We start from the raw sequence: 44,030 nt of genomic DNA on the forward strand, positions 1-44,030 counted from the left end.
CGGGCAGCGGCTCGCCGTCGAACGCCTCACGGTGCTGTACGACGCGCGGTGCCCGCTCTGCCGCCATCTGCGGCAGTGGCTGATGAAGCAGCGTCAGCTCGTCCCGCTCGACCTCGTCCCGGCGGCCTCCGAGGAGGCGCGCCGCCGCTTCCCCGGGCTCGACCACGCCGGAACCCTGGACGAGATCACGGTGGTCGGCGACCGGGGGCAGCTCTACCGCGGGACCTCCGCGTGGATCGTCTGCCTCTGGGCGCTGGCCGAGCACCGTCCCCGGGCGCACTGGCTGACCACCCCGGCGGGCCGCCCGTTCGCCCGCGCCACCGTGCTCGCCGCCGCGAAGTACCGGTCCCTGACCGCTCCGCCGTGCGGCGAGCGGGGCGGGGACGGTGCCTGTACGGTCCCCGGATCCGAGGGCTGACCCCGACGGATACCCTCGGGACTGTGGTGAAGGAAGCGAAGGACGTGAAGGAAGTCAAGGCTCCCAAGAGCGAGCAGACCCGCACACTCATCCTCGAAACGGCGCTCCGGCTCTTCCAGGAGCGCGGCTACGACAGGACGACGATGCGGGCCATCGCCCAGGAGGCCGGCGTCTCCGTGGGGAACGCCTACTACTACTTCACGAACAAGGAGCACCTCGTCCAGGGCTTCTACGACCGGCTCGCCGCCGAGCACGCGGCGGCCGTGCAGCCGGTCCTGGACGGCGACCGGGACCTGGCGGTGCGCATGCGCGGGGTCCTGCTCACCTGGCTGGACGTGGCGGAGCCGTACCACCGCTTCGCCGCCCAGTTCTTCAAGAACGCCGCCGACCCGGAGAGCCCGCTCAGCCCGTTCTCGGCGGAGTCGGTCGCGGCCCGCGAGGCGGCGATCTCCATCCACCGGCGGTGCCTGGCCGGATCCGACACCAAGACCGACCCCGAACTGGCGGAGCTGCTGCCGCAGTTGATGTGGCTGATGCAGATGGGCCTGGTGCTGTACTGGGTGTACGACCGGACGGAGCACACCGAACGCAGCCGCCGCCTGGTCGAGCGCTCCGCCCCGATCGGTGCCCGCGCCATCGCGCTCTCCCGGTTCCGGGTGCTGCGGCCGCTGGTGCGGCAGGTTCACGAGGTGCTGGAGGAGTTCCTGCCCGGCACCGCGAAGCCGCGGAGCCGGGACCGGTCCGGCGGTTCGGGGCCGGACAGGCCCTGACAGGACGAAGGGACGGCCGTCCGGCTGTGCCGGCCGACCGCCCCGCATCCTGTCCGGCGGACCGTCAGATCCGCTTCAGTTCCCAGAGCCGCCAGAGGCCGGTGCCGTCCGAGAGGTACTGCGAACCGGAGACGTCCGTCGTGCTGACCACGTAGTCCTTCTTCTGCCACAGCGGGACCAGCGGCACGTCCTCGCCGACCTGCGCCTGGAGCTCCTTGAAGTCGGCCGAGGTGCGCCCGCGGTCGCCGTACTGGAGCGTGGAGCTGATCAGGCTGTCCACCTTCTTGCTGGAGTAGCCGTTGTGGAGGCTGTTGTTGCGGCCGACCAGCGGCTGGCTGAAGGTGTCCGGGTCCGGGTAGTCGGGGAGCCAGCCGATCGTGTACGCGTCGTACTTGCCGGCCGCGTACTCCTTCTGGAACTTCGTCCACTCGACGGACTTGACCGTGACCTTGAACAGCCCGTCGGCCTCCAGCTGGCGGCGGAGCTCCGCGGTCTCCTTCGCGTACGTCTCGTTGCCGCCGCGGTAGGCGAAGGTGATGGGCAGCGGCGTCTGGACGCCGGCTTCCTGCATCAGCTTCTTGGCGCGCGCGGAGTCGGGCGTGGGGTAGGCGTCGAAGAACGGTGTGCTGTGCCCGATGTAGCCCTGCGGGATCAGCGAGTAGAGCGGCTCGACCGTGCTCTTGTAGATGTCGGTCACCAGCGGCCCGCGGTCGATGGTCCAGGCGATGGCCTGCCGGACCTTCTTGTCGGCCAGCGGCGAACCCGGCCGGACGTTGAAGACGAGATTGCGGATCTCGGCGCTCTCCGCCTCGGTGACGCGCAGGTCGGGGTCGCCGGGGTTCAGCTCGGCGAGCGTGGCCGGCGGCAGTTCGCGGTGGGTGACGTCGAGCTGCTTGGCCTTCCAGGCGGCCTGGAGCTCGCTGGACTTCTCGTAGTAGTGCACGGTGACCGGGACACCGGTCCTGCTCAGCGCGCCCTGGTACCGGGTGTTGGGGATCAGCTCCGCCATCTCGCCCGGCCGGTAGGACTTCAGGACGTACGGCCCCGAGCCTTCGGCCGTGTTCCCCGCGCGGAGCTTGTTCGGCGGGTACGACTCGCGGTCGACGATCGAACCGGCTCCGGTGGCGAGCTTCTGCGGGAAGGTCGCGTCACGCGCGGAGAGGTTGAACGTGATGGTGCGGCCGTCGGCCACCACGTTCTTGAGGCTCGGGAACAGCACCCACGGACCGACGTCCGTCTTGATGCTGATCATGCGCTCGATGGAGTACTTGACGTCCTCGGCCGTGATCTTCCGGCCGCTGGAGAAGGTCAGGTCGTCGCGCAGTTTGCACTGGTACGTCTGGAGCTTCTGGCCTATGAACCCGCAGCTCTCGGCCGCGTCGGGTTCGGGGACGGTCGCCCCGGACTTGAACGTCAGGAGCGACTGGTAGATGTTGCTGTACATCGCCCAGGAACCCGCGTCGTACGCACCCGCCGGGTCGAGCGAGGTGACCACGTCCGTCGTGCCGACCGCGATCGGGTCCTTGTTCGCCTCGTCGGAGGGAAGCAACTGCCAGGCGACGACGCCTGCGATAGCCAAAACCGCGAGAATCGCGAGAATCCGTAGCCGGATCGACCGCATTGACGTGCTCTCCCTTACCAGCCCCACCTCGGCGTTGCGCTCAGATACGCACATCACCGCATGCTCGCGCTCAGCCAATCACACGATTTTCACATCTGGAAGAGGAAAACTGTGACTCATAGCCTTTTGTTCGACAGTTGAAACCTTGGGTGCACTTGGTCGTCCGAAACCTGTCGTCGACGGAGCGTCACGCCTGCAGGGAGGCGAGCTCCACGACGGTGATGTCGGACGGCGCGCCGACCCGCACGGGCGGGCCCCAGGCGCCCGCGCCCCGCGAGACGTACAGCTGGGTGTCGCCGTACCGGTCGAGCCCGGCGCCCGTGGGGTTGGCCAGATCCGCGATGAAGTTCCCCGGCCAGAGCTGGCCGCCGTGGGTGTGGCCGGAGAGCTGGAGATCGACGCCGTGGGCGACGGCGTCGTGGATGACCACGGGCTGATGGGCCAGGAGAACGGCGGCGCGCTTACGGTCCCGGTCGCCGAGCGCGCGGGCGAAATCGGGCCCCTGTCCCTCGCTCTCCCCGGCGATGTCATTGACGCCGGCAAGATCGAATCCACTGATCTCGACCCGGGCGTTCTCCAGCGGATGAAGATCCAACTCCCTTACCTGGTCGATCCATTGGGCGGCGCCGGAGTAGTACTCGTGATTGCCGGTGACGAAGAAATTCCCCTGCCGGCCCTTCAGCAGGGCGAGCGGCTCCGCGGCCGGCCCGAGGTCGGCGACGGTTCCGTCGACGAGATCCCCGACGACGGCGACCAGATCCGGCTGGGTCCGGTTGATCGTGTCGACGATCCGCCGGGTGTGGGCGCGGCCGAGGATCGGGCCGAGGTGGATGTCGCTGACGACGGCGATCCGGAAGCCGTGCGCGGAGCGGGGCAGCTTGGCGAGCGGGACGGTGATCCGCTTGACCCGTGGTCCGCGGAGCACCCCGTAGGTGCCGTAACCGACCGTACCGAGCCCTGCGACGGCGGCGGCCCCGCCGACGGCACGGGCGACGAACAGCCGGCGCGAGGGGGCGTCGGGACGGTGCGGGGCGGGGGCGTCGGCGACGAGGGTGCCGGGGGCGGCGGCGGAAGCCGCTGGGGCGGAGGGCTGCGTACCCGAGGGGAGGTTCAGGCGGTTTGCGCCACCTGCCGGATCTGTTGCGGATGCGCCATCCCCTGACGTCGCGTCCGCCGGTCGCGCCGCGCGGCGCGCGAGCACCCGGCGCAGCACCGGCCGTACCGCCTCCCCCACCAGCAGAGCCAGCGTCAGGTACAGCACGGCGGCCAGCCAGAGATAGCCCGGCCAGGCCAGCACCCGCTGGAGCCAGAAGGGCGCACCCGCGCGGCCGGCGACCAGTGCGCCGACGCTCAGCAGCGGCAGGACGTACGCGGCCACCGTGCCGCAGCGGCGCAGGACGCCGCCCTCGGTCGTCGTGTCGGCGACGAGGCGGCGCCACAGATAGCGGTGCACGCCGGCGAAGAGCGCGAGCACCACGATCACCGTCAGCACGAAACCGGCCACCGCCACTTGTCCTCCCCCGCCCGCCGTACGTCCTGTTATGCGCGTTCGCGGCGCAAGGCCCTGACGCCACGGAACCCGATCACACCAACGGCCGTCCCCAGGAGAAAGGACGTGATGGCGAGCAGCAGATGCACCCAGAAGTACGCAGTCGGGTCACCCGCGTCGTCGAAGGCGAGTCCGCTGCCGTCCTTCCACAGGTTCTTGACGAAAGTGATCCAGATGAACCAGCTCCACACCCCGAAGGCGAGCAGGAACCAGGAGACGGGGCGGCTGAGCTTCATGGACCCAGTATCTCCGCCGCGCTCCGGCAAATCCGCCCGGGGTGGGCTGTCCTGGCGGTACGCCCGGCGGGTCAAGCCATCCGCACGCATTTTCATATCTACGCCCTGTACGTTTCCGACCGTGCCTGCTCTCAAAAAGACCGCACTGACGGTCATCGCTGCCGCCTTGTTGTCCACTTTTGTCGTCAGCCCGGCATCGGCAGACGACAAGGACACCTCCGACGACCGGCCGAAGCCGCCCGCGGACATGTCCAAGGTCGGTGGCGAACTGCTGGGCCGGACCGGCACGCAGGTCAAGCTGGGACCGGGCGCCCCGGTGCTGCCGAAGGACCTCACGGGCAGATCCTGGATCGTCGCGGACGCGGAGAGCGGCCAGGTCCTCGCCTCGCACAACCCGCACTGGCGGCTGCCTCCCGCCTCCACCCTGAAGATGCTCTTCGCGGACACGGTGATGCCCGCGCTCCAGCCGAAGACCATGAAGTACACCGTCAAGGACGAGGACCTCGCCGATCTCGGCGAGGGCAGCAGCCTGGTCGGCGTCAAGGAGGACCTCAGCTACACGGTCCACGACCTGTGGCTCGGGGTGTTCCTGCGGTCGGGCAACGACGCGGTGCATGTGCTGTCCGCGATGTACGGCGGCGTCCCCAAGACCGTCGACGCCATGCAGGCGCACGCCGAGGAGTTGCAGGCGCTCGACACGAACGTGGTGTCGCCCGACGGGTACGACGCGCCCGACCAGGTCTCCAGCGCGTACGACCTGACGCTGTTCGCCCGCAGCGGGCTGCAGAAGGCGGACTTCCGGGAGTACTGCTCGACGGCCGACGCGCAGTTCCCCGGCGCGAAGAAGGACGGCAAGCGCGAGAGTTTCGGCATCCAGAACACCAACCGGCTGCTCACCGGCGCGGACGGCGTCGACCCGTACAAGGGCATCGCGGGCGTCAAGAACGGCTACACCACGCACGCCGGAAACACCTTCACCGGTGTCGCCGAACGCAATGGCAAGGTGCTGCTCGTCACCGTCATGAACCCGTCGTCCGACGAGACCCACGCCGTCTACAAGGAGGCCGCCGGCCTCCTCGACTGGGGCTTCGACGCGAGCGGCAAGGTGACCCCGGTCGGCGAACTGGTGCCCCCGAAGTCCGCCGCCACCGGCACCGGATCCGGCAAGGGCCCCGCGGCCGCGCCGGGGAAGGACGAGGGCCGCAACGGCCCCGCGCGGTCCGCGAAGGCCGCCGCGGCCGAGGGCGGCGGCGGAGGCGTCGGGATCGCCCTGGGCATCGTCGCGGGCGTCCTGGTGCTGCTGGCCGGCGGGGTGTTCCTGGTCAACCGGCGCTGGCCGCTGCCGGACCTGGTGCGTCGCCTTCCTCGCCGCTGACGGCCCCGGACTCCGCCCCGGCGTCCTTGCTGCTCTGCGTCGCCGTCCAGGCGGCGCAGAACAGCAGCAGCTTCGCCGAGAAGTTGATCCACAGCAGCAGCGCGACCGGCACCCCGAAGGCGCCGTACATGCTCTTCGACGCCACGCCCTTCATATAGCTGCCGAGCAGCAGCTTGAGCAGTTCGAAGCCGATCGCGCCGATCGCCCCGGCGATCAGCAGGCTGCGCCGCGGCGGATCGACGCCGGGCAGCAGGGTCAGCAGATAGAGCAGCAGCAGGAAGTCGGCGAGCGCCGCCACGACCAGGGTGGCCACCTGTAGCAGCACACCGCCGGCGCCGTGGTCCGAGATGTTGAACAGGCCGGCCGTCCAGCCGACGGCGACGGAGCCGGCCGACGACACGGCCAGCGTCGCGAGCGCCGCCCCGCCGAGGCCGAACAGCAGCCCCGCGTCCTTGAGTTTGCGCAGGACCGGATTGCCCGGGTCCACACCGTCCAGGTCCCAGACGGCGCGCAGGCAGTCCCGCATCGAGCCGATCCAGCCGATACCGGTGAAGAGCAGCAGCGCACCGGCCACCACCCCCACCGTGCCCGCGTTGTTCACCAGGTTCTCGATGCCGAGCTGGTCGGAGATGCCCGGCACCTGCTCGGCGAGCTTGGCCTCGATCTTGTGGAGCTGCTCGGTGGAGAGCAGCGCGGCACCGATCGCCGCACCGACCGCGATCAACGGGAAGAGCGCCAGAAAACTGATGAAGGTGATCGCGGCGGCGAGCCTGGCCCAGTGGACCCGCTCCAGCGTCTCGTAGGAGCGCCAGACGTGCGTCACCATCAGCCGGGAGACGATCGGCCCGATGACGGGGAGGTTTTTCAGCCAGTCCATGACGTAGGACTACCCGTCCGGGCGCGGATAACCGGGACCGGCCCCCGGTGCCGTACGGGCTGACACTTCTTCAATCACCCATATCGGTGAGTGTTGTAACAAATACCTCGAAAGGGTTTTCTCTGGCGATACGGTCACCGTCATGTCTGTCGACACCGTGTCCCTGACCGGCTGGGGCCGCACCGCCCCGACGACCGCCCTGCGTTTCCGCCCCCGCTCGTACGAGGAGGCGGCGGCGACCGTACGCGGCTGCGGACCCCGCGGCTCCATCGCCCGGGGCCTCGGCCGGGCCCACGGCGACGCGGCGCAGAACGCGGGCGGCTCCGTCCTCGACATGACCGCGCTGAACCGGATCCGCACCATCGACGGCGGCGCCGGACGCGTGGTCTGCGACGCCGGGGTCAGCCTGGACCGGCTGATCGAAGTGCTGCTGCCGCTCGGCTGGTTCGTCCCCGTCACGCCCGCCACCCGCTACGTCACCGTGGGCGGCGCGATCGGTGCCGACATCCACGGTCACAACCAGCACGTCGCCGGTTCCTTCTCCCGGCACGTCCAGGAGCTGGAGCTGCTGACCGCCGGGGGCGAGATCCGTACGGTCCGGCCCGGCACGGCTCTCTTCGACGCGACCGCGGGCGGCCTCGGCCTGACGGGTGTGATCCTCTCGGCCACGCTCCGGTGCCACCGCGTCACCAGCTCGTGGATGTCGGTCGACACCGAGCGCACCGTCGATCTGGACGACCTGCTGGAACGGCTCTGCGCCGGGGACCACCGCTACCGCTACTCGGCCGCCTGGATCGATCTCCGCGCCCGCGGCCGGGCGACCGGGCGCTCCGTACTCACCCGAGGGGAGCACGTACCCCGCTACGCGCTCCCGGCGCGTACTCGGCGCACACCGCTCTCGTTCCGCGCGAGGCCACTGCCGGCCGCGCCCGCCCTCGTACCGGAGGCGCTGCTCGGCGGCGCCCCGGCCGCCCTCTTCAACGAGCTCCGGTACCGCGGCGCGCCCAGGTACCGGATCGGCGAACTCCAGCGGCTCGCCGCGTTCTTCCACCCCCTGGACGGCCTGCCGCACGGGAGCCGGGTCCACGGGCGGGCCGGAACCGTGCGGTACCAGTTCGCCGTCGGGCACGGTCAGGAGGAGGTGCTGCGCCGGATCGTGCGCCGGATCTCCCAGCGGCGCTGCCCGGCGTCGAACGCCGTGCTCAAGCGGTTCGGTGCGGGCGGCCCGGGGTGGCTGTCGTTCCCGGTGCCCGGCTGGACGCTCGCCCTCGACCTGCCCGCCGCACTGCCCGGCCTGGCCGGATTCCTGGACTCGCTGGACGAGGAGGTGGCGGGGGCCGGCGGCCGGGTCTGCCTGGCGAAGGACTCCCGGCTCCGGCCGGAGCTGCTGGCCGCGATGTACCCGAGGCTCGCCGACTTCCGGTCGCTGCGCGCCGAGCTGGACCCGGACGGGGCGTTCTGCTCGGACCTGTCGCGCCGCCTGTCGCTCTGACGCGGCCGCCCCTCGCCCGCCCTTCCCTCTTCCCTCCCGACTTCCTACGCCTGCTTCCCTCCCTACGCCTGCAAGGAGTGTTCCCGTGAAGGACGCCTTCGGAGCCCCGCAGTCCCTGCTCGTCCTCGGCGGCACCTCGGAGATCGCGCTGGCCACCGCACGGCGGCTGATCGCCCTGCGGACCCGCACGGTCCGGCTGGCCGGGCGCCCCTCCCCCGCCCTCGAAGCGGCCGCCGCCGAACTGCGCACCCGCGGCGCCGACGTCCGTACGGCCGACTTCGACGCCCTCGACTCCGAGTCGCACGAGACCACGCTCGGCAAGATCTTCGCCGAGGGCGACATCGACATGGTGCTGCTCGCCTTCGGCATCGCCGGCGACCAGGGGCGCGACGAGGAGGAGCCGCTCTCGGCGGTCCGGGTCGCCCAGACCAACTACACGGGAGCCGTCTCCGCCGGGCTGGTGTGCGCCGGCGCGCTCCAGGCGCAGGGGCACGGCTCGCTGGTGGTGCTGTCCTCGGTGGCGGGCGAACGCGCCCGCCGCGCCGACTTCATCTACGGGTCCAGCAAGGCGGGCCTGGACGCCTTCGCTCAGGGGCTGGGGGACGCGCTGCACGGGACCGGGGTGCATGTGATGGTCGTGCGCCCCGGCGTGGTGCGTCCCGCTGGCGTACGACCGGAGGCGGCCGCGGAAACGGTACCGGTGGCCCGGGGCGGGGCGGCCCTGCTCGCGTCGGCGCGGATCGCCGCGGCGCGGTCGGCCTCGGCCCGGTTCGCCTCTGCGCCGCTGGAGACCTCGCCGCTCACCACGACGCCGGACGCGGTCGCGGAGGCCATCGTGACGGGTCTGCGGCGGCGTTCGGAGACGGTGTGGGTGCCCGGCTCGCTCCGTGCGGTGATGTCGGCACTGCGGCATGTGCCGCGTCCGCTGTTCCGGCGCCTGCCGATCTGAACCGGAGGCGCCGGGGCGCTGCGGGAGGTGCTCAGGAGCGCAGGGAGGGCTCGTCCACGGAGGAGCCGCCCTGCGCGGGCACGGCGGGCGCACCGCCCCCGGCGCCGAACGGGAACTCGTTGATCTTGCGCCAGACGCTGTCCGAGCCCTGCTCGTACAGCGCGAAGGAATCGCAGGTCCAGGCCGCCTCGTAGTCGGCGAGCTCCTCGTACGCCCGGTCCATCGCCTCCTCGGCGATGTCGTGCGCCACGGTCACATGCGGGTGGTACGGGAACTGGAGCTCGCGCACCAGCGGCCCGGAGGCGTCCCGGACCCGCTTCTGCAGCCAGGTGCAGGCCGAGGCGCCCTCGACGACCTGGACGAAGACGACCGGCGAGAGGGGACGGAAGGTCCCCGTGCCGGACAGCCGCATCGGAAAGGGCCGGCCGCCCGTCGCGATCTGGGCGAGATGCGCCTCGATCGCGGGCAGGTCGGCCGCCTCGGCCTCGGTCGGCGGGAGAAGGGTGACATGCGTGGGAATGCCGTACGCGGCAGGGTCCCCGAAGCTCGCGCGCCGCTCCTGGAGCAGGCTGCCGTAGGGCTCCGGGACCGCGATCGAAACGCCGAGCGTTACGGTCCCCACGTCGTCCTCCTCAATCCTCGATGGTCGATGGCCTACTTTCGGCCACCCACCGGTTCAGCTTCCCGTCGCCAGTGTGACGCCTGCGGCCGCGAAACCGCCAGGGCCCTTGGACTCAGTGCTTCGCGGGCAGAAAGCCCATCCGGTCGTACGTCCGGGCCAGGGTCTCGGCCGCGACGGCACGGGCCTTCTCCGCGCCCTTGGCCAGGATCGAGTCCAGCGTCTCCGGGTCGTCCAGATATTCCTGGGTGCGGGTCCGGAACGGTGTGACGAACTCAACCATGACCTCGGCGAGGTCGGTCTTGAGCGCACCGTAGCCCTTGCCCTCGTACTTCTGCTCCAGATCCGCGATACCCGTACCGGTGAGTGTCGAGTAGATGCTCAGCAGATTGCTGACACCGGGCTTCTCGGCCCGGTCGAAGCGGATGACCGTGTCGGTGTCGGTGACCGCGCTCTTCACCTTCTTCGCGGTGGCCTTCGGCTCGTCCAGGAGGTTGATCAGGCCCTTCGGGGTGGCCGCCGACTTGCTCATCTTCGCCGACGGGTCCTGGAGGTCGTAGATCTTCGCCGTCTCCTTGAGGATGTACGGGTCCGGCACGGTGAACGTGTCGCCGTAGCCGGCGTTGAACCGCTCGGCGAGGTTGCGGGTCAGCTCCAGGTGCTGGCGCTGGTCCTCACCGACCGGGACCTGGTCGGCCTGGTACAGCAGGATGTCGGCCACCATCAGCATCGGGTACGTGAAGAGACCGACCGTGGTGCGGTCGGCACCCTGCTTGGCGGACTTGTCCTTGAACTGCGTCATGCGCGACGCCTCGCCGAAGCCGGTGAGGCAGTTCATGACCCAGCCGAGCTGGGCGTGCTCGGGGACATGGCTCTGGACGAAGAGCGTGCAGCGCTCCGGGTCGAGACCTGCGGCGAGGAGCTGGGCGACGGCGAGCCTGGTGTTCGCGCGCAACTCCGCGGGGTCCTGCGGGATGGTGATCGCATGCAGGTCCACGACCATGTAGAAGGCGTCGTGGGAGTCCTGCAGCGCCACCCACTGGCGGACCGCGCCGAGGTAGTTGCCGAGGTGGAACGAGCCTGCGGTGGGCTGGATTCCGGAGAGCACACGGGGGCGTTCAGAGGCCATGGAACTTATTGTCTCAGGTGTGGGCACCGGCCCCCGACCGGCCTGGCGCGCCGGGAAATACAGGTTTCCTCACCACGGATCCGACCGACGATACAAAGTGGGCACCACCCCGCCCACGCCGCACGACGAACGGAGATCCCGTGTCGACCACGGAAACCGCCATCGCCTCCGCCGAGGCGCACAGCGCGCACAACTACCATCCGCTGCCCGTCGTCGTCGCCACGGCGGACGGAGCCTGGATGACCGATGTCGAGGGCCGCCGCTACCTCGACATGCTCGCCGGTTACTCGGCGCTCAACTTCGGTCACGGCAACCGGCGCCTGATCGACGCGGCCAAGGCGCAGCTGGACCGGGTGACCCTCACCTCGCGTGCCTTCTACCACGACCGGTTCGCCGACTTCTGTACGCAGCTCGCCGAGTTGTGCGGCATGGAGACGGTGCTGCCGATGAACACCGGGGCGGAGGCCGTGGAGACCGCGGTGAAGACGGCCCGCAAGTGGGGGTACCGGGTGAAGGGCGTCCCGGACGGCATGGCGAAGATCATCGTCGCCGCGAACAACTTCCACGGCCGGACGACGACGATCATCAGCTTCTCCACGGACCCGGAGGCACGGGAGGACTTCGGCCCGTACACGCCGGGCTTCGAGATCGTGCCGTACGGGGACCTCACGGCGCTCCGGGAGGCGATGACCGAGAACACCGTGGCGGTGCTCATGGAGCCGATCCAGGGCGAGGCCGGAGTGCTGGTGCCGCCGCCCGGCTATCTCCCCGGCGTGCGCGCGCTCACGCGCGAGCGGAACGTGCTGTTCATCGCGGACGAGATCCAGTCGGGCCTGGGCCGGACCGGCCGGACCTTCGCCTGCGAGCACGAGGGTGTCGTGCCGGACATGTATGTGCTCGGCAAGGCGCTGGGCGGCGGTGTGGTGCCGGTGTCGGCGGTGGTCTCGTCGAAGGAGGTGCTCGGGGTCTACCGGCCCGGTGAGCACGGTTCGACGTTCGGCGGGAACCCGCTCGCCTGCGCTGTCGCCCTGGAGGTGATCGCGATGCTCCGCACCGGCGAGTTCCAGCAGCGGGCGACCGAGCTGGGCGAGCACCTGCACCAGGAGCTGGGGCTGCTGGTGGGCGGCGCGGTGGAGGAGGTGCGCGGCCGCGGGCTGTGGGCCGGTGTCGACATCGCCCCGCGCCACGGCACGGGCCGGGAGATCTCCGAGAAGCTGATGGCCCGTGGGGTGCTGGTCAAGGACACCCATGGCTCGACCATCCGGATCGCCCCGCCGCTGGTGATCAGCAAGGAGGACCTGGACTGGGGGCTCGAACAGTTCCGCGCCGTCCTGCGCGGCTGAGCCCTCGGGCGGCCGGGCGGGCCCGGGGCCTGCCCGGCGGTCTGCCCTGCGTTCCGCGTCGGCGTTCCGCGTTGGCAGACTCTGCGCCATGAGACCTGACCTGACGCAGCTGCGGGACCTGGTCGAAGGATCACCGGGGTTCGGCCGCAGGCGGGCCGTCGCCGTGCCGGAGGCCCTGATCCGCGCGGCCGAGGAACGCGTCGGCCCGCTGCCGCCGTCGTACCGGTGGTGGCTGGCCGGGTTCGGCCACGGACGGGCCGGGGGCGCGGACATCGCGACGGTCGGGCCCGCAGGTCCCGCCGACGATGTGTACGAGTACGTCACCGCCGGATGGCGGCTGGACGGCGACCGGCTGTGCTTCGCCGTCGAGCAGGACTGCGGGGACAGCTACTCCTTCGCCCTCGACCGGAGCGGCGAGGCCGGGGACGGGGAGTACCCGGTGGTTCACCGGGACGGCACGGACGGGTGCGAGTACCCGGTGGCGGAGTCCTTCGCCGGGTTCCTGGCCGTTCGGCTGGCGCGGCTGCGCGGGCTGCGGGACGGGCCCAATCCCACGATCGCCCGGCTGTGGCGGTCGACGCCGGGCGTGCTGCTCGACAACGGCGTCCACATCTACGGTCCGCACCTCATCGGGGAACGCAACGAGACCTTCGAGGTGTCCCGGTACGCGCCCGGCTGGGTGCTGGTCGGGGACGACAGCGGGGGCGACGGGTTCTTCATGCGCCACCACGGCCGCGACCGCGTCTCCGTCCACCGGCTCGGCCTGGGCGCGATCTGCGAGGACGTCGAGACGGAGGGCGAGCCGGTGACGGACGACCTGCTCGGCTGGCTGCACACGGGCGGGGCCGCCCCGGCCGACTGAGCCGGCGCCGCGCCTCAGAGGATGACGTGCGGCAGGAAGCGGGCGTACTCGTCCGTGACCGGGCCGGCCGATTCACGGATGCCGAGCCCGGCCGCCTCGTCCTCGACGACCCACGCGCCCAGCACCACGCGGTTGCCGTCGAAGTCCGGCAGCGGTGCCAGCTCCTGGTAGCAGCACGGCTCGTCCCGCGGCACCGCGGGGCTGCCCGGCTCGTGGACCGTGACCCCGGCCCCCTCGCGGCCGAGCAGCGGCTTGGCAACGTAGCCGCGCGACGCCGCGAGTTCGCGGGGGCCGTCGAGGTAGGAGGGCAGCAGGTTCGGGTGGCCCGGGTAGAGCTCCCAGAGGATCGCCAGCAGCGCCTTGTTGGACAGCAGCATCTTCCAGGCGGGCTCGATCCAGCAGGTGGTGCCCGTACCACCGCCGTTGTCGAGGGTGTCGAGCACCTGCGGGCCGAACCGGTCGGTCGCCAGCCATTCCCACGGATAGAGCTTGAAGCAGCTGCGGATGAACCGGAGCCGCTCGTCGACGAACCGCCCGCTCAGCCGGTCCCAGCCGATCCGCTCGACGGAGAGCGCCTCCGTGTCGAGGCCGGCCTGGGCGGCGGTCTCCCGGAGATAGGCGACCGTCATCAGGTCCTCGCCCAGCTCGTCCCCGTCGGAGTGCGCGAAGTGCAGCGGTCCCGGCGGCAGCAGGGCGGCCTGCCGTTTCCAGGCCGCGACGAGCCGTTCGTGCAGCGAGTTCCACTGGTCGGCGCCCGGGAAGCGGTCCTCCATCCAGAACCACTGGGCACTCGCGGCCTCCACCAGGGAGGTGGGGGTGTCCGCGTTGTACTCCAGCATCTTCGCCGGACCGGTTCCGTCGTAGCGGAGGTCGAACCTGCCGTACAGGGACGGCAGTTCGTCACGGCGGCGCCAGGACTGGGCGATGAGTCCGGACAGTCGGCGGTCGGTGATGCCGAGATCGGCGAAGCGGTCCCGCTCCACGATGTGCGCGGCCGCGGCCAGGCACATGGTGTGCAGTTCCTCGACGACGTCCTCCAGTGCCTCGACCTCGGGCAGCGAGAAGACGTAGTAGGCGCTCTCGTCCCAGTACGGGCGCAGCGATCCGTCCGGGTAGCGGGTGAGCGGGAAGACGATGCCCTGCTCCTCCACCGTCCGCTGCCAGTCGGGGCGCGGCTGCGTGGTGCGGCGCTCCATCCGGTCAGCCGCCGCCGGTGCCCGAGCAGCCGAAGCCGCCGCGGTCGACCGCGGACCTGTCGAAACTGCCGCCCTCCACCTTGCCGTTCTTGCTGCTGCCGCCGTAGTAGTACGAGCCCTTGCCGTCGCTCTTCTTGCACTCGTAGCTCGGCAGCCGGTCCTGGGTCAGCGGGTCGACACACCGCTTGTCCGGCTCGGAACCGCAGGAGGTGATCATTGCCGCGAGCACCCCCATGCCGCCGAGCACCACGGTGCTCGACCTCAACCTGCGTGCCATGTTTCCGTCTCCCCCGCCATACGAAATCCAGCCAGTGCGGCTGTTCGTCAGATTAAAGGGCCGTCGGGTGCGGCTGGAAGCGAGGGCACAGAACGTCCCCAAGTTAGAGTCGCCGTGTGCTCTTCGGGATGATCTGCGCACTCGGCGCCGCCGTCTGCTTCGGTACGGCCTCGGTCCTCCAGGCCGTCGCCGCGCGGGCCGCCGCCGAGCCGGGATCGGACGCGGGGGTCGATCCGGCACTGCTGCTGCGCGCCCTGCGCCAGTGGCGGTACATCGCCGGACTCGCCCTCGACGGCTTCGGTTTCGTCCTCCAGATCGTCGCCCTGCGCTCGCTGCCGATCTACGCGGTGGGCGCCGCCCTGGCCGCGAGTCTGGCGGTGACCGCCGTGGTCGCCGCCCGGCTGCTGAAGGTGCGGCTGAGCACCGTCGAGCGGACCGCGGTCGGCGTCGTCTGCGCGGGCCTGGGCATGCTGGGGCTCGCCTCCGGCGGTGAGGGCCACGGGACCGGTTCGGCGGCCCTGGGCCGGTCGATGCTGGGGATCGCGCTGGGCATCCTGCTGATCGGCGCGGCGGCCGGGCGTCTCCCGGAGAAGCCGCGGGCGCTCGTGCTGGGACTCGGCGCGGGATGCGGCTTCGGGGTGGTGGAGGTCACGGTCCGGCTGATCGACGACGTGTCCCCGTCTGCGCTGCTGACCAACCCTGCCGCGTACGCGCTGCTGCTGGGCGGCGGTTCGGCGTTCCTGCTGCTCACCTCGGCCCTGCAGCGCGGTTCGGTGACGACGGCGACGGCCGGCATGGTGCTCGGCGAGACGATCGGCCCGGCGCTGGTGGGCGTCTTCTGGCTCGGGGACCGCACCCGCGAGGGTTTCGTCTGGCCGGCGGTGGCCGGGTTCGTGGTGGCGGTGGCGGGCGCGCTGGCCCTGGCCCGGTTCGGCGAGGCCCCGGCGGACATGCCGGCCGGCCGGATCAGTGACGGTTGAGGAAGCGGGCGAGGCCGTCGGTGACGCCCTGGGTGGGAAGGGTGGTGGCGAACTGGGCGGCTTCGACGGCCAGTGCCTCGTCGATGGGCAGGTTGATGCCGCGGGTGACGGCGTTCAGGCAGGCCGTCACCGCGGTGGCCGGGTGGCGTATGACGCGCTCGGCCAATTCCCGCGCGTGGTCGAGCAGTTCGCCGGCGGGGACGACGCGGTTGACCAGGCCGAGTCCGGCGGCGCGGTGGGCGTCGATGGTGGGGTAGTCCAGGGCGTTGAGCTTGTGCGGGCGGTCGATGCCGAGGGTGGCGATGGAATCGTGCCGCGTACAGCGGACGGTGGATTGCGCGGAAGTCACGGTCTGGGTACTCCGATCCGGTCGGCCACCGGGACGACGCCGGTTTCGATGAGGTGGCGGCACGACCCGCCTGCCACGCGGCCCGGCACCCGCGGCGGCCCCGCGCAGCACTTCGGCGTGGGCGGAGGCACGGCGGGCCGTCCGCGGGTGGTCGCGGCCGCGGCGACGGCCGGGTGCGTGTGTCAGGGCCCGGCCTGCGGGACGCAGGCAACCACCCGGTCGCCCCATGGGCCGCGTACGGGCATCGAGTCCTTGGCCTCGGCCCGTTCCGCGCCGGGGACCATCGGTCGCGGATCCGCCGTCATTCGACGTTCTCCGAGGTCAGCGCGGCGAGCCCCTGACTGAGATCGGCGATCAGGTCCGCTTCGTGTTCGAGGCCGACCGCGAACCGGATCAGGCCGCCCGGGACTCCGGCCTCGGCAAGTTCTTCCTCGGTCAGTTCGTTCGACCACATCGCGGCGGGCCGCACCAGCGTCGAGCGGGTGCCGCCCAGGCTGGGGGAACGCACCGGAAGGCGCAGCGCCGAGATGAGCTGCTCGGCCGTCGGCCGGCCGCCGCGGAGCTCGAAGCTCAGCAGTCCGCCGAAGCCCCGCATCTGCCGCTTCGCGAGGTCGTGCTGGGGATGACCGGAGAGCCCGGGATAGTTCACCGTCCGTACCGCGGGGTGACCGGCCAGGTACTCCGCGACGGCCTGCGCGCACTGGTTCTGCCGCCCCGCCCGCAACGACAGTGTCCGCAGGCCGCGCAGCGCGAGCCAGGCGTCGAACGGGCTGATCACCGAGCCCACCATGGTGTGCGCCTTCCAGAGCCGTTCGATCAGCTCGCCGCTCCCGAGCACGATTCCGGCCTGCACGTCCGCATGCCCTGATATGGCCTTGGTGACGCTGTGCATGACGAGGTCGACGCCCTGCTCCAGCGGCCTGTGGTTGAAGGGGGTCGCCACGGTGTTGTCGGCGAAGGTGAGAATGCCCCGGGCGCGGGCCAGCGCGGTGACCGCTTCCACATCGGTCAGCCGGAGCAGCGGGTTGCTGGGCGTCTCCAGCATGATCAGCTTGGTGTCCGGCGTGAGGGCGCGGACGAAGGCATCGGTGTCGGTCTGGTCCACGAAGGTCACCTCGACACCGAAGCGGGGTGCGACATCCCGCAGCAGACTCAGCGTGCCGCCGTACATGCTGTGCTGGGCGACGACATGGTCCCCCTGGGACAGCAGGGCGACCAGGGTCGTGGTGATCGCCCCCATGCCGGACGCCGTGGCCAGGGCGGCCTCGGCGCCCTCCGCGGCCGCGACGACCCGCTCCAGCCGGGCCTGCGTCGGGTTGCCGTAGCGCCGGTAGTAGAACGGAGGCTGGGACTGTTCGTTGAGTGCGTCGAAGTCCTCTGCCGTGGGGGCCGAATAGTTCACCACCTGCTGGATGGGCGGCGCGACGCTCAGTTCTTCCGGATCGGCGTCGGCGTGCGCAAGGAGAGTCTCAAAGGTCAGGAAAGAGTCCATGGCGCGAGCATGCAGGCTGATTGGCATTGTTTCCGATATCCAATCAAGGCAACATTGGACTGCATGAATGCCTCAACCCTGCCGACTGGTCTCATCAGCGGCTCGTCCGGACCGCTCTACCACCGGCTGGCCGAGGGTCTTCGTGGCGCCGTTCGCCGGGGTGAGTTCGGCGCCGGTTCCAAGCTGCCTTCCGAGCGCGACCTCGCACGGCTGTTGGGCATCAGCCGGACCACCGTGATCGGCGCCTACCGGCTTCTGCGTGAGGAGGGCCTGCTGGAAAGCGAGCGCGGCAGCGGCACCCGCATCGTCGCCTCCGGCCGCTGGATCGGCCCCCCGGTCCCCGCCGCGACCCTGCCGTCGGGCAAGCTGACGGGCGAGCCGCCGGCCGGTGTGGTGGACCTGTCCGGATCCGTCATCGCCGGCCATGAAGCGGTACCCCGCCTGACAGCGGACACCACCGACCTGCGCGAGCTGGCCACCGACTTCGATTACCAGCCGCTCGGCCTTCCCTCCCTGCGGGCCCAGATCGCCGCCCGCTACACCCGGCTCGGGCTGCCGACCACGGCCGACGAAGTGCTCGTCACCAGCGGAGCACAGCAGGCGATCAGCCTGCTCTTCACCCTGTTCGGCCGCAACGGCGGCGTCATCGTCACCGAGAACCCCGGCTACGTCGGCGCCCTCGACGCCGCCCACGCCGCAGGCGCGACTCTCCTCGCGCTGCCCACCGACGCCGAGGGCATCAAAGTACGTCCGCTGCGCGAGACGCTCGCCCGTTCCCCCGTCTCGCTGCTGTATCTGATGACGACCTGCCAGAACCCCACCGGTACGGTCATGAGCACCCAGCGGCGCACCGAGGTCGCCCGGCTCGCCGAGCACGCCGGTGTCCCGGTCGTCGACGACACCACACTCGCCGACCTGGTCCTCGAAGGACGCTGGCTCCCCCTGCCGACCGCCGCTTCCGGCGTCACCATCGGATCCTTGAGCAAGCTCTTCTGGCCCGGCCTGCGCATCGGCTGGCTGCGGGCGCCCGGAGCGCTGATGACCAGGCTCGCCCGCCTGAAGGTCGTGGCGGACCTCGGATCCTCACACGTCGGCCAGCAGCTGGCCTCCCGTCTCCTGCCGGTGTCCGAGGACATGGCCGCGGCACGGCGGGAGCAGCTGACCGCACGTCTCGACCTGATGGACGAACTCCTGCGGACACGGTTGCCGACATGGTCGTGGACCCGCCCGTCGGGCGGTCCCTTTCTGTGGGTGCGGCTCCCGTACGGCGACGGAGAGACCTTTGCCCAACTCGCACTCGGGTACGGAGTCCAGGTACTCCCCGGTGCCAGAACCTCGCCCGACGGAGGCTTCGCCGATCACCTCCGCCTGTCCTTCGTGGACGAACCCGCGGCCCTGCGGATCGCGGTCGACCGGCTCGGCGAAGCCTGGGCCGCGTTCGAGTCCGTGGTCAGCGACCGGTGCTCCGCTGCAGGCGCACGCCCGCCCGCCGCAGAGCTTCCTGGGCCGGTGCGGTTTGCGGTCCCCACGGATCCAGATGCCCCTCGCATCCCCTGAGCCGGGGTCTGCGACGGCCACGGGAACCCGAGGGGTGCGGCGGGGCCTTCGTCGTGTCCGGACAGTACGAAGCCCCACCGTGCCCGGCACGACGGGGCGACGCCGAACCGGCCGGTCGGACGGCGCCGAACTCTCCGGCCCTCATGAAAGCACCCGGCAGAGGGCCTCCAGCGCCCCCGTCCAGGCGCTGTCGGTCGGTGTCCCGTAGCCGATGACCAGGGCGTCGCGCCCCGGCGCCGCCTCCGGGTGCCGGAAGCGCGAGATCCCCGCCAGCGCCAGCCCCTGCCACGCGGCCGCCCGCATCACCGATGGCTCGCTGCCCTCCGGGAGTTCGAGCACGGCGTGCAGGCCGGCGGCGATACCGCTGATCCGGACATCGGGCGCCCGTTCCGCCAGCACCGTGACGAGCTGGTCGCGACGGTGCCGGTAGCGCAGCCGCATCGAGCGCACATGACGGTCGTACGCACCGATTCGATGAACTCCGCGAGCGTCAGCTGTTCCAGCGCGCTCGACGACCAGTCGCTCAGCCCCTTGGCCTCGGCCACCTCCCCCACCAGGTTCTCCGGCAGCACCATCCACCCCAGCCGCAGTCCCGGCGCCAGCGACTTGCTCGTCGTTCCCAGGTGTACGACGCGTTCGGGGTCGAGGCCCTGGAGCGCGCCGACCGGCTGCCGGTCGTAGCGGAACTCGCCGTCGTAGTCGTCCTCCAGGATCAGGCCGCCCGTGCCGCGTGCCCAGTCGACCGCCGCGGCCCGCCGGTCGGGATGGAGCGGCGCCCCCGTCGGGAACTGGTGCGCGGGCGTCATCAGGACCGCTCCCACACCGCGCAGCCCGGCCAGTTCACCGGTCCTGGACCCGAGTCCGTCGACCGGCAGACAGGGCATGCGCAGCCCGGCGTCCGCGAGCAGCTTCCAGTGCACGTCCAGTCCGTACGACTCGACGGCCACCTCCCGCACCCGCCGCTTGCGCAGCACCGTCCCCATCAGCTTCAGCGCCTGCACGAAACCGGCACAGATCACGATCCGCTCCGGGTCCGCGTACACACCGCGGGCGCGGGCCAGATAGTCGGCGAGAACGGTGCGCAGCTCGATGCGCCCGCGCGGATCGCCGTACCCGAAGGCGTCGTTGGGTGCGGCGGTCAGGGCGCGGCGGGCCGCCTTGAGCCAGTCGGCGCGCGGGAACGTCGAGAGGTCGGGCGACCCGGGCAGCAGGTTGTGGGCGGGCCGGGAGCGCACCGGCCGGGAGCGTGTCGCCCGGGTGGCCGTCCGGCGCGGCTCGGCCCGCCGCGCCACCCTGGTGCCCGAACCCTGCCGGGCGGTGAGCCACCCCTCGGCGACCAGCTCCGCGTACGCCTCGGCGACGGTGTTCCGGGCGATGCCGAGGTCCACGGCGAGGCTGCGGGAGGACGGCAGCCGGGTGCCGGGGGTCAGCCGCCCGGTCCGTACGGCGTCCCGCAGGGCGTCCATGAGCCCGGCCCGCAGCCCTGCCGAACCGGTGGTGTCGAGGTGCAGGTCGGCGCCGAAAGTGGCCCAGGAATCCGTCATGGAAATGGACCATACCCGTGTGCCATCCGCGTCGTAACGTCGTACCCATGACGACGAACGAGCACAGCGCACCGACCTCCGGCCTCAACCCCGAGCACGCCCCCCGTATGAAGCAGCCCTGGGCCGATCTCGCCCCCGATGTCTACCGGGCGATGGTCCGGCTGGACGCGGCGTCCCGGAAGGGCCTCGACCCGGTCCTGGGGGAGCTGGTGAAGATCCGCGCCTCCCAGCTGAACCACTGCGCGTTCTGCCTCGACATGCACACCAAGGACGCGCTCGCGGCGGGTGAGTCGATCGAGCGGATCGTCCAGCTCAGCGCGTGGGAGGAGTCCCGGCACTTCTACACGCCCAAGGAGATCGCGGCCATCGAGCTGACCGAGGCGGTGACCGTGCTGACCGACGGTTTCGTGCCGGACGAGGTGTGGGAGAAGGCCGCCGAGCACTTCGACGAGACCGAGCTCTCCCACCTCATCGCCGCGATCACGGCGATCAACGCGTGGAACCGGTTCGCCGTGACCACCCGCATGGTCCCCGGCCACTACAAGCCGGGCGACTTCAGCCACTGACCCGGCAGGCCCGCACCGCACCCCGCCGCCGCCGCCCGACACCCGCCACAGGAGCCCCGCGTGACCGCATCCGTCCTCCGCGCACTGCACCACGACCGCACCCCCGGCGACCCGCTGGTCCTCCCCGGCCCGTGGGACGCGGCGAGCGCCGGGAAGCGCGCGTCTTCGTCGACGCGGGCTTCCCGGCGCTCGCCACACCCAGCGCCGGGGTCGCGGCCTCGCTCGGTTACGAGGACGGGGCGACGCCCGCCGACGAGATGTTCGCGGCCGTGGCCAGGATCGTCCGGGCCGTCCCGGCCTCCGTGCCCGTCTCGGCGGACATCGAGGCGGGGTACGGACTGGCCCCGAAGGAGCTGGTGGAGCGGCTCCTGGACACCGGAGCGGTCGGCTGCAATCTGGAGGACTCGGCCGACGGCACCCTCGGTGACGCCCAGCGGCAGGCGGACCGGCTCGCGGAGGTGCGGGCGGTCGCGGGCGACGCGCTCTTCGTCAACGCCCGCGTCGACACCTACGTCCGAGGCGTCCCGGACGGCACGGACCAGGAGGCGGAGACGGTCCGCCGCGCCCTGCTGTACGTGGCGGCGGGCGCGGACTGCGTCTACCCGATCATGGCCCCGCCCGAGGCGCTGCCCCGGCTGGCCGCCGCCGTACCGGCCCCGCTCAACACCTTCGCCCGGCCGGACGGCCCGAGCCCGCGCCGGCTGGGCGAGCTGGGCGCCACCCGGATCACCTTCGGCCCCGGGCTCCAGCGCCGGGCCATGGCGGCCGTACGCGGGATCGCGGACGGGCTGCGGGAGGCATAGGGCCTCGGACGCGGTGCGCGCTCAGGCCCCTCTGCCGCCGAAGGCCGCCAGGGTCCGTTCCAGCATCGGCATGGCCCGCACCACATTGCGGGAACGGATCAGGGCGTCCCAGGCGGGTTCGAACTTCTTCCAGCCGCCCGAGTACGCCAGATGCCTGAGCCGTTCGTGCGTGCCCGGCTGGGCGGCTGCACCGCGCCAGATGTTGGACCACCGGTAGAAGTCGCGGTACGCGCGCCAGTACCCGTCCTCCAGCTGGCGGGAAGTCATCCCCTTCGGGCGGTAGACGACATGGCGGGTGTCGTAGAGGTCCCAGTCCCGGTGGACGATCCGGTCCTCGGCCTCCAGCTGTTTCCACAGGCCGGTGGACGGATACGGCGTCATGATGTGGAAGGTGGCCGTCTCGATGCCCTGCTCGACGGCCCACTCCACCGTACGGTCGAAGACGTCCGGGCCGTCGTGGTCGAGCCCGAAGACGAAGCTGGCGTTGACCATGACCCCGGCGTCATGGAGCCGGCGGACGGCGGCCGCGTAGTCCTTGCCGATGTTCTGGTCCTTGCGCCGTTCGGCGAGGTTCGCGCTGTTGACGGTCTCGAAGCCGACGAACAGGCTGCGCAGCCCCGCGTCCACGGCGCGCTCCAGCAGATCCGGCTGGAGCACCGACTTCACGGTCCCGGCGGCCTGCCAGAGCCGCCCCATCCCGGCCATCCCGTCGAAGAGCGCCTCGGCGAAGCGCCGGTTGCCGAGCAGATGGTCGTCGAGGAAGTACAGATGCCTGCCGGGCAGCCGCTCGATCTCGGCGAGCGCGTCGTCCACGGCCTGGGTGTAGAAGGACTTCCCGCCCTCGAAGAAGGCGTCCTTGTAACAGAAGTCGCAGTGGTGCGGGCAGCCGCGCGAGACGACGATCGAGTTCGGTACGAGATACAGCTGCCGCTTGATCAGGTCGCGCCGTACGGGTGGCAGCCCGGCCAGGGTGCGCAGCTTCGAGTCGTACCGGCGGCCCGGCACCCCGTCGCGGAACTCCTTGAGGAACAGCGGCCAGGTGTCCTCGCCCGGCCCGGTGAAGATCGTGTCGGCGTGGGCCGCGGCCTCCTCCGGGAGCGAGGTCACATGGAGGCCGCCCATGGCGACGTGGACGCCCCGGGCACGGAAGTGGTCGGCGATCTCGTAGCCGCGCCGGGCGGAGGTGATGTACGGCTGGACGACCAGGAGATCGGGGCTGTCGAGCGCCTCGATGTCCACCCGCTCGACGTGCTCGTCGAGGAGCGTCACCTCGTCGTCCGGGTCGAGGTACCCGGCGAGGGTCGCCAGGCCGAGCGGCGGAAAGAGCGAGTACTTGATGGGCCGGAACAGTGGGCTGGTCGCCTCGGTCAGGGCCGGAAGGATCATCGTCACGCGCATGACAGCCCAGACTCGGGAAGGGGGGCGGTCAGTTCCCGGCCACCGCCGCCCGCGTACGCGACCGCCCCCGGCAGCGGGTGCGGCCGGGGGCGGTGGGGTGCGCCTGGGGAGGCGTACGGATCAGATCAGGCCGAGCTCGCGAACCGCGTCGCGCTCCTCGGTGAGCTCCTTCACCGAGGCGTCGATGCGCTTGCGGGAGAACTCGTTGATGTCCAGGCCCTGGACGATCTCGTACTTGCCGTCCTTCGTGGTGACCGGGAAGGACGAGATGATGCCCTCGGGCACGCCGTAGGAGCCGTCCGACGGGATGCCCATGGATGTCCAGTCGCCCGCGGCGGTGCCGTTGACCCAGGTGTGCACGTGGTCGATGGCGGCGTTGGCGGCCGAGGCGGCCGAGGACGCGCCACGGGCCTCGATGATCGCGGCGCCGCGCTTGGCGACGGTCGGGATGAAGGTGTCGGCCAGCCACGCCTCGTCGTTGACGAGCTCGGCGGCGTTCTTGCCGGCGATCTCCGCGTGGAAGATGTCGGGGTACTGGGTCGCCGAGTGGTTGCCCCAGATCGTCAGCTTCTTGATGTCGGAGACGGCGGCACCGGTCTTGGCGGCCAGCTGCGAGATCGCGCGGTTGTGGTCGAGGCGGGTCATCGCGGTGAAGCGCTCGGCCGGTACGTCCGGGGCGGCGGCCTGGGCGATGAGCGCGTTGGTGTTGGCCGGGTTGCCGACGACGAGGACCTTGATGTCGTCCGCGGCGTTGTCGTTGATGGCCTTGCCCTGCGGCTTGAAGATGCCGCCGTTGGCGGAGAGCAGGTCGCCGCGCTCCATGCCCTTCGTACGCGGGCGGGCGCCGACCAGCAGGGCGACGTTGGCACCGTCGAACGCCTTGTTGGCGTCGTCGGTGATCTCGATGCCGCGCAGCAGCGGGAAGGCGCAGTCGTCGAGCTCCATCGCGGTGCCCTCGGCGGCCTTCAGACCCTGCGGGATCTCCAGGAGACGCAGGTTGACCGGCACGTCCGGGCCGAGCAGGTGGCCGGAGGCGATACGGAAGAGCAGCGCGTAGCCGATCTGGCCGGCTGCGCCGGTCACGGTGACATTCACGGGAGTGCGGGTCATGGCGATCTCCGTTAGACAGCTGGCGGTGGGGGTCCCTGCCCCTGGTGCTGGACATCCCTGATCTGAATCTTGATGTGAAGAGATATCCAGCGATCAGGCTATCCGACCCGGAACCTCCCGGCCGCCCTGCCCCCTGTGGCACCGCACACAACCCGTCACACAGCGCTCACCCGGCCGAACCCCGGTCACCCGGGAGGCGGCGGTCCGGTGACGGCACCCGTACGGTCCGCTGTCAGCGCCCCGGCCCGGTCAGCGGCGCCGTCCCCGCCGCACTCCCGGGCCCGGGGCTCCGTTGCCGGACGATCACACGGTGGCGGAATGGTCACTTCCGTGCCACAGGCCACAGGCATCCCTTGAACCGGCCTCACTCCGTCGACCAGGCTGAAGTCCGGACGGGGCAAGGCCGCTCAAGTCACCGCATTCCGGTACGCATGCGTTCCGGTGGCCCCGATACCGGTGTCCGTCCCTTCTCGGGGGAGGGGACGGGCACCGTTCCCGAGCAGCACGGGCGGGCTCAGTGAATGGGCTCAGCGTGCGGGGCTCAACGTGCGGGGCTCAGCGGATGGGCTCAGCGGATGGTGAAGTGGACCAGCTGCTCCAGGAACGGAATGTCCAGCCACGGTTTTGGCTGCGCCACCAGCGCGAGCATCACGATGAGGAAGCCGAGCAGCCCGTAGGTCACCAGGTCGGTGAAGCGGGAACGCACCGCCAGCATGCCCACCGACGGCACCACGAGCCGCAGCACGGCGCCCCCGATGAGGGCCACGCCGATCAGCATCGTGCCGATCCGGAAGGCTTCGGCGAACGGGTCGACGGCCACGATCAGCAGCCCGGCGCCGGCCGTGCAGAGCACGGCGAGCAGCGGCCACTGCCGGGCAGGGGCGGGCGCGTCCCCGGACGCGGCCCGGCCACCGCCCTCGGGACGCGCGGTGTCCCGGGTGAGCGACGGGAACCGCCGCGACGGTCGCGCACCGCCGGCCGCCGCCTCACCGGCGGTGTCGTCACGGGTCACGGCCCGCTCCGGAGCGGCCTCGTCCGCCGCCCCCTCACCCGTGTCCGGCGCGTCCGCGCGGGACGGCACCTCGGACGTGCCGTCCGCCTCGGCGGCCGGGTCGGCCGGGCTCGTACCAGCACCCATGGGGTTCCCTCCGGATCGGGTCGGCCGGCTCAGACGGCTGCGGCCGCGTTGCGCTCGGCCGCCTCGACCACGTTGACGAGCAGCTGGGCGCGGGTCATCGGGCCGACACCGCCCGGGTTCGGGGAGAGCCAGGCGGCGACCTGGGCCACGCCCGGGTGGACATCCCCGACGATCTTGCCGTTCTCGTCCCGGCTGACGCCGACGTCGAGCACGGCGGCGCCCGGCTTCACGTCCTCGGGCTTGACGATGTGCGGCACCCCGGCGGCGGCGACGATGATGTCGGCCTGCTTGAGCTGGGCGGAGAGGTCACGCGTACCGGTGTGGCACTGGGTGACGGTGGCGTTCTCGGACTTACGGGTCAGCAGCAGCGGGATGGAGCGGCCGATGGTGACACCGCGGCCGACGACCACGACATGCGCCCCGTTGATCTCCACGCCGTGGTGGCGGAGCAGCTGGACGACACCCTGCGGGGTGCAGGGCAGCGGGCCCGTCTCGTTGAGCACGAGCCGGCCGAGGTTCATCGGGTGGAGGCCGTCGGCGTCCTTGGCCGGATCCATCAGTTCCAGGACGCGGTTGGTGTCGATCCCCTTGGGCAGGGGCAGCTGCACGATGTACCCCGTGCACTCGGGGTTGGCGTTGAGTTCCCGTACGACGTCCTCGATCTCCTCCTGGGTGGCGGTGTCGGGGAGTTCGCGCTGGATGGAGCCGATGCCGACCTGCGCGCAGTCACGGTGCTTGCCGTTCACGTACCACCGGCTGCCCGGGTCGTCCCCGACCAGCAGGGTTCCCAGGCCAGGGGTGATGCCCTGTGCCTTGAGGGCCGCCACGCGGACGGTGAGATCGGACTTGATCGCGGCTGCGGTGGCCTTGCCATCGAGAATCTGGGCAGTCATGTCCCCATACTCGCGGATGACCCCGCCCGCATACCAATTCAGGCCTCGGACGTTGGCGCGATGTTGCACTTGCGCAACAAGCAAGGGTCGCGACTGGACAAACTTACATTTCACTTATAACGATTATTGCCGCAGTGCCGCAGTAGTACCGGGGGGCGGACCACTGACCTTTCTTTCCTCCGTGCGGCCGCATCGTCCCCGCATGCACGTTGGAGGAAACGCCCAGATGAGTTTCGGCGACCCGAACCCGAATCCGAACAACCCGTACGGCCAGCAGCCGGGCCAGCCGCCGCAGGGCCAGCCCGGTTACGGCTACCCGCAGCAGGCCCCGCAGGGCGTGCCGCCGCAGGGCCAGCCGGGCTACGGCTACCCGCAGCAGCCGGGCCAGCAGCCGGGCCAGCCGGGTTACGGCTACCCGCCCCAGCAGCCGGGCGGCACCCTCCAGGCCAACAACGGCTACATCAACGTCGCGGGCCTCGGCACCGTCGAACTCGCCACGATGGGGCGTCGCCTGGGCGCCCGTGCGCTGGACGGCGTCGCGTACGGCATCCTCTACGCGATCTTCTCGGCGATCGGCATCGCGAGCCTCGTGGGCGCCTCGAAGTCCATCGACGACTGCAGCAGCACCGAGTACGGCACCGCTGCCTACACCCAGTGCATGAACGACGCGGCAGACGCCAGCGTCGGCGTGCTTGCGGGCTTCTTCGGCTTCATCGCCGTGTTCGCGCTGATCGCGCTGCTCTACGAATGGCTGATGGTCTCCATCTGGGGCGCCACGCTCGGCAAGATGGTCCTCAACGTCAAGGTCGTCAAGGAGAGCACCGGCCAGGCCCCCGGTCTGGGCGCGGGCTTCATCCGCTGGATCATCCCGATGGTCGGCTCGCTCTTCTGCGGTCTCGGCACGCTGCTGGTCTACCTCTCCCCCTTCTTCGACAACTCGGGCAAGCTCCAGGGCTGGCACGACCGCGCGGGCAGCACGATCGTCATCAAGACGAAGTGAGCATGCTGAAGGTGTAACCACCCTCACAGACTCGCGAAGGCCGCCAATTCCCCACTCGTTCCGGGGAATTGGCGGCCTTCCGTCTTACCCGGGCTGCCCGGGTGCAACTCGTATCAGTGGAAGAAGTGCCGCGTACCCGTGAAGTACATCGTCACGCCCGCCTTCTTCGCGGCCTCGACGACCAGCTCGTCACGGACCGAACCACCCGGCTGGGCCACGGCCTTGACGCCCGCGGCGGTCAGGATCTCCAGGCCGTCCGGGAACGGGAAGAACGCGTCGGAGGCGGCGTACGAGCCACGCGCCCGCTCCTCGCCCGCGCGCTCGACGGCCAGCTTCGCGGAGTCGACGCGGTTGACCTGGCCCATGCCGACGCCGACCGAGGCGCCGTCCTTGGCGAGCAGGATCGCGTTGGACTTGACCGCGCGGCACGCCCGCCACGCGAAGGCGAGCTCCTTCAGCTCGTCCTCGGTCAGGGCCTCACCGGTGGCGAGGGTCCAGTTGGCCGGGTCGTCGCCCTCGGCCTGGAGCCGGTCGGTGACCTGGAGCAGCGCGCCGCCGTCGATCGGCTTGACCTCGACCGGGGCGGTCGGGGCGTCGGGGCAGCGCAGCACGCGGATGTTCTTCTTGCGGGCCAGCACCTCGACCGCGCCGTCCTCGTACGCCGGGGCGACGATGACCTCGGTGAAGATCTCCGCGACCTGCTCGGCCATGGCGACGGTCACCGGGCGGTTGACGGCGATGACACCGCCGAAGGCCGACAGCGGGTCGCAGGCGTGGGCGTTGCGGTGCGCCTCGGCGACGTCGTCGGCGATGGCGATGCCGCACGGGTTGGCGTGCTTGATGATCGCGACGCACGGCTCGGCGTGGTCGTACGCGGCCCGGCGCGCGGCGTCGGTGTCCGTGTAGTTGTTGTACGACATCTCCTTGCCGTGCAACTGCTCCGCCTCGGCCAGGCCACCGGCGCCGGAGGTGTAGAGCGCGGCGGGCTGGTGCGGGTTCTCGCCGTACCGCAGGACGTTCTCGCGCTCGTACGTCGCGCCGAAGAAGTCGGGGAAGCCCGAGTCGTCGGCGGCCGCGTAGTCGTCGGCGAACCAGGAGGCCACGGCCACGTCGTACGCGGCGGTGTGCTGGAACGCCTCGGCGGCCAGGCGCTTGCGGGTGGTCAGGTCGAAGCCGCCCGCCTTGACCGCGGCAAGGACGTCGGCGTACCGCTCGGGGCTGGTGACGACGGCCACGGACGGGTGGTTCTTGGCGGCGGCGCGGACCATGGACGGGCCACCGATGTCGATCTGCTCCACGCACTCGTCGGCGGAGGCGCCGGAGGCGACGGTCTCCTTGAACGGGTAGAGGTTGACGACCACCAGGTCGAACGGCTCGACACCCAGCTCGGCGAGCTGCTCTCGGTGGGCGTCCAGGCGGAGGTCGGCGAGGATGCCGGCGTGGACGCGCGGGTGCAGCGTCTTGACGCGGCCGTCGAGGCACTCGGGGAAGCCGGTGAGCTCCTCGACCTTGGTGACCGGAACCCCGGCGGCGGCGATCCTCCCGGCGGTGGAGCCGGTGGAGACGAGCTCGACACCCGCCTCGTGCAGACCGCGGGCGAGGTCTTCGAGCCCCGTCTTGTCGTAGACACTGACCAGGGCGCGGCGGATGGGCTTATTCACCGACATGACCGAGATGAACCTTTCGTCCCTCAATGCGATAGCCGCCACGGGCGAGCCGCCCCACGGCCTCGACGAGCAGCTTGCGCTCGATTTCCTTGATGCGTTCGTGGAGGGCCGCTTCGCCCTCCACCGTGTCCTCCTCGGTCACCTCGACCACGCCCTGCGCGATGATCGGACCGGTGTCGACGCCGTCGTCGACGAAGTGGACGGTGCACCCGGTGACCCTCACGCCGTGCGCGAGCGCGTCGCGCACCCCGTGGGCACCGGGAAAGCTGGGGAGCAGGGCGGGGTGGGTGTTGATGATCCGGCCGCCGAACCGGGCGAGGAACTCCTTGCCCACGATCTTCATGAACCCCGCGGACACCACGAGGTCCGGGCGGTGTGCGGCCGTCTCGGCCGCGAGTGCCGCGTCCCACTCCTCGCGGGTGGCGTAGTCCTTGACCCTGCACACGAAGGTCGGCAGTCCGGCGCGCTCCGCCCGCTCCAGGCCGACGATGCCGGGGCGGTCGGCGCCGACCGCGACGATCTGTGCGCCGAAGCCCTCGGGGTCGTCGCCGATGGCGTCGAGCAGGGCTTGAAGGTTCGTACCTGAACCGGAGACCAGCACGACCAGGCGCGCCGGGGCGGCGGAGGGGGGCGGGGAGGCCACTGCTGGGCCCTTTCTCGCGTGGTGATTCTCGCGTGGTGAAGCAGAGCGACGCTGAATTTGTATGGTCGTACGAAAGAACTGAGACCCTCGATACGGGGAACTCTACGAACCAGCCGACCGTCAGCAACGATACCGGCACCTCGGGGGACCTCCACGGGACGGGGGTGGACGGTGCACCCGCCGGGCTCCGGAGCGCGGCCGCGGGCCAGGGTGACGGATATCGGCTGCTTGGGCCCCGCTCCCAGCTTTCGGCCCCTCCTGGCCGGGAGGTAGCGTCAGGGGACAGCGAACCGTCCACAGGGCGGAAATGACGAGATGGGGAAGACGTTCACCACATGCCGGACCGACGCCGCCGCACCGCCTTCCGCCACCCGCTGCCCGAGCGGACCTCACTGCTGATGCGGGAACGCCAGTCCCCCACGGGCTCTTCCTCTTCCTCTTCCTCTCCCTCCTCTTCCTCTTCCGGTGCGGAGGGGCCCTCCGGCCGGGCCGACGAGAACCCGTTCGCCGCGCCGCCCGAGAACCGGCCCGACCAGCCCTGGCAGCCCCGCCGCCCCTCGAACACCGGAAACGGGAACGGCAACGGCCAGGGCGACGGTGACGGGTCCTCCGAGGGCGGCTCCTCCGACGACCGGCCGGCCTGGGGCGGCCAGTGGAGCAGCCGGCAGCCCGGCCGCCAGAGCGGCGGCTTCGGCGGCCGACCCGGGGGCCAGAGCGGGCCGAACGGCCAGGGCGGGCCCGAGGGCAGCCCCGGCGGGCTGCGCTGGGACCCGACCGACCCCGCCCAGCGCCGCGCGCGCTACGCGCTGCTGTCCGGCATGTGGGCCTTCTTCTTCGCGCTCTTCGACTTCCCGGAGATCGCCCTGCTGCTCGGCGCGCTCGCCGTGTACTGGGCGATCAGCTCGCTCCGGGCGAAGCCGAAGAGGGCGTCCGCCGCCGCGGCCGACGGCTCCGGCCAGGCGTCGGGCCCGGCTGGGGCAGCCGGTTCCGCCCAAACAACCGGTGCCGCCGCTTCCGGCCGGGCTCCGGCGCCCGGTGCACCCGTCGCCCCGGGCGGCGGCAGGCAGCAGACCACGGCCGCGATCAGCGGCCTGGTGACGGCGCTGCTCGCGCTCTCGATCGTCGCGACGACATTTACCGTGCAGTTGGTCTACCGCGACTACTACACCTGCGTGAACGACGCCCTCACCAAGACCGGCCAGCTGGCCTGCAACGACCAGCTGCCGAAGCCGCTGGAGCCCTTCTTCGGCGTCAAGAACTAGGGTCTGTCCGACCCTGGTCCGCCGGACAGACCCCAGGGCCCTCCGTCCGCTGCGGACCTCCTGAGCGTTCACGTGTTTCCGGACGGCCCGGCCTCCTCGGGCCGGGCCGTCCGCTCGTGCCAGGGGTCGGTCGGCAGGAAGTCGTACGGTGCAAAATCCTCGCCCTCGTCCGGAACGGCCATCCGGGCGACGGGCGCCACCGACGCCTCCCCGGTCGCGGGAGAAGCCTCGACGGGGGTGCGCCCGGGGGAGCCGACGGACAGGGGCACGGACTCGTCTCCCGGCGCCGGTCCGGCCGCCTCGTCGCCGTCCCGGCGCGCGAACCGCCGCCACCACCTCCGGCTATTGCCACCCGGCTCCCGCGACGCCGCCCCGGATTCCGGCGCCGGCTCGGGGTTCTCGGCCTTCTCCGGCTCGGCGGCCTTCCCCGGCGCCGCGACGCCGGATGCCCCGGCACCGTGCGCCGCCTCCGCCTCCGCCGGTTCCGCCGGCACCCGGCCCATCCGCCACCACCCGCCCGCGCCGCGCTCCCGCAGCCGCCAGGCCCGGAACAGCAGCGCGCCGGGGACGCCGAGCAGTGCCGTCCACGCCAGCGCCGCCGCACCCGTGAGCCACCACACCGGCCCGAACTCCGCCAGCGCACGGGTGCCGAGCGGCCCCCCGGCGGCCGCCGCCAGCACCGCCGTACCGGCCCCGCACCCCACCGCCGCCAGGGCGGTCGCCAGCGCGGTCTCCCGCGGGCTCCAGGCCTCCTCCCGGGCGACATGCGGGGGCGCGGCCCGCCGTACCGTGAACCAGGCGATCGTCGCCGCCGCCGCGACCGGCACCGCGGCGGCCGACCAGTTCAGGACCGTTCCCGGGCCCTCGGCGGGCACCGCGGCGAGCAACGGGAAGCGGGGCAGCGCGGGGCGTCCCGAGAAGGCCAGCGGGGTGACCGTGGACGCCGTACCGAGGGCGAAACCCGGCCCGAGTCCGTACGCCGCGCCCCATACCGCCGCGTTCGGCACCAGCACCAGCGCGAGCAGGAACACCGAGGCCCGGCCCGCCCAGTCGCCCGAGAGCTGGACGAACGACTGCTGGGCGGGCTGCGCGTGCCACACCAGCGCCACCGCGACGAGCAGCGCCCCGCCGCCGAGCAGCACCGACACCCCGGCCGCCGCCGACCGGCACACCGTCCCCGCGTACTCCCTGAACCGGCTGCGCGCCAGCGCCTCGTGCAGGCTCACCGGCGCCCAGGACGGCGGCGGCCCGACCGGGCGCCCGGCCGCCGTCCAGACCCCGGCCGCCGCGCCCGTCACCACGACGGCCGAAGGGAAGAGCAGCGACGACGGGTCCACGGACAGCGATCCACCCCGCACGTAGTACGCGACAGCCGCCCCGACCAGCAGATATCCACCGACGACCATGACGAACGCGCCCACCGCCGAAGGGACCGGACGCCCCTCGTCCGGCACCAGGACGTCCCGCGCCGCACGGTGCACCAGCCACACCGGCCCCACCGCGAGCAGCAGCGGAACGAGGCCCACCGGGGCGGGGACCCCGCTGAGCGTGTCGGCTCTGATCAGCTCGGCGCCGTGGGCGAGCAGCCAGAGCCCGGCCGCCGCATGGAGCGCACCGCCGGGGCTGCTGTCGGAAGCGGGGGAGCTGATCCACAGCACCATAACGAGGACGGCGATCGAGCCCAGTCCCAGCCCGGCCGCAACCGCTCCGCGCAGAAGGGCGAAGGCCAGCACGGCCGACCGGCCCTGCTCTGCCGACAACGACGGGCTGCTCTCGGTCACTTGGGTCACCTGGCCATGCTCCCAACGACACGCGCTTATTCCGCGTAACAGGCGAACGGCCGCTGTGTCGCTCAATATGCATTTATGTACTTTTTTACCCAGTGCAGCCCCGCGGGGGGTCGTTCATGACGCAGGGCTCGACCGATACGGCCTCTGCCCATCCGCTCCCCTCCCCCAAGGAGCGACGCAGACTGCGTGAGGCGAAGTCACTGAGTGAAGAGCAGGTCGCGACTGCGGTGGGCGTCACCCGCGCCACGGTCCGCTCCTGGGAGACCGGCCGCACCACGCCCCGGGGGCGAAAGCGCGCGGCATACGCCAGGCTGATCCATGGTGGCCGGCCGAGCCCGCAGGCAACGCCACCGGGCGCCCGGACCAAACCGGCCGCTCCGAACACCCGGCCGAAGGCCGCCGTCAAACGTGCGGCCCGCCCGGCGACGCCCACGACGGTCGCGCGGCTTTCCAAACCGGTGACGTCCACGAAACCGCCGTCGCGTCCGCCGACCCCCGTCGAAGCCACCGGGAGCACCGCAATGGCCCCGACCGAGCCCGGCACCACCCCCGATCCGCCCGACGCGTCCGCCACCCACGCCGTACCGGAAACCCCGGCGGCGGCCGGGGCCGAGACCGCCGGGCTCTCCCCCGCCGAAGCATTCGATGCCCTGTACGAGCACTCCGCCGCCGCTCTCTTCCGGCAGACGTTTCTGCTGACCGGGCGCCGGAACCTCTCCCGGGAGTCGGTCGCGCGGGCCTTCGCACTGGCCTGGGAGCGCTGGCCCGAGGTCGCGGTGGACCGCGAACCGGTGGGCTGGGTACGGGCCGCCGCGTACGAGTACGCCATGTCCCCCTGGCACCGGCTGCGCCGCGCCCACCGCCGGCTCGACCCGCCGCCGGCCGAACCCGGTCCGCGCGCCCTGCTCGACGCGCTGCTCGAACTGCCGCCGTCGTACCGCCGCACCCTGCTGCTCTACGACGGCGTCGGCCTGGATCTGCCGGAGACGGCGGCGGAGACGGAGGCGAGCACCCCGGCGGCGGCAGGCCGGCTGATGAACGCCCGCGCCGCGGTCGCCGAGCGGCTGCCCGAGCTGGCGGAGCCCTCGTCGCCCACCGAGCAGTCGGCGCTCCTGCACGAGCGGCTCGGCGCACTCGCCCTGGCCCAGCCCGCCGACCCGCTCCCGCCACCCGTCGTGATCCGCACGGACAGCGAGCGCAAGGCCCAGCTGTGGACCCGGGCGGCCATCTCCTTCACGGTGCTGATCATCGGCCTGACGCTGCTCACGCTGGCGACGGGCCCGACGCGGTACGAGACCCCGGAGTCACCCGCCCAGCGGGTCGGCGGGGTGCCGCCGCGAGGCGGTGCGCAGAAGTTGACGCCGCAGGACCTGAAGCTCCAGAAGGAGCTCCACGGCGAGCTCGTACAGGGTCCGGCACGGCTGATCCCCGAGGCCGGCTGAACGAAGAGATCCGTAGCTCCGTTCCGCGCGGACGGAGCTACGGCGGCGGACGGAGATACGGCGATACGGAAACGGCGCGGGTCCGTACCCCTGATCGGGTACGGACCCGCGCCGTCTGTGCGGTGACGCGATACTGCTGTGCTGCTCCGACGCGGTGTAGCGATCAGGCGCCGAGGATCTCGCGAGCCAGCTTGGCGGTCTCGGTCGGCGTCTTGCCGACCTTGACACCGGCGGCCTCAAGGGCCACCTTCTTCGCCTCGGCGGTGCCGGAGGAGCCGGAGACGATGGCGCCGGCGTGGCCCATGGTCTTGCCCTCGGGGGCGGTGAAGCCCGCGACGTAACCGACGACCGGCTTGGTGACGTTGGCCTTGATGAAGTCGGCCGCACGCTCCTCGGCGTCGCCGCCGATCTCGCCGATCATCACGATCAGGTCGGTCTCGGGGTCGGCCTCGAACGCCGCGAGGGCGTCGATGTGCGTCGTGCCGATGACCGGGTCGCCACCGATGCCGACGGCGGACGAGAAGCCGATGTCACGGAGCTCGTACATCATCTGGTAGGTCAGCGTGCCGGACTTGGACACGAGGCCGATGCGGCCGGGCTTGGTGATGTCGCCCGGGATGATGCCGGCGTTGGACTGGCCGGGGGTGATCAGGCCGGGGCAGTTCGGGCCGATGATCCGGGTCTTGTTGCCCTTCGAGCCGGCGTACGCCCAGAAGGCGGCCGAGTCGTGGACGGCGATGCCCTCGGTGATGACGACCGCGAGCGGGATCTCGGCGTCGATCGCCTCGACGACGGCGGCCTTCGCGAAGGCCGGCGGCACGAAGAGGACGGACACGTCCGCGCCGGTCTTCTCCATCGCCTCGGCGACGGAGCCGAAGACGGGTACCTCGGTGCCGTCGAAGTCGACGGAGGTGCCGGCCTTGCGCGGGTTCACACCGCCGACGATGTTGGTGCCGTCACCGAGCATGAGCTTGGTGTGCTTCATGCCGGTGGCGCCGGTCATCCCCTGGACGATGACCTTGCTGTCCTTGGTGAGGAAGATTGCCATGGTGTTGGAGTCCCTTAGTCCCTTGTCGTGTCGGAGACGCGCAACGTCACAGCGCAGCCGCGGCGAGCTCGGCGGCCTTGTCGGCCGCGCCGTCCATGGTGTCCACGCGCTGGACCAGCGGGTGGTTGGCGTCGGAAAGGATCTTGCGACCCAGCTCCGCGTTGTTGCCGTCGAGTCGCACGACCAGCGGCTTGGTGACTTCCTCGCCCTTGGACTTGAGCAGCGCGAGCGCCTGGACGATGCCGTTGGCGACCTCGTCGCACGCGGTGATGCCACCGAAGACGTTGACGAAGACGGACTTGACGTCCGGGTCGCCGAGGATGATCTCCAGGCCGTTCGCCATGACCTCGGCGGAGGCGCCACCACCGATGTCGAGGAAGTTGGCGGGCTTCACGTTGCCGTGGTTCTCACCGGCGTACGCGACAACGTCCAGCGTCGACATGACCAGACCGGCACCGTTACCGATGATGCCGACCTCGCCGTCGAGCTTGACGTAGTTGAGGTTCTTGGCCTTGGCGGCGGCCTCGAGCGGGTTGGCTGCGGCCTTGTCCTCAAGGGCCTCGTGCTCGGGCTGACGGAAGTCGGCGTTCTCGTCGAGAGACACCTTGCCGTCCAGCGCGAGGATGTCGCCGGAGGCGACCTTGGCGAGCGGGTTCACCTCGACGAGGAGCGCGTCCTCGGCGACGAAGGTGTCCCACAGCGTCACCAGGACCTCGGCGACCTTCTCGGCGACCTCGGCCGGGAACTTCGCCTGGGCGACGATCTCGCGGGCCTTCTCGATGTCGACGCCGTCGACGGCGTTGACCGGGACCTTCGCGAGGGCCTCGGGGGTCTTCTCCGCGACCTCCTCGATGTCCATGCCGCCCTGCACCGAGGCCATGGCCAGGAAGGTGCGGTTGGTGCGGTCGAGGAGGTACGAGACGTAGTACTCCTCAAGAATCTCCGGCGCGGTCTCGGCGATCATCACCTTGTGGACCGTGTGGCCCTTGATGTCCATGCCGAGGATGTCGGTCGCGCGGGCGACCGCCTCGTCGGGGGTGGAAGCCAGCTTGACGCCGCCGGCCTTGCCGCGGCCGCCGACCTTCACCTGCGCCTTGACGACCGACTTGCCGCCCAGCCGCTCGGTCGCCTCGCGGGCTGCCTCAGGCGTGTCGATGACTTCACCGGCCAGCACCGGTACACCGTGCTTGGCGAAGAGGTCCCTCGCCTGGTACTCGAACAGGTCCACGCGCGTCCGTCCCTTAATCAATGGTCTCGCGGTTCGTTTTCTGCGTGGGCGTGCCGCGAGGGGCAACGTGACTGCATCTGTCACCAGGAAGGCGCACACGGTGACCCGGGGTACGCGGCATGTCCATCTCGCAGGTTATCCCCGAGCTCCGCAGGACCCTAAATCACAGATCACACCTGAGCGGTGATTACGGTCACAGATCACGCTGGTGGCCGGGTCGCGGTGGACAGAACGACGGGCGTGTCACCTGTGGGTCTCCTTGTCCGGCACGGGTAGCGGCCGCTTCTCGACGGCCGCGGCCATCACCTCCGGGAACAGGTCCGGGGTGCACGCGAAGGCCGGTGCGCCGAGGGCCCCGAGCGCCGCCGCGTGGTCGCGGTCGTAGGCGGGCGCGCCCTCGTCGGACAGCGCGAGCAGCGTCACGAACTGCACGCCGGAAGCCTTCATCGCAGCGACCCGCTTCAGCATCTCGTTGCGTATTCCGCCCTCGTAGAGGTCGCTGATGAGCACGACCACGGTGTCGGCGGGACGGGTGATTTTCGACTGGCAGTAGGCGAGCGCGCGGTTGATGTCGGTGCCGCCGCCGAGCTGGGTGCCGAAGAGTACGTCCACGGGGTCGTCGAGCTGGTCGGTGAGGTCTACCACCGCTGTGTCGAAGACGACGAGCCTGGTCCGCAGAGCGCGCATGGACGCGAGTACCGCGCCGAAGACGGAGGCGTAGACGACGGAGGCGGCCATCGACCCCGACTGGTCGATGCAGAGGATCACGTCCTTCTTCACGGACCGGGCGGCCCGCCCGTAGCCGATGAGCCGCTCGGGGACGACGGTGCCGTACTCGGGGAGGTAGTTCTTGAGGTTGGCCCGGATGGTGCGGTCCCAGTCGATGTCGCTGTGACGCGGCCGGTCGATCTTCGCCGAGCGGTCCAGCGCGCCGGTGAGTGTGGCCCTGGTGCGGGTGGCGAGCCGCTTCTCCAGGTCCTCGACGACCTTGCGCACGACCGCTCTCGCGGTCTCCTTCGTCGTCTCGGGCATGGCCTTGTTGAGCGAGAGGAGCGTGCCCACGAGATGTACGTCCGCCTCGACGGCCTCCAGCATCTCCGGTTCGAGGAGCAGTGCGGCGAGGCCGAGCCGGTCGATCGCGTCACGCTGCATGACCTGGACGACGGAACTGGGGAAGTACGTGCGGATGTCGCCGAGCCAGCGGGCCACGGAGGGGGCGGAGGCCCCGAGTCCGGCCGAGCGGCTGTTCCTGCCCCGGCCGCCGGGATTGGCGCCGTCGCCGTACAGCGCGGTCAGTGCGGCGTCCATCGCGGCGTCGCGCCCGGTGAGGGTGCGGCCGGTGCTCTCGGCGCTGTCCCCGCCCAGGACCAGCCGCCACCGCCGCAGCCGCTCGTCGTCCGCCGGGCCGGGCTGCGGGCCGGTGTGTGCCTGCGGGCCGGTGTGCACCCGCGGCGGTGTGGTGCCGGCCGTGTCCGTGTCCGTGGTCATCCCGTTGCCCCCAGCGGTTCCTTGGCGTTCTCGGCTCTCCCGGCCTGCCCGGACGGGGCGTCATCGGCCGGGACCGAGTCGTTGTGCAGTCCGAGCAGAAGGCGCAGCACCGGCTCGACCGCGTCCGCCCGCGCCTCGTCCAGGCCCGGGGCGAATCCGGGTGCCGTCGGCCCGGAGCCCGTGCCCGGACCGGTGGCTGCCGGTCCCCCGGCGGCCGGGCCGCGCCTCACGAGCTCGCCCAGGGTGCGCCGTACGCCCGCTTCGTACGCCGAGAACGTGCGTCGCAGCAGTGGCAGCACATCGGCGAAGAGGTCGGCGGGCACCCCGGTGAGCCAGGCGTCGACCAGGCCGAGCAGCCGCTCGTCGTGGACGAGCAGCATGCCGCCGCCGGCGGCCCCGCCGACAAAGCCCTCGATCCACGCCGCGGCGTCGGCCGGGGGTGTGCCGGGCGAGAGGGCCAGGCCCATCAGCCGTGCCGCGTCGTCCTCCGCGAGCCGTCCTTCGTCGAGCAGCAGGCGGGTCGCGCGGCCCCGGATGACCCCCGCGACCGTGTCCCGGGCGGCGAGCTTGTGCAGTACGGCGGTCCAGCGCGCACGCAGTCCGTCCGCGTCCATCCCGGCGTTCGCCGGTGCGGCGCCGGTGAGCAGCCCGATCGCGGTGTGGATCCCGTCCACCCGGCCGCGCAGTTCGGCGGCGCCGTCGGCGTCGAGCCCGGTGCAGGCGGGTGGCAGTCCGACGCAGATCCGCTCGGCGAGTCCGGCCGCTACCTCACCGAGTGCCGCGGTGTCCGTGGACCGCACGTCGCCGTAGCGCAGGGTGCGGGCCAGCGCGGGCAGTGCGTCGGCAAGATGGCCGACATCGGTGTCGAGCGCGGCGCGGTCGGCGAGGGCCCGCATCACGACGGGGAGCGCGTCGGGCAGCTCGGCCAGGAGGCACTGCTCGGCGAGTGCCGTGACCTCGGCGAGTGCGGTCGCCGAAGCCGCCTGGGTCTCGGCCTTGGCGGTCGCCGCGGAGAGCACGGTGGTGCCCCAGGTCCCGGCCTCCGCGACCTGTACGTACAGCTCGGGTTCCCAGCGCAGCCGCCAGCTCTCCCGGAAGGTGCCGGTGCTCGCCCGGCCGGCGGCCGGCTCGCCCCAGCCGACGGCGAGGACGCGCAGCCGGTGGAGCAGTCTGCTGCGGGCCGCGTCGTTGTCCTTGCGCAGGTCGAGCTCCAGCTCCCGCTCCTGTGCCTCCGGTTTGAGCCGGAGGGTGCGCTGCTGACGGGTGAGGTCGCGTTGCAGGGGTACGGCGGGGGCGGTGTCCGGCACCTGGCCGAGGGTCTCGCCGACGATCAGCCGTTCCTGGACGAGCGCGAGCGGCACATCGGAGCCTTCGCACATCACGGCGCGGATCGCGTCGGTCGTCTCGCTCAGTCCGGCGAGCGGGCGACCGCGCATGGCGGCCAGGGTCCCGGCGAGCCGGACGGCCTCGATGACATGGGCGGACGATACGAACCGGTCCTCGTCGCGCATGAGTCCGGCGACCTTGGTCATCCACCGCTCGATCGGGCGGTCCGGGGCGTCGAAGAGGTGTCCGTACCAACCGGGCGAGTCGATGCCCGCCCCGTATCCGCTGTGCCGGGCGAGCCGCCGGTGCGACCAGGGCACCCAGGTCAGCTCGGCCTTGACCTTGGGCAGCCCTTTGAGCAGGGCCCGGTCGGCGGCGAGGGTGGTCCTCGTGCCGAGCGCGGGCACGTGCCAGGCGCCACAGACGACCGCGATGTCGTCGCCGAACTCCTTCCCGGCCTTGCGCAGTTGGATGCGCATATGGGCCTCACGGACGGCGTCGCGGGGGTGGCCGCCGTCCCCGTACACCTCGCGCAGGGCGGTCATCGCCTCGGCGAGCGCGGCGAACGGTGCGCGCGGGTCGACGGCCTCGCCGTCCCGGGTGCGGTGTTCGACGACGTCCTCCCACCAGCGCTCCGGGTCGTCGTAGCCCGCCGTGTCGGCGAGCACACCGATGGGGTCGATCGGGGCTTGCGCGGCCGAGCCGCCCGCATCGGGCGTGCCCTCCGCGTCCGCTCCGCTCTCCGCGCCCTCCCCGTCCGCTTCGCGTTCCGCGGCCTGCGTCATGGCCAGGGAGTTCGCCGCGGGCAGATCGATGAACCGGACCGGAACGCCGTGCTCAAGGGCCCAGCGGATCGCGACCCACTCGGGCGAGAACGCGGCCAGCGGCCAGAACGCCGCCTGCCCCGGGTCGTCGACGGCATGGGCGAGCAGCGCGACCGGCGGCCGCATCCTCTCGTCGGCCGCCAGCGGCAGCAGCGCGTCGGCCTCCGGGGGCCCTTCGACGAGCACCGCCTGCGGGCGGGCGGCGTCCAGCGCCGCGCGGACGGCCCGGGCCGAGCCCGGTCCGTGGTGCCGCACCCCCAGCAGCAGCGGTCCCGCAGGACGCTCGGCCCGGGTCATACGGATACCTCACGGCAGGCGCGGTAGAAGTCCTTCCACCCGTCCCGCTCCCGGACCACCGTCTCCAGATACTCCTGCCAGACCACCCGGTCGGCCGCGGGGTCACGGACGACCGCGCCGAGGATGCCCGCCGCCACATCACCGGGGCGCAGCACCCCGTCGCCGAAGTGCGCGGCCAGGGCCAGGCCGTTGGTGACGACGGAGATCGCCTCGGCCGTCGACAGCGTCCCCGAGGGGGACTTGAGCCTGGTGCGGCCGTCGGTGGTGACTCCGTCGCGCAATTCGCGGAAGACCGTGACGACGCGCCGGATCTCGGCCATGCCGTCCGGTGCGGCCGGGAGGTCGAGCGAGCGCCCGATCTGGTCGACGCGCCGGGACACGATGTCGACCTCGGCATCGGGGGTGGCCGGCAGCGGGAGCACGACGGTGTTGAACCGGCGGCGCAGGGCGCTGGACAGCTCGTTGACCCCGCGGTCGCGGTCGTTGGCGGTGGCGATGACATTGAATCCGCGGACCGCCTGGACCTCCTGTCCCAGTTCGGGGACGGGGAGCGTCTTCTCCGACAGGATCGTGATGAGCGAGTCCTGCACATCGGCGGGGATACGGGTGAGCTCCTCGATCCGCGCGGTCATGCCGTCGGACATGGCGCGCATGAGCGGGCTGGGCACCAGGGCGTCGCGGCTGGGCCCGTGCGCGAGCAGCTGCGCGTAGTTCCATCCATAGCGGACGGCCTCTTCGGGAGTGCCCGCCGTGCCCTGGACGAGCAGCGTCGAGTCGCCGCTGACGGCGGCCGCGAGGTGCTCCGAGACCCAGGTCTTGGCGGTGCCCGGAACGCCGAGGAGCAGCAGGGCCCGGTCGGTGGCGAGCGTGGTCACGGCGACCTCGACGAGGCGGCGCGGGCCCACGTACTTCGGTGTGATCACGGTGCCGTCCGGCAGTGCGCCACCGAGCAGGTAGGTGGCGACGGCCCACGGGGAAAGCTTCCAACGGGCGGGCCGTGGGCGGTCGTCGGCCGCGGCGAGGGCCTTCAGCTCATGGGCGAAGGCCTCCTCGGCATGCGGCCGGAGAGCCTGTACGCCGACGGCGGCAGTGGTTTCGGACACGGTCATGGATCCCCCTCCGGATCGGTCGACCCGATGTGGTTCCCACCGTGCACCATGGCACTGACAATCGGCCCCGATTGCAGGTCAGGGCCGATTCCCCGGCTGAGGAAGGGGAGTTCAGCCGGCTATTGGCGAGACGGCCACGCAGCCACCCGCGGCGAGCGCGCCCTCGTCCTTCGCCTCCTTGATGACCTTGCCCTTGTACGTGATCGAGCAGGAGACTTCGGCCCCGCCCTCGTCGACAGCGATCGGCATGACCGCGGGGGGCATGATCCCACGCAGCGTGACGGTCTTGCGCCAGGGCAGGGTGGGCGACTCGACCGTCTGGATATCCGGTTCCATGGCCCTGCCCCCGCCGCCGTGGAACTGGATCTCGTCGACGCCCGTGCCGGTGACCTCGTAGGTGACCTCGTACGTCTCGTCCATGGCCTTGTCCACCTGGTCGACGGTCGCGGAGCAGGCGGCCAGGCCCGTGCCGAGGCCGAGAACGAGGGCCGCACAGACGGCGGTTCGGACGGCACGCAGGCTACGGATGTTGCGGGTGGTGCGAACGGTGTGGCTCATGGGTTGGTCCCCCCGGATCCATGGGTCGTCTCATCGCAGAGAATCGCAAAGGCCAAGTAAAGTCAAGATACGTGCGTGACGACGAATCAGCAGGTCAGAGTGATTGTCAGTGGCGCGCTCTACCGTCGTTCCCATGCTGCTATCTCACGGGGGAGAACCCTTGCGCACCGCCGGTCCGGTGGCGCGCTGGACGGTGGAGCAGGTACTGGCCCTCGCTCCTGACGATGCGTCACGCAAGGCGGGGAGCAAGCTCGGTTCGGCCGGTCCGTGGTCGGGCGGTGGATCCGACGGTTCGGGTGCGGTGTGGGGGCTGTGCAAGGGGAGCGGAAGCAAGCCGTACCGGACGGTGGTCGACCTCACCGGCCCCGCGTACAAGTGCAGTTGCCCCAGCCGGAAGTTCCCGTGCAAGCACGCGCTGGGTCTGCTGCTGGTCTGGGCGTCGGGCGAATCGGCCCTGCCCGCGGGCGAGGTGCCGGACTGGGCCGGCGAGTGGCTGACGGGCCGCCGCGAGCGGTCGGCCGGGAAGGCGGAGAAGCGCGCAGGGGCGGACGGCGCCCCGGCCACGGGCCCGGCCGACCCGGAGGCCGCCCGGCGACGGGCCGAGCGCCGTGCCGAGCGGATCACCGGCGGCGCGCAGGAGCTGGAGGAGCGGCTGGCCGATCTGCTGCGCGGGGGGCTCGCGGCGGCCGATCAGCCGGGGTACGGGCTCTGGGAGGAGACGGCGGCCCGCATGGTCGACGCCCAGGCGCCCGGACTGGCGGCCCGGGTGCGTGAGTTGGGCGCCATTGCGGCATCCGGTCCCGGCTGGCCGGCGCGGTTGCTGGAGGAGTGCGCGCTGCTGCATCTGCTGGACAGCGCGTGGCTGGGGATGGACCGGCTGCCGGAGCCGCTGGCAGCCACGGTCCGCACCCGGGTGGGGCTGACGGCCCCCGCCGAGGGCCCACCGGTCCGCGACCGCTGGCTGGTCCTCGCCCAGTACGACACCCCGGACGGCAAGATCGTCGCGCGTCGCATCTGGCTGTACGGGAGGGAAACGGGCCGCACGGCACTGCTGCTCTCCTTCGGAGCGGCCGGGCGCTCCCCCGACCCGGCACTGCCGGTCGGCGTCACGATCGACGCCGAGATCACGCCCTATCCGGGCGCCGGGCGGCTACGGGCGGAGCTGGGACCGCAGTTCGGTGCACCGTCGCCGACCGGCACGCCGCCACCGGGCGACACGGTGGCGGCCGCGACAGGCGCGTACGGCCACGCCCTGCGGGAGGACCCCTGGCTGGACGCCTGGCCGGTGACGCTGCGCGACGTCATACCCGTGCCGTCCGGGGACGGCTGGCAGCTGGTGGACGCGGCGGGCGATGCGGCCCTGCCCGTCGCCCCGGTGGCGCTGTCCCGGCCCGGACTGTGGAAGCTCGTCGCGCTCTCCGGCGGCTCCCCGGTCACGGTATTCGGCGAGTGCGGCCACCGCGGCTTCGACCCGTTCGCGGCCTGGTCCGCCGGGGTCGGCGACGACTCCGGGGCCGGTGCCGGGGCCGATGCCGGGATCGGCTGGGCCGACGCCACGTCCGGGACCGTGCCGCTCATCTGACGCTGGATTCGAAGGGGGACCCATGTCTGGCACCATCACACCCGCGCCATGGGAAGAGCTCGTCACCACGGCGCTTCTCGGCACCGACCGTCGCCCGGCGGGGGGAGACGGCGGGCCTGCCGCACTGCTGGACGCGGCGGCGCTCCACACCGTGCGGCGCAGGGCCGGTCTTCTGCCCGCCTCCCCCGCCGCCCGGCCCGAGCCGGCGCCCGCCGCCCCGCGG

The 44,030-nt window shown here is 71.6% G+C and carries 37 protein-coding genes and 3 pseudogenes (1 of these 40 running past the window's edge); 16 read left to right on the forward strand and 24 right to left on the reverse strand.

Annotated elements, in window-relative coordinates:
• Positions 1-418: the 3' portion of a DCC1-like thiol-disulfide oxidoreductase family protein gene (locus ABZY11_RS02240; protein WP_356477286.1), read on the forward strand. Its footprint begins 17 nt before the window's first position; only the last 418 of its 435 coding nucleotides appear in the window; its start codon lies beyond the left edge, outside the window; its stop codon occupies positions 416-418.
• Positions 419-441: 23 nt separating this feature from the next.
• The gene (locus tag ABZY11_RS02245) at positions 442-1,188 is read left to right on the forward strand and encodes a TetR family transcriptional regulator (protein WP_356477287.1); all 747 of its coding nucleotides are present in this window, start codon (positions 442-444) and stop codon (positions 1,186-1,188) included.
• 64 nt (positions 1,189-1,252) lie between these two features.
• Here ABZY11_RS02245 and ABZY11_RS02250 read toward each other — a convergent pair whose 3' ends face one another.
• From ABZY11_RS02250 to ABZY11_RS02260, 3 genes are all read right to left on the reverse strand, one after another.
• A complete protein-coding gene (locus ABZY11_RS02250) occupies positions 1,253-2,809 on the reverse strand; it encodes an ABC transporter substrate-binding protein (protein ID WP_356477288.1) in 1,557 nt (518 codons plus the stop codon).
• Between the two features lie 187 nt (positions 2,810-2,996).
• Positions 2,997-4,319 carry a metallophosphoesterase gene (locus ABZY11_RS02255; protein WP_356477289.1) on the reverse strand — a complete coding sequence of 441 codons (1,323 nt, stop codon included), beginning with the start codon at positions 4,317-4,319 and terminating at the stop codon, positions 2,997-2,999.
• 29 nt (positions 4,320-4,348) lie between these two features.
• On the reverse strand, positions 4,349-4,594 hold the full coding sequence (locus ABZY11_RS02260) for an SCO4848 family membrane protein (protein ID WP_093549020.1): 246 nt from the start codon (positions 4,592-4,594) through the stop codon (positions 4,349-4,351).
• Positions 4,595-4,715: 121 nt separating this feature from the next.
• On the opposite strand from ABZY11_RS02260, the gene ABZY11_RS02265 reads away from it, so the two are divergent.
• Positions 4,716-5,969: a D-alanyl-D-alanine carboxypeptidase gene (locus ABZY11_RS02265; RefSeq protein WP_356477290.1), complete on the forward strand. Its 1,254-nt coding sequence runs from the start codon at positions 4,716-4,718 to the stop codon at positions 5,967-5,969.
• Here the strand turns inward: ABZY11_RS02265 and ABZY11_RS02270 are convergent.
• Complete coding sequence (locus ABZY11_RS02270; protein WP_356477291.1) at positions 5,917-6,846, reverse strand: YihY/virulence factor BrkB family protein; 930 nt, start codon at positions 6,844-6,846, stop codon at positions 5,917-5,919. The genes ABZY11_RS02265 and ABZY11_RS02270 overlap by 53 nt on opposite strands.
• 142 nt (positions 6,847-6,988) lie before the next feature.
• On the opposite strand from ABZY11_RS02270, the gene ABZY11_RS02275 reads away from it, so the two are divergent.
• Complete coding sequence (locus tag ABZY11_RS02275; RefSeq protein WP_356477292.1) at positions 6,989-8,338, forward strand: FAD-binding oxidoreductase; 1,350 nt, start codon at positions 6,989-6,991, stop codon at positions 8,336-8,338.
• 85 nt (positions 8,339-8,423) lie between these two features.
• Positions 8,424-9,287: an SDR family NAD(P)-dependent oxidoreductase gene (locus ABZY11_RS02280; RefSeq protein ID WP_356477293.1), complete on the forward strand. Its 864-nt coding sequence runs from the start codon at positions 8,424-8,426 to the stop codon at positions 9,285-9,287.
• A gap of 31 nt (positions 9,288-9,318) precedes the next feature.
• Here ABZY11_RS02280 and ABZY11_RS02285 read toward each other — a convergent pair whose 3' ends face one another.
• Both ABZY11_RS02285 and trpS read right to left on the reverse strand, forming a co-directional pair.
• Positions 9,319-9,909 carry a 2'-5' RNA ligase family protein gene (locus ABZY11_RS02285; RefSeq protein ID WP_356477294.1) on the reverse strand — a complete coding sequence of 197 codons (591 nt, stop codon included), beginning with the start codon at positions 9,907-9,909 and terminating at the stop codon, positions 9,319-9,321.
• A 112-nt stretch (positions 9,910-10,021) separates the two neighbouring features.
• A complete protein-coding gene (gene trpS / locus ABZY11_RS02290) occupies positions 10,022-11,035 on the reverse strand; it encodes a tryptophan--tRNA ligase (protein ID WP_356477295.1) in 1,014 nt (337 codons plus the stop codon).
• A gap of 140 nt (positions 11,036-11,175) precedes the next feature.
• On the opposite strand from trpS, the gene rocD reads away from it, so the two are divergent.
• Both rocD and ABZY11_RS02300 read left to right on the forward strand, forming a co-directional pair.
• Positions 11,176-12,378: an ornithine--oxo-acid transaminase gene (gene rocD / locus ABZY11_RS02295; RefSeq protein WP_356477296.1), complete on the forward strand. Its 1,203-nt coding sequence runs from the start codon at positions 11,176-11,178 to the stop codon at positions 12,376-12,378.
• A gap of 88 nt (positions 12,379-12,466) precedes the next feature.
• Positions 12,467-13,240, forward strand: coding sequence for an SMI1/KNR4 family protein (locus ABZY11_RS02300; protein ID WP_356477297.1), 774 nt, complete (start codon positions 12,467-12,469; stop codon positions 13,238-13,240).
• Between the two features lie 14 nt (positions 13,241-13,254).
• Here ABZY11_RS02300 and ABZY11_RS02305 read toward each other — a convergent pair whose 3' ends face one another.
• Both ABZY11_RS02305 and ABZY11_RS02310 read right to left on the reverse strand, forming a co-directional pair.
• On the reverse strand, positions 13,255-14,436 hold the full coding sequence (locus tag ABZY11_RS02305; protein ID WP_356477298.1) for a glutathionylspermidine synthase family protein: 1,182 nt from the start codon (positions 14,434-14,436) through the stop codon (positions 13,255-13,257).
• Positions 14,437-14,440: 4 nt separating this feature from the next.
• A complete protein-coding gene (locus ABZY11_RS02310; RefSeq protein WP_356477299.1) occupies positions 14,441-14,713 on the reverse strand; it encodes a hypothetical protein in 273 nt (90 codons plus the stop codon).
• A gap of 128 nt (positions 14,714-14,841) precedes the next feature.
• Here ABZY11_RS02310 and ABZY11_RS02315 point away from each other — a divergent pair, with 128 nt between their 5' ends.
• Positions 14,842-15,693: a hypothetical protein gene (locus ABZY11_RS02315; protein WP_356477326.1), complete on the forward strand. Its 852-nt coding sequence runs from the start codon at positions 14,842-14,844 to the stop codon at positions 15,691-15,693.
• Here ABZY11_RS02315 and ABZY11_RS02320 read toward each other — a convergent pair.
• Together ABZY11_RS02320 and ABZY11_RS02325 are read right to left on the reverse strand one after the other, a co-directional pair.
• Entirely contained in the window at positions 15,680-16,042 is a 363-nt protein-coding gene (locus ABZY11_RS02320) for an enoyl-CoA hydratase-related protein (RefSeq protein ID WP_356477300.1), read from the reverse strand. The two genes, ABZY11_RS02315 and ABZY11_RS02320, sit on opposite strands and share 14 nt — an antisense overlap.
• 301 nt (positions 16,043-16,343) lie before the next feature.
• Positions 16,344-17,534, reverse strand: a complete 1,191-nt coding sequence (locus ABZY11_RS02325; protein WP_356477301.1) for an aminotransferase class I/II-fold pyridoxal phosphate-dependent enzyme — start codon at positions 17,532-17,534, stop codon at positions 16,344-16,346.
• Between the two features lie 63 nt (positions 17,535-17,597).
• Here ABZY11_RS02325 and ABZY11_RS02330 point away from each other — a divergent pair, with 63 nt between their 5' ends.
• Positions 17,598-19,091, forward strand: coding sequence for a PLP-dependent aminotransferase family protein (locus ABZY11_RS02330; protein ID WP_356477302.1), 1,494 nt, complete (start codon positions 17,598-17,600; stop codon positions 19,089-19,091).
• 141 nt (positions 19,092-19,232) lie between these two features.
• Here ABZY11_RS02330 and ABZY11_RS02335 read toward each other — a convergent pair.
• Positions 19,233-20,635: pseudogene (locus tag ABZY11_RS02335) on the reverse strand (PLP-dependent aminotransferase family protein).
• 47 nt (positions 20,636-20,682) lie between these two features.
• Between ABZY11_RS02335 and ABZY11_RS02340 the strand changes: the two are divergent.
• A complete protein-coding gene (locus ABZY11_RS02340; RefSeq protein WP_356477303.1) occupies positions 20,683-21,201 on the forward strand; it encodes a carboxymuconolactone decarboxylase family protein in 519 nt (172 codons plus the stop codon).
• 60 nt (positions 21,202-21,261) lie between these two features.
• Positions 21,262-22,004: pseudogene (locus ABZY11_RS02345) on the forward strand (isocitrate lyase/phosphoenolpyruvate mutase family protein).
• A gap of 21 nt (positions 22,005-22,025) precedes the next feature.
• Here the strand turns inward: ABZY11_RS02345 and ABZY11_RS02350 are convergent.
• The 4 genes from ABZY11_RS02350 to ABZY11_RS02365 all read right to left on the reverse strand — a co-directional run bounded on the left by ABZY11_RS02350 (position 22,026) and on the right by ABZY11_RS02365 (position 26,543).
• Positions 22,026-23,402 carry a radical SAM protein gene (locus ABZY11_RS02350; RefSeq protein ID WP_356477304.1) on the reverse strand — a complete coding sequence of 459 codons (1,377 nt, stop codon included), beginning with the start codon at positions 23,400-23,402 and terminating at the stop codon, positions 22,026-22,028.
• A gap of 120 nt (positions 23,403-23,522) precedes the next feature.
• On the reverse strand, positions 23,523-24,512 hold the full coding sequence (locus tag ABZY11_RS02355) for a malate dehydrogenase (RefSeq protein WP_356477305.1): 990 nt from the start codon (positions 24,510-24,512) through the stop codon (positions 23,523-23,525).
• 568 nt (positions 24,513-25,080) lie between these two features.
• A complete protein-coding gene (locus ABZY11_RS02360) occupies positions 25,081-25,650 on the reverse strand; it encodes a DUF3017 domain-containing protein (RefSeq protein ID WP_356477306.1) in 570 nt (189 codons plus the stop codon).
• A 29-nt stretch (positions 25,651-25,679) separates the two neighbouring features.
• Entirely contained in the window at positions 25,680-26,543 is an 864-nt protein-coding gene (locus ABZY11_RS02365) for a bifunctional methylenetetrahydrofolate dehydrogenase/methenyltetrahydrofolate cyclohydrolase (RefSeq protein ID WP_356477307.1), read from the reverse strand.
• Positions 26,544-26,769: 226 nt separating this feature from the next.
• On the opposite strand from ABZY11_RS02365, the gene ABZY11_RS02370 reads away from it, so the two are divergent.
• On the forward strand, positions 26,770-27,543 hold the full coding sequence (locus tag ABZY11_RS02370; RefSeq protein WP_356477308.1) for an RDD family protein: 774 nt from the start codon (positions 26,770-26,772) through the stop codon (positions 27,541-27,543).
• A gap of 113 nt (positions 27,544-27,656) precedes the next feature.
• Here the strand turns inward: ABZY11_RS02370 and purH are convergent, their stop codons facing one another.
• Positions 27,657-29,210: a bifunctional phosphoribosylaminoimidazolecarboxamide formyltransferase/IMP cyclohydrolase gene (gene purH, locus ABZY11_RS02375; RefSeq protein ID WP_356477309.1), complete on the reverse strand. Its 1,554-nt coding sequence runs from the start codon at positions 29,208-29,210 to the stop codon at positions 27,657-27,659.
• Positions 29,197-29,853: a phosphoribosylglycinamide formyltransferase gene (gene purN, locus ABZY11_RS02380; protein ID WP_356477310.1), complete on the reverse strand. Its 657-nt coding sequence runs from the start codon at positions 29,851-29,853 to the stop codon at positions 29,197-29,199. The genes purH and purN overlap by 14 nt, the downstream gene beginning before the upstream one ends.
• Before the next feature lie 335 nt (positions 29,854-30,188).
• On the opposite strand from purN, the gene ABZY11_RS02385 reads away from it, so the two are divergent.
• Positions 30,189-31,115, forward strand: a complete 927-nt coding sequence (locus ABZY11_RS02385; protein WP_356477311.1) for a hypothetical protein — start codon at positions 30,189-30,191, stop codon at positions 31,113-31,115.
• Between the two features lie 68 nt (positions 31,116-31,183).
• Here ABZY11_RS02385 and ABZY11_RS02390 read toward each other — a convergent pair whose 3' ends face one another.
• Positions 31,184-32,896, reverse strand: coding sequence for a DUF6350 family protein (locus tag ABZY11_RS02390; RefSeq protein WP_356477312.1), 1,713 nt, complete (start codon positions 32,894-32,896; stop codon positions 31,184-31,186).
• A 125-nt stretch (positions 32,897-33,021) separates the two neighbouring features.
• Between ABZY11_RS02390 and ABZY11_RS02395 the strand changes: the two genes are divergently transcribed.
• Entirely contained in the window at positions 33,022-34,347 is a 1,326-nt protein-coding gene (locus tag ABZY11_RS02395) for a helix-turn-helix domain-containing protein (RefSeq protein ID WP_356477313.1), read from the forward strand.
• A 163-nt stretch (positions 34,348-34,510) separates the two neighbouring features.
• On the opposite strand, the gene sucD is transcribed toward ABZY11_RS02395, so the two are convergent.
• The 6 genes from sucD to ABZY11_RS02425 form a co-directional block, all read right to left on the reverse strand.
• Positions 34,511-35,395, reverse strand: coding sequence for a succinate--CoA ligase subunit alpha (gene sucD, locus ABZY11_RS02400; protein WP_356477314.1), 885 nt, complete (start codon positions 35,393-35,395; stop codon positions 34,511-34,513).
• Between the two features lie 46 nt (positions 35,396-35,441).
• Entirely contained in the window at positions 35,442-36,623 is a 1,182-nt protein-coding gene (gene sucC, locus ABZY11_RS02405) for an ADP-forming succinate--CoA ligase subunit beta (protein ID WP_356477315.1), read from the reverse strand.
• Positions 36,624-36,866: 243 nt separating this feature from the next.
• On the reverse strand, positions 36,867-38,111 hold the full coding sequence (locus tag ABZY11_RS02410; RefSeq protein WP_356477316.1) for a VWA domain-containing protein: 1,245 nt from the start codon (positions 38,109-38,111) through the stop codon (positions 36,867-36,869).
• Positions 38,108-40,558: a DUF5682 family protein gene (locus ABZY11_RS02415; protein ID WP_356477317.1), complete on the reverse strand. Its 2,451-nt coding sequence runs from the start codon at positions 40,556-40,558 to the stop codon at positions 38,108-38,110. Before ABZY11_RS02415 ends, ABZY11_RS02410 begins: the two co-directional genes overlap by 4 nt.
• A complete protein-coding gene (locus ABZY11_RS02420; RefSeq protein WP_356477318.1) occupies positions 40,555-41,667 on the reverse strand; it encodes an AAA family ATPase in 1,113 nt (370 codons plus the stop codon). The genes ABZY11_RS02415 and ABZY11_RS02420 overlap by 4 nt, the downstream gene beginning before the upstream one ends.
• A gap of 111 nt (positions 41,668-41,778) precedes the next feature.
• The gene (locus ABZY11_RS02425) at positions 41,779-42,225 is read right to left on the reverse strand and encodes an MmpS family transport accessory protein (protein WP_356477319.1); all 447 of its coding nucleotides are present in this window, start codon (positions 42,223-42,225) and stop codon (positions 41,779-41,781) included.
• A gap of 133 nt (positions 42,226-42,358) precedes the next feature.
• On the opposite strand from ABZY11_RS02425, the gene ABZY11_RS02430 reads away from it, so the two are divergent.
• Positions 42,359-43,807 carry an SWIM zinc finger family protein gene (locus ABZY11_RS02430; RefSeq protein ID WP_356477320.1) on the forward strand — a complete coding sequence of 483 codons (1,449 nt, stop codon included), beginning with the start codon at positions 42,359-42,361 and terminating at the stop codon, positions 43,805-43,807.
• A gap of 22 nt (positions 43,808-43,829) precedes the next feature.
• Positions 43,830-44,030 (forward strand): annotated as a pseudogene (locus ABZY11_RS02435) (hypothetical protein); the annotation flags it as partial.

The organism is Streptomyces sp. NPDC006510 (assembly GCF_040611955.1).
GTDB lineage: Bacteria > Actinomycetota > Actinomycetes > Streptomycetales > Streptomycetaceae > Streptomyces.

Excerpts from the sequence above, each read along its gene's own strand:
- trpS (WP_356477295.1), bottom strand. The coding sequence starts at position 11,035 with ATGGCCTCTGAACGCCCCCGTGTGCTCTCCGGAATCCAGCCCACCGCA.
- ABZY11_RS02275 (WP_356477292.1), top strand. The coding sequence starts at position 6,989 with ATGTCTGTCGACACCGTGTCCCTGACCGGCTGGGGCCGCACCGCCCCG.
- ABZY11_RS02340 (WP_356477303.1), top strand. The coding sequence starts at position 20,683 with ATGACGACGAACGAGCACAGCGCACCGACCTCCGGCCTCAACCCCGAG.
- ABZY11_RS02430 (WP_356477320.1), top strand. The coding sequence starts at position 42,359 with ATGCTGCTATCTCACGGGGGAGAACCCTTGCGCACCGCCGGTCCGGTG.
- ABZY11_RS02270 (WP_356477291.1), bottom strand. The coding sequence starts at position 6,846 with ATGGACTGGCTGAAAAACCTCCCCGTCATCGGGCCGATCGTCTCCCGG.
- ABZY11_RS02395 (WP_356477313.1), top strand. The coding sequence starts at position 33,022 with ATGACGCAGGGCTCGACCGATACGGCCTCTGCCCATCCGCTCCCCTCC.
- ABZY11_RS02260 (WP_093549020.1), bottom strand. The coding sequence starts at position 4,594 with ATGAAGCTCAGCCGCCCCGTCTCCTGGTTCCTGCTCGCCTTCGGGGTG.
- ABZY11_RS02350 (WP_356477304.1), bottom strand. The coding sequence starts at position 23,402 with ATGCGCGTGACGATGATCCTTCCGGCCCTGACCGAGGCGACCAGCCCA.
- sucD (WP_356477314.1), bottom strand. The coding sequence starts at position 35,395 with ATGGCAATCTTCCTCACCAAGGACAGCAAGGTCATCGTCCAGGGGATG.
- ABZY11_RS02330 (WP_356477302.1), top strand. The coding sequence starts at position 17,598 with ATGAATGCCTCAACCCTGCCGACTGGTCTCATCAGCGGCTCGTCCGGA.
- ABZY11_RS02310 (WP_356477299.1), bottom strand. The coding sequence starts at position 14,713 with ATGGCACGCAGGTTGAGGTCGAGCACCGTGGTGCTCGGCGGCATGGGG.
- ABZY11_RS02415 (WP_356477317.1), bottom strand. The coding sequence starts at position 40,558 with ATGACCCGGGCCGAGCGTCCTGCGGGACCGCTGCTGCTGGGGGTGCGG.
- ABZY11_RS02420 (WP_356477318.1), bottom strand. The coding sequence starts at position 41,667 with ATGACCGTGTCCGAAACCACTGCCGCCGTCGGCGTACAGGCTCTCCGG.
- ABZY11_RS02370 (WP_356477308.1), top strand. The coding sequence starts at position 26,770 with ATGAGTTTCGGCGACCCGAACCCGAATCCGAACAACCCGTACGGCCAG.
- ABZY11_RS02425 (WP_356477319.1), bottom strand. The coding sequence starts at position 42,225 with ATGAGCCACACCGTTCGCACCACCCGCAACATCCGTAGCCTGCGTGCC.
- ABZY11_RS02250 (WP_356477288.1), bottom strand. The coding sequence starts at position 2,809 with ATGCGGTCGATCCGGCTACGGATTCTCGCGATTCTCGCGGTTTTGGCT.
- purH (WP_356477309.1), bottom strand. The coding sequence starts at position 29,210 with ATGTCGGTGAATAAGCCCATCCGCCGCGCCCTGGTCAGTGTCTACGAC.
- ABZY11_RS02385 (WP_356477311.1), top strand. The coding sequence starts at position 30,189 with ATGCCGGACCGACGCCGCCGCACCGCCTTCCGCCACCCGCTGCCCGAG.
- ABZY11_RS02410 (WP_356477316.1), bottom strand. The coding sequence starts at position 38,111 with ATGACCACGGACACGGACACGGCCGGCACCACACCGCCGCGGGTGCAC.
- ABZY11_RS02315 (WP_356477326.1), top strand. The coding sequence starts at position 14,842 with ATGATCTGCGCACTCGGCGCCGCCGTCTGCTTCGGTACGGCCTCGGTC.
- ABZY11_RS02305 (WP_356477298.1), bottom strand. The coding sequence starts at position 14,436 with ATGGAGCGCCGCACCACGCAGCCGCGCCCCGACTGGCAGCGGACGGTG.
- ABZY11_RS02325 (WP_356477301.1), bottom strand. The coding sequence starts at position 17,534 with ATGGACTCTTTCCTGACCTTTGAGACTCTCCTTGCGCACGCCGACGCC.
- ABZY11_RS02360 (WP_356477306.1), bottom strand. The coding sequence starts at position 25,650 with ATGGGTGCTGGTACGAGCCCGGCCGACCCGGCCGCCGAGGCGGACGGC.
- ABZY11_RS02300 (WP_356477297.1), top strand. The coding sequence starts at position 12,467 with ATGAGACCTGACCTGACGCAGCTGCGGGACCTGGTCGAAGGATCACCG.
- ABZY11_RS02355 (WP_356477305.1), bottom strand. The coding sequence starts at position 24,512 with ATGACCCGCACTCCCGTGAATGTCACCGTGACCGGCGCAGCCGGCCAG.
- ABZY11_RS02365 (WP_356477307.1), bottom strand. The coding sequence starts at position 26,543 with ATGACTGCCCAGATTCTCGATGGCAAGGCCACCGCAGCCGCGATCAAG.